This window comes from Faecalibacterium sp. IP-1-18, from assembly GCF_023347355.1.
Lineage (GTDB): Bacteria > Bacillota > Clostridia > Oscillospirales > Ruminococcaceae > Faecalibacterium > Faecalibacterium prausnitzii.
Map to the genome: position 1 here is coordinate 2,746,794 of NZ_CP094472.1, position 56,232 is coordinate 2,803,025.

The 56,232-nt window shown below is 57.9% G+C and carries 52 protein-coding genes and 1 tRNA gene (2 of these 53 running past the window's edge); 27 read left to right on the top strand and 26 right to left on the bottom strand.

The genetic code is table 11. The features are described 5' to 3' along the window. Positions 1–1,297, bottom strand: the 5' portion of a protein-coding gene (locus MTP43_RS13040; RefSeq protein WP_249234885.1) for a site-specific DNA-methyltransferase. Its footprint begins 284 nt before the window's first position; the window shows 1,297 of its 1,581 coding nt (coding positions 1–1,297); it begins with the start codon at positions 1,295–1,297; its stop codon lies off the left edge, out of view. Between the two features lie 339 nt (positions 1,298–1,636). Here MTP43_RS13040 and MTP43_RS13045 point away from each other — a divergent pair, with 339 nt between their 5' ends. The 4 genes from MTP43_RS13045 to MTP43_RS13060 all read left to right on the top strand — a co-directional run bounded on the left by MTP43_RS13045 (position 1,637) and on the right by MTP43_RS13060 (position 5,678). Continuing rightward, positions 1,637–2,305, top strand: coding sequence for an alpha/beta hydrolase (locus tag MTP43_RS13045; protein WP_249235197.1), 669 nt, complete (start codon positions 1,637–1,639; stop codon positions 2,303–2,305). Further along, entirely contained in the window at positions 2,302–2,739 is a 438-nt protein-coding gene (locus tag MTP43_RS13050; RefSeq protein WP_249234886.1) for a YaiI/YqxD family protein, read from the top strand. The genes MTP43_RS13045 and MTP43_RS13050 overlap by 4 nt, the downstream gene beginning before the upstream one ends. 1,398 nt (positions 2,740–4,137) lie before the next feature. Beyond that, entirely contained in the window at positions 4,138–4,413 is a 276-nt protein-coding gene (locus MTP43_RS13055; protein ID WP_117530179.1) for a helix-turn-helix domain-containing protein, read from the top strand. A 17-nt stretch (positions 4,414–4,430) separates the two neighbouring features. After that, on the top strand, positions 4,431–5,678 hold the full coding sequence (locus tag MTP43_RS13060; protein WP_249234887.1) for a tyrosine-type recombinase/integrase: 1,248 nt from the start codon (positions 4,431–4,433) through the stop codon (positions 5,676–5,678). A 108-nt stretch (positions 5,679–5,786) separates the two neighbouring features. On the opposite strand, the gene MTP43_RS13065 is transcribed toward MTP43_RS13060, so the two are convergent. The 5 genes from MTP43_RS13065 to MTP43_RS13085 form a co-directional block, all read right to left on the bottom strand. Next, positions 5,787–5,877, bottom strand: a tRNA-Ser gene (locus MTP43_RS13065). Between the two features lie 411 nt (positions 5,878–6,288). Then, complete coding sequence (locus MTP43_RS13070) at positions 6,289–6,828, bottom strand: twin-arginine translocation signal domain-containing protein (protein ID WP_249234888.1); 540 nt, start codon at positions 6,826–6,828, stop codon at positions 6,289–6,291. Between the two features lie 46 nt (positions 6,829–6,874). After that, positions 6,875–7,387 (bottom strand): twin-arginine translocation signal domain-containing protein, encoded by a 513-nt coding sequence (locus MTP43_RS13075; RefSeq protein ID WP_249234889.1) that lies wholly within the window; start codon positions 7,385–7,387, stop codon positions 6,875–6,877. A gap of 170 nt (positions 7,388–7,557) precedes the next feature. Continuing rightward, positions 7,558–8,175 (bottom strand): twin-arginine translocation signal domain-containing protein, encoded by a 618-nt coding sequence (locus MTP43_RS13080; RefSeq protein ID WP_015537669.1) that lies wholly within the window; start codon positions 8,173–8,175, stop codon positions 7,558–7,560. A 116-nt stretch (positions 8,176–8,291) separates the two neighbouring features. After that, complete coding sequence (locus MTP43_RS13085; RefSeq protein WP_249234890.1) at positions 8,292–8,987, bottom strand: helix-turn-helix domain-containing protein; 696 nt, start codon at positions 8,985–8,987, stop codon at positions 8,292–8,294. A 415-nt stretch (positions 8,988–9,402) separates the two neighbouring features. On the opposite strand from MTP43_RS13085, the gene MTP43_RS13090 reads away from it, so the two are divergent. From MTP43_RS13090 to MTP43_RS13100, 3 genes are all read left to right on the top strand, one after another. Beyond that, positions 9,403–9,969, top strand: coding sequence for a leucine-rich repeat domain-containing protein (locus tag MTP43_RS13090; RefSeq protein WP_129873062.1), 567 nt, complete (start codon positions 9,403–9,405; stop codon positions 9,967–9,969). 38 nt (positions 9,970–10,007) lie between these two features. After that, on the top strand, positions 10,008–10,682 hold the full coding sequence (locus MTP43_RS13095) for a histidine phosphatase family protein (protein ID WP_015537667.1): 675 nt from the start codon (positions 10,008–10,010) through the stop codon (positions 10,680–10,682). Between the two features lie 96 nt (positions 10,683–10,778). After that, positions 10,779–11,384 (top strand): Tat pathway signal sequence, encoded by a 606-nt coding sequence (locus MTP43_RS13100; RefSeq protein WP_129873064.1) that lies wholly within the window; start codon positions 10,779–10,781, stop codon positions 11,382–11,384. Between the two features lie 263 nt (positions 11,385–11,647). Here MTP43_RS13100 and MTP43_RS13105 read toward each other — a convergent pair whose 3' ends face one another. Then, positions 11,648–12,724, bottom strand: coding sequence for a DUF3048 domain-containing protein (locus MTP43_RS13105; RefSeq protein ID WP_249234891.1), 1,077 nt, complete (start codon positions 12,722–12,724; stop codon positions 11,648–11,650). A 12-nt stretch (positions 12,725–12,736) separates the two neighbouring features. Next, positions 12,737–13,960 (bottom strand): DUF3048 domain-containing protein, encoded by a 1,224-nt coding sequence (locus tag MTP43_RS13110; protein ID WP_249234892.1) that lies wholly within the window; start codon positions 13,958–13,960, stop codon positions 12,737–12,739. A gap of 385 nt (positions 13,961–14,345) precedes the next feature. On the opposite strand from MTP43_RS13110, the gene MTP43_RS13115 reads away from it, so the two are divergent. Next, positions 14,346–14,858 carry a PTS sugar transporter subunit IIA gene (locus MTP43_RS13115; protein ID WP_015537663.1) on the top strand — a complete coding sequence of 171 codons (513 nt, stop codon included), beginning with the start codon at positions 14,346–14,348 and terminating at the stop codon, positions 14,856–14,858. A 76-nt stretch (positions 14,859–14,934) separates the two neighbouring features. On the opposite strand, the gene nagA is transcribed toward MTP43_RS13115, so the two are convergent. The 4 genes from nagA to MTP43_RS13135 form a co-directional block, all read right to left on the bottom strand. Beyond that, positions 14,935–16,062: an N-acetylglucosamine-6-phosphate deacetylase gene (nagA, locus tag MTP43_RS13120; protein ID WP_249234893.1), complete on the bottom strand. Its 1,128-nt coding sequence runs from the start codon at positions 16,060–16,062 to the stop codon at positions 14,935–14,937. 253 nt (positions 16,063–16,315) lie between these two features. Beyond that, positions 16,316–17,782, bottom strand: coding sequence for a PTS transporter subunit EIIC (locus tag MTP43_RS13125; RefSeq protein WP_249234894.1), 1,467 nt, complete (start codon positions 17,780–17,782; stop codon positions 16,316–16,318). A 286-nt stretch (positions 17,783–18,068) separates the two neighbouring features. Continuing rightward, positions 18,069–18,578, bottom strand: coding sequence for an NUDIX hydrolase (locus MTP43_RS13130; RefSeq protein ID WP_005925435.1), 510 nt, complete (start codon positions 18,576–18,578; stop codon positions 18,069–18,071). Positions 18,579–18,747: 169 nt separating this feature from the next. Then, entirely contained in the window at positions 18,748–19,338 is a 591-nt protein-coding gene (locus tag MTP43_RS13135; protein WP_113621550.1) for an RICIN domain-containing protein, read from the bottom strand. Between the two features lie 225 nt (positions 19,339–19,563). On the opposite strand from MTP43_RS13135, the gene MTP43_RS13140 reads away from it, so the two are divergent. The 8 genes from MTP43_RS13140 (at position 19,564) to MTP43_RS13175 (ending at position 25,986) form a co-directional block, all read left to right on the top strand. Further along, positions 19,564–20,085 (top strand): nitroreductase family protein, encoded by a 522-nt coding sequence (locus MTP43_RS13140; protein ID WP_113621551.1) that lies wholly within the window; start codon positions 19,564–19,566, stop codon positions 20,083–20,085. 8 nt (positions 20,086–20,093) lie between these two features. Then, complete coding sequence (locus tag MTP43_RS13145) at positions 20,094–20,588, top strand: GNAT family N-acetyltransferase (protein ID WP_117530146.1); 495 nt, start codon at positions 20,094–20,096, stop codon at positions 20,586–20,588. Between the two features lie 111 nt (positions 20,589–20,699). Beyond that, positions 20,700–20,993, top strand: a complete 294-nt coding sequence (locus MTP43_RS13150) for a YerC/YecD family TrpR-related protein (protein WP_005925416.1) — start codon at positions 20,700–20,702, stop codon at positions 20,991–20,993. Between the two features lie 74 nt (positions 20,994–21,067). Further along, positions 21,068–21,619 (top strand): DJ-1 family glyoxalase III, encoded by a 552-nt coding sequence (locus tag MTP43_RS13155; RefSeq protein ID WP_117527940.1) that lies wholly within the window; start codon positions 21,068–21,070, stop codon positions 21,617–21,619. Between the two features lie 15 nt (positions 21,620–21,634). Next, complete coding sequence (locus MTP43_RS13160; RefSeq protein WP_113992453.1) at positions 21,635–22,519, top strand: fumarylacetoacetate hydrolase family protein; 885 nt, start codon at positions 21,635–21,637, stop codon at positions 22,517–22,519. Between the two features lie 150 nt (positions 22,520–22,669). Beyond that, positions 22,670–23,620, top strand: coding sequence for an ROK family glucokinase (locus MTP43_RS13165; protein ID WP_242993146.1), 951 nt, complete (start codon positions 22,670–22,672; stop codon positions 23,618–23,620). Next, a complete protein-coding gene (locus tag MTP43_RS13170; RefSeq protein ID WP_144038697.1) occupies positions 23,613–23,927 on the top strand; it encodes a hypothetical protein in 315 nt (104 codons plus the stop codon). Before MTP43_RS13165 ends, MTP43_RS13170 begins: the two co-directional genes overlap by 8 nt. A gap of 106 nt (positions 23,928–24,033) precedes the next feature. Further along, positions 24,034–25,986 carry a bifunctional metallophosphatase/5'-nucleotidase gene (locus MTP43_RS13175; RefSeq protein ID WP_249234895.1) on the top strand — a complete coding sequence of 651 codons (1,953 nt, stop codon included), beginning with the start codon at positions 24,034–24,036 and terminating at the stop codon, positions 25,984–25,986. Positions 25,987–26,038: 52 nt separating this feature from the next. Here the strand turns inward: MTP43_RS13175 and MTP43_RS13180 are convergent, their stop codons facing one another. Next, positions 26,039–26,692 (bottom strand): HAD family hydrolase, encoded by a 654-nt coding sequence (locus MTP43_RS13180; protein ID WP_005925398.1) that lies wholly within the window; start codon positions 26,690–26,692, stop codon positions 26,039–26,041. A 252-nt stretch (positions 26,693–26,944) separates the two neighbouring features. On the opposite strand from MTP43_RS13180, the gene MTP43_RS13185 reads away from it, so the two are divergent. From MTP43_RS13185 to MTP43_RS13200, 4 genes are all read left to right on the top strand, one after another. Then, complete coding sequence (locus MTP43_RS13185; RefSeq protein ID WP_005925392.1) at positions 26,945–28,024, top strand: branched-chain amino acid aminotransferase; 1,080 nt, start codon at positions 26,945–26,947, stop codon at positions 28,022–28,024. A gap of 171 nt (positions 28,025–28,195) precedes the next feature. Beyond that, entirely contained in the window at positions 28,196–28,966 is a 771-nt protein-coding gene (locus MTP43_RS13190; RefSeq protein ID WP_005925390.1) for an alpha/beta hydrolase, read from the top strand. A 47-nt stretch (positions 28,967–29,013) separates the two neighbouring features. Next, on the top strand, positions 29,014–29,772 hold the full coding sequence (locus MTP43_RS13195; RefSeq protein WP_005925387.1) for an esterase family protein: 759 nt from the start codon (positions 29,014–29,016) through the stop codon (positions 29,770–29,772). Positions 29,773–29,900: 128 nt separating this feature from the next. Beyond that, positions 29,901–31,172, top strand: a complete 1,272-nt coding sequence (locus MTP43_RS13200; protein ID WP_113621556.1) for an ATP-grasp domain-containing protein — start codon at positions 29,901–29,903, stop codon at positions 31,170–31,172. 55 nt (positions 31,173–31,227) lie between these two features. On the opposite strand, the gene MTP43_RS13205 is transcribed toward MTP43_RS13200, so the two are convergent. Both MTP43_RS13205 and MTP43_RS13210 read right to left on the bottom strand, forming a co-directional pair. Continuing rightward, complete coding sequence (locus MTP43_RS13205) at positions 31,228–32,595, bottom strand: MATE family efflux transporter (protein WP_113621557.1); 1,368 nt, start codon at positions 32,593–32,595, stop codon at positions 31,228–31,230. Between the two features lie 39 nt (positions 32,596–32,634). Beyond that, complete coding sequence (locus tag MTP43_RS13210; protein ID WP_181969075.1) at positions 32,635–32,988, bottom strand: hypothetical protein; 354 nt, start codon at positions 32,986–32,988, stop codon at positions 32,635–32,637. Here MTP43_RS13210 and MTP43_RS13215 point away from each other — a divergent pair. From MTP43_RS13215 to MTP43_RS13225, 3 genes are all read left to right on the top strand, one after another. Then, the gene (locus tag MTP43_RS13215) at positions 32,978–33,613 is read left to right on the top strand and encodes a phosphoribosyltransferase (RefSeq protein ID WP_113621559.1); all 636 of its coding nucleotides are present in this window, start codon (positions 32,978–32,980) and stop codon (positions 33,611–33,613) included. The two genes, MTP43_RS13210 and MTP43_RS13215, sit on opposite strands and share 11 nt — an antisense overlap. Before the next feature lie 114 nt (positions 33,614–33,727). Continuing rightward, entirely contained in the window at positions 33,728–34,558 is an 831-nt protein-coding gene (locus MTP43_RS13220) for an MYG1 family protein (protein WP_005925370.1), read from the top strand. Continuing rightward, complete coding sequence (locus MTP43_RS13225) at positions 34,542–34,835, top strand: GIY-YIG nuclease family protein (protein ID WP_113621560.1); 294 nt, start codon at positions 34,542–34,544, stop codon at positions 34,833–34,835. Before MTP43_RS13220 ends, MTP43_RS13225 begins: the two co-directional genes overlap by 17 nt. A 212-nt stretch (positions 34,836–35,047) precedes the next feature. Here MTP43_RS13225 and MTP43_RS13230 read toward each other — a convergent pair whose 3' ends face one another. The 10 genes from MTP43_RS13230 to MTP43_RS13275 all read right to left on the bottom strand — a co-directional run bounded on the left by MTP43_RS13230 (position 35,048) and on the right by MTP43_RS13275 (position 51,022). Beyond that, on the bottom strand, positions 35,048–35,284 hold the full coding sequence (locus tag MTP43_RS13230; protein ID WP_113621561.1) for a hypothetical protein: 237 nt from the start codon (positions 35,282–35,284) through the stop codon (positions 35,048–35,050). 427 nt (positions 35,285–35,711) lie between these two features. Continuing rightward, on the bottom strand, positions 35,712–40,967 hold the full coding sequence (locus MTP43_RS13235) for an InlB B-repeat-containing protein (protein ID WP_249234896.1): 5,256 nt from the start codon (positions 40,965–40,967) through the stop codon (positions 35,712–35,714). 415 nt (positions 40,968–41,382) lie between these two features. Beyond that, positions 41,383–42,297, bottom strand: coding sequence for an ornithine carbamoyltransferase (gene argF, locus MTP43_RS13240; RefSeq protein ID WP_117528276.1), 915 nt, complete (start codon positions 42,295–42,297; stop codon positions 41,383–41,385). Next, entirely contained in the window at positions 42,294–43,496 is a 1,203-nt protein-coding gene (locus MTP43_RS13245; protein ID WP_117528278.1) for an aspartate aminotransferase family protein, read from the bottom strand. The genes argF and MTP43_RS13245 overlap by 4 nt, the downstream gene beginning before the upstream one ends. Positions 43,497–43,595: 99 nt before the next feature. Continuing rightward, positions 43,596–44,450 (bottom strand): acetylglutamate kinase, encoded by an 855-nt coding sequence (gene argB, locus MTP43_RS13250; RefSeq protein ID WP_005925352.1) that lies wholly within the window; start codon positions 44,448–44,450, stop codon positions 43,596–43,598. A 16-nt stretch (positions 44,451–44,466) separates the two neighbouring features. Next, the gene (argJ, locus tag MTP43_RS13255) at positions 44,467–45,696 is read right to left on the bottom strand and encodes a bifunctional glutamate N-acetyltransferase/amino-acid acetyltransferase ArgJ (protein WP_097783320.1); all 1,230 of its coding nucleotides are present in this window, start codon (positions 45,694–45,696) and stop codon (positions 44,467–44,469) included. A 187-nt stretch (positions 45,697–45,883) separates the two neighbouring features. Further along, positions 45,884–46,825, bottom strand: coding sequence for an N-acetyl-gamma-glutamyl-phosphate reductase (gene argC / locus MTP43_RS13260; RefSeq protein WP_113621567.1), 942 nt, complete (start codon positions 46,823–46,825; stop codon positions 45,884–45,886). Beyond that, positions 46,822–48,222 (bottom strand): argininosuccinate lyase, encoded by a 1,401-nt coding sequence (gene argH / locus MTP43_RS13265; protein ID WP_097783318.1) that lies wholly within the window; start codon positions 48,220–48,222, stop codon positions 46,822–46,824. The genes argC and argH overlap by 4 nt, the downstream gene beginning before the upstream one ends. A 134-nt stretch (positions 48,223–48,356) precedes the next feature. After that, positions 48,357–49,589 carry an argininosuccinate synthase gene (locus MTP43_RS13270; protein WP_097783317.1) on the bottom strand — a complete coding sequence of 411 codons (1,233 nt, stop codon included), beginning with the start codon at positions 49,587–49,589 and terminating at the stop codon, positions 48,357–48,359. A gap of 374 nt (positions 49,590–49,963) precedes the next feature. Further along, positions 49,964–51,022 (bottom strand): PTS transporter subunit IIC, encoded by a 1,059-nt coding sequence (locus MTP43_RS13275; protein ID WP_113621568.1) that lies wholly within the window; start codon positions 51,020–51,022, stop codon positions 49,964–49,966. A 391-nt stretch (positions 51,023–51,413) separates the two neighbouring features. Here MTP43_RS13275 and MTP43_RS13280 point away from each other — a divergent pair, with 391 nt between their 5' ends. From MTP43_RS13280 to ptsP, 4 genes are all read left to right on the top strand, one after another. Continuing rightward, entirely contained in the window at positions 51,414–52,847 is a 1,434-nt protein-coding gene (locus MTP43_RS13280; RefSeq protein ID WP_113621569.1) for a GH25 family lysozyme, read from the top strand. Between the two features lie 127 nt (positions 52,848–52,974). After that, on the top strand, positions 52,975–53,628 hold the full coding sequence (locus MTP43_RS13285; protein ID WP_015537634.1) for a DUF4830 domain-containing protein: 654 nt from the start codon (positions 52,975–52,977) through the stop codon (positions 53,626–53,628). A gap of 284 nt (positions 53,629–53,912) precedes the next feature. Then, on the top strand, positions 53,913–54,176 hold the full coding sequence (locus tag MTP43_RS13290) for an HPr family phosphocarrier protein (protein ID WP_005925323.1): 264 nt from the start codon (positions 53,913–53,915) through the stop codon (positions 54,174–54,176). Positions 54,177–54,278: 102 nt separating this feature from the next. Beyond that, positions 54,279–55,922, top strand: coding sequence for a phosphoenolpyruvate--protein phosphotransferase (ptsP, locus tag MTP43_RS13295; RefSeq protein WP_097785742.1), 1,644 nt, complete (start codon positions 54,279–54,281; stop codon positions 55,920–55,922). A gap of 185 nt (positions 55,923–56,107) precedes the next feature. On the opposite strand, the gene MTP43_RS13300 is transcribed toward ptsP, so the two are convergent. After that, on the bottom strand, positions 56,108–56,232 hold the 3' portion of the coding sequence (locus MTP43_RS13300; RefSeq protein WP_249234897.1) for an RNA polymerase sigma factor. Its footprint extends 361 nt past the window's final position; only the last 125 of its 486 coding nucleotides appear in the window; its start codon lies beyond the right edge, outside the window — the gene reads right to left on this strand; its stop codon occupies positions 56,108–56,110.

The window sequence follows — 56,232 nt, forward strand, 5'->3', positions numbered from 1 at the left end:
TGCCGATGCTTTCATTCAGGTTGCCATCCGGCAGAAGCAGCCGCTCGCCCAGTTCGTAGTAACTGAAATTGCCACCAGTGCCTTCTACGGCGTTCTTGTCTTTGCCATAGCCGTTGATCACACGCTTCACACGTTCAGCAGTCGTAGTATCGGCATACCGTTCCATCTCAACGAGTACAAACCTGCGATGTCCTTTATCTTCATTATTGGCATTTAGAACGGCATGAGCAGTTGTGCCCGAACCCGCAAAAGAATCGAGAATAACATCGCCGTCCTTCGTTATCCATTTGATGATTCTTTCGATAAGAAGAACATTTTTCTCGGTATCAAATCCTGCATACGAGCCAGAAAGGAGAATATCCATCCAGTTATCACTTAATAATTTTCCTGTCTGTGGTGGTACATAATATTGAATTGTACCCTTTTCGTTCTTTCTGACAAAATCCATCTTTTCATTAGTTGCCATAAGATGGTCAATATAAAAATCATCTATCGACATTGATGCTGCATAGTTCGATAAGTAATTTTCATAATTTTGCATTGCTTTTGTGGCTCGTCCAATCTCCCATCTCCACTGACCCGATTCAGGCGTGATGCCAAAAATTTCATACCGCATGGTAGGGCGATCCGTTCCACGCCAGAATGTATCCCATTTTCCTGCCTTATCAGCTTCAAACCCTTTTGACAACTTCGGCAACTTAGCTTGAGGATTTTTTGAGTACAGATAAATATACTCATGTCCTAACGAAAGCGACTGAACTTCGTCAAATTGAGCCTGAACATTTTTAATTCCACGACGAACTGCAATACAGTTTCGGAAATTGGCAGAGCCAAAAATCTCATCCATAATGCATCGAAGATAAGCATATTCAAAAACATCAATGCTAACAAAAATAAACCCATCATCCGCCAGCAACTTCTGCAGCAGCATCAGCCGAGGATACATCATGCAGAGCCACTTGTCATGGCGTGTCAAATCCTCGCCTTCCTTGCCGACTACTTCGCCCAGCCACTTTTGAATATGTGGATCATTGACATTATCATTGTAGCACCACTTCTCATTGCCAGTGTTGTAAGGAGGATCGATGTAGATGCACTTTACCCGGCCCTCATACTGCGGCAGCAGAGCTTTCAGGGCTTCCAGATTATCGCCGTGGATAATCATGTTATCACTGCCGTTGTCCTCGGTGTGCTTGCCCATTTCGTCAAAGCTATACTGACGCTCCAACACACGGAACGGCACTTCCTGATGATGATTGACAACTTTGCTTTTTCCGATCCATTCCAAAGTAGGCATGGTGTTTTCTCCGTTTCTCTGTGAAAGTTCTTTCACGTTTAATAATAACAAGTTGGGCGGCAAAGCGCAACGGTTCCGGCAAAGAAATACAAGTTTGATGAACAAAATTGCAAGTCGCAAAAGCGTTTTGCAAAAACGCGTAGCCTGCATCCGTCGGATGCAGTTCAAGGGTTTGGGATTTCCCAACAAGCATTTTGCAACGCAAAATGGTCTTTGTATATACGAAGACACTGCTTGCTACGAATGCGAACGCCTTTTGAATTGCAAAATGATTTTTCAGTTGCTATACTGGGCTTATCAAAATCTTTTTGGGAGGCTGCCGCAATGAGTGCACAGACAATGCTGATCAGGAACAGGCCTTGCCGCATTTACGGCGAAGCTCATGCAGAATATCTACTGCTCCAAATGACCGGCGAACACGAGTTGCAAAGCATGGAAAGCGAGGTTGCCGCTATTGCACAGAGTGCGCACCACTTTCTGTTTACGGCCGTGCCCGTGGAAAGCTGGAACGATGCACTTTCCCCGTGGAAGTCTCCTGCCGTGTGGGGAAAGCAAGGATTTGGCGGCAAGGCTGCGGAAACCCTGCGCTTTCTGACAGAACAGGTCATCCCCACACTGAAGCAGCAGTTTCCTCTCCCGGAAAACGTCAAAATCATTCTGGGCGGCTATTCGCTGGCCGGGCTGTTTGCGCTGTGGGCATCCACCCAGACAAATCTGTTCTACGGTGTCGCCGCCGCCTCGCCCTCTGTTTGGTTTCCGGGCTGGATGGAGTTTGAACAGCAGCACCCGATACAGACGCAGCACATTTATCTGAGCCTTGGCGACAAGGAAGAGCGCACGAAAAACGCCGCCATGGCTGCAGTAGGAGATAATATCCGCACCCTGCACAGCCGACTTTCAGAGCGTGGCGCAGACTGCACCCTTGAATGGAACAGCGGCGGGCATTTCAAAGACGCCGACCTACGCACTGCGAAAGCCTTTCGGTGGGTGATGGAGGAACACGCATGACCATTTTGATCGATGCAGATGGCTGTCCGGTTGTCGATTTGACATTGCAGATTGCAAAGCAGTTCGGCGTTCCTGTCATCATCCTGCGCGACACCTCGCACCAGATCGAACGTGAGGGTGCACAGACGATGGTATTCGACAAGGGTATCGACAGCGTAGACTTTGCACTGGTCAACCGGGTCAAACCGGGGGATGTGGTCGTAACACAGGACTACGGGCTGGCGAGTATGTGCCTTGCCAAGTGCGCCCGGGTGCTGAACCAGAATGGTCTGGAATACACCGCCGACAACATAGACGCTCTCATGCTGCGGCGGTATGAAAACAAAAAGCTCCTCCGTGCCGGAAAGCACCCCAAGGGGAGCCCAAAGCGGACGAAGGAGCAGGATGTCAGGTTTGCGGACGCGCTTGAGAAGATTTTGAACTGCAACCATTGATACATACTTTTGGAAGGCTGGAAAATCCGGCCTTCTTTTTTTATAAGCGCCAATTGTGACTTTTTTGTTAACTTTCGGAGATGTGGTTGTATTTTGGCCTTTCAACTGGGTTCGTATATGAAGGCTTCTTTTTTTTGGCGAATATCGATTCGAGAGATTACATCTTGGTTACAAGTTATAAATTGTGGGTGCAGAATGGCCTTTTTCGTCGGCTACCAATTAGGGGGATGATTTTTCAAAAGCCCTAAATTCCGAAGATTTTCTATAAAAAGCGGCTCCATGAAAACAGAACAGTTCAATCGTCCGGTACTTCACAAAAGGTACTTCTGTAACTCGCAGCCCGGTCATAACGAAGACGGGGTTGCTGAAATGCCAATGAAGCGGTGCAAGCCCGCTGCTGGACGATTCCCCACCCCTAGGGTGCCGAGGGCGAATATGGGAGACCTATATCATATTGACGCAGATGGACTGTAAGCCTATCTGCGACGCGAGAGTTGAAACTACTGTCAGCTCTCTTTACATTGCCACCTATCCGCAGGTGACACACTTTTTGACGCTATGAAGGATTCTTCTGGCTAGTATCAATTTGGACGATTACATCTTGGTTACAGATTGTAAGTGGTGGGTGCAGAATAGCCCTTTTCGTGGGCTCGTATATAGAGGGGTATTTCTTCGGAGTATCTTCTTTCACGAAGGTTTGCTTGTACTCGTATGATTATTATGACAATTCCGTTTAATAGCAGACGCACGATTTGCAAATGCAAATTGTGACTTTTTTGTTAATTTTCAAAAGCATTGCTACGTTTTGGCCTTTTTCGTCGGCTACCTATTGAGGGCATCTTTTTTCAAGACCACTTTCAACTTCAGGCACCGCCATTGTTGCAAAGTTTCGCCCTCCATCGGTTACCCCATGGACCGACGTTATTTTAACCAAGAAGCTACTTCGGCTATATTTTCCAAGAACTTTTTAACAAATTTCTTTTTCGGGTTACTTTTTGGCCTTTCTCGATGCCTACCAATTAGAGGGACAATTTTTCGGAAGCCTTAAATTTCGAAGATTTTCTATATAACTTCGTTCTTTGAAAACAGAATAGTTCAATCGTCCGGTACTTCACAAAAGGTACTTCTGTAACTCGCAGCTCGGTCATAACGAAGACGGGGTGGCTGAAATGCCAATGGTGCGGTGCAAGCCCGCTGCCGGACGATTCCCCACTCCTAGGGTGCCGAGGGCGAATATGGGAGACCTATATCATATTGACGCAGATGGGCTGCAAGTCTATCTACGATGCGAGAGTTGAAACTACTGTCAGCTCTCTTTACATTGTCACCTGAACGCAGCCTTGCTGCAAAGGATGACACACTTTTTGACCTTAAACTACTTATGCAGAAGGAGTGCCTATGAAGTTTAACGATGCCTATTCCCAGATGTTTCCCGGCTACCCCGATGCCGTCAGCCTTCAGCAGGCTGCGGAGATGCTTGGTCTGAACCGCCACACGGTCGGGGAACTGATCCGTTCCCGCCGCCTGTTTGCGCTTAAAATCGGCCGCACCTACCGTATCCCGAAGCTGAGCGTGATTGAGTTCCTGCTCACCGGACAGAGCACCTTCCCGGCTGGAAATCCGCCGCTGGATGTGGTATGCTGTGGGTGCAGCAACGGACAGCACGCCTGTTAACCCAAAGGAGGTTTATGATGAAAACTACAGGGTCTGTCCAAGAGAAAAATGGACGTTTCTATTTCGTGGTCAATCTTTATGATGCCAACGGTAAGCGGAAGATCAAGTGGATCTCCACAGGTCTGACCGTCCGGGGCAACAAGCGCAAGGCGGAATCCATGCTCCGGGAAGTATTGCTCCACTATGATGAGACTGGGGAGCTGCCCACAGGGCGGGGCGGAGCCTACGAAAAAGTAGATGCTAAAACCGCCAAGCCCCTGCCGCTGCCCCTCCAACCCGTCAACAAGTCGGAGATGCTGTTTCTGGACTATCTCAACGAGTGGGTGCAAGTCCATAAGGCATCCATTCAGCCTGCAACCTTTATCAGCTACAATCGGATGATCACCGGGCGTATCACGCAGTATTTTGAACCGCTGGGCTTGAAGCTGTGCGAGGTCACACCGCAGGTGCTGGATGAGTTTCAGGAGAAGATCTTGCTGGAGGGCTACACCACCAACACGGTCATTCACTACCACGCCATCTTCGGCAAAGCGTTCAAGGATGCCGTCCGCAAGGATTATCTGGAAACCAACCCGATGCTGAAAGTTGACCGCCCGAAGAAGAACAGCTTCCGGCCCAACTTCTACTCCAAGGATGAAGTCCAGCAGCTGCTGGAAGTATCGCAGGATGACCCCCTGCACCTGTGCATCCTCATTACAGCCTACTACGGTCTGCGCCGCAGCGAGGTGCTTGGGCTGAAGTGGTCATCTATCGACTTTGAGCGCAAGTCCATCACCATCAATCACAAGGTGACGGAACAGTTGGTGAACGGCAAGTACGTTCCTGTGGTCAGCGATGTGATGAAGAACAAGACCAGCTGCCGTACTCTGCCGCTGATCCCGGCTGTGGAAGAAGAACTTCTGAAGCAGAAGGAAAAACAGCAGCTTTACCGTAAGCTGTTCAAGAAGAGTTACAGCACCGAGTATCTGGATTTCGTCTGCACCGATCAGGAAGGCAAGCTGATCCGCCCAAACTTCGTGACAGAGCACTTTGATTGGCTGTTGACCAAGTATGGGTTGAAGCATATCCGTTTCCACGATCTGCGCCACAGCTGCGCCAGCCTGATGGTGATGAACGGCGTATCCATGAAGCAGGTTCAGGAATGGCTGGGGCACAGCACCTTTTCTACCACCGCTGACATCTACGCACATCTCGATTACAAGAGTAAACAGGGGTCTGCTGGGGTCATTGCGAACCTTCTGGGAGAATCCAAACTCCCCAAGTAATTATGGATTTATCGTTCATGTATAAAGCATACCGTGATGAAGCAAAAGCGGTCTTTCTCTGCTTGATGCAAAAGAAAAAGTCGCAGATTCGTTTGAATCTGCGACTTCTGGCGGAGATGGTGGGATTCGAACCCACGTGCCCGATTAAGGACAAAACGATTTCGAGTCGTTCTCGTTACGACCGCTTCGATACATCTCCAAGTATATTTTCATGGCAAGTTTACGATTTGTATATCGCAAATCGACCTTGAAACTTGGAACAGTTGCTGTTAGAATATTGTTAGAAAACGCATCGTTCAGACAGGTTCTGAAGCCTGTCAGGACATCAAAATTGACGTTCTCTCGTGTGATATGGAGATTTCTGGCGAAGCATCCACTTAGATTTCGAGTCGTTCTCGTTACGACCGCTTCGATACATCTCCAAAATAAACCTTATACAGTATAGCAAAAAAGCCGGTTGTCGTCAACACTTTTCTCCATGTGCCGTACAAAGGCGCGGTGCTGCGGCCCGAATCATCAGCACGCAGTTTAAAGTAGCTTTACACAAAAAACAGACCGCCGCACAAAGCTTTGTGCAGCGGCCTGCGGTCATAGTTCAGCTATGATACGCTCAGTTCTTGCTGGTGCTCTGATTCGCGATGAACTCTTCGTACACTTCCTTGGTGATCTCCCAAATCATGGAATACTCAGAATTGTCGCGGATGGGAATGTACTGGAACAGCACGGTGTCGCCATCCTGCAACTCGGGGAAGTTGGCAGCTGCCAAATGGAGCGTGATGGGTTTCTTCTGCTCGATTCGGAGATTCTCAGCGTTCAGGATCTGCACGCCACCGTAGTTCATGCTGAAGTAGCGCGATTTGCCCTCAGAATCCTTCACGGCAATCGAGAAACAGTCCGTGGTCAGCCGGATGGGGTTTGCACGGGCAGACTCAATGTCCACCTCCAAAGTGCAGGTGCCTTTCTCGATCTTCATGCTTTTCAGGCCGGCAATGACATTCAAATCGCTTTTGATCGCGCCGGGCAGCGTTTTGCAGACCGGGTTTTTGGGATCCTGATATTCACAGCCGCCCAGCAGACTGGCACCGGCCACTGCCACTGCGGTGGCTGCCGAATACTTCAGGAATGCGCGGCGGGAAAATGTATAAGACATGGCTTATTCCTCCGTTTTTACCAATATGTTCTTCCGGCTGAAGGGGTCAGGTCGTGGAGGGGCCGGATTCCTCCGGTTTCAGCACATCTGCGGTCAGCTTCCAATTGGCGTTGAACTCGCTGTACTGCAGATCGGGATAGAAGGTAAGGGTCACCGGGCCGTCTGTCAGCATATTCAGATCCTTTGCAAACACGTTATAGATAACGGTTTCACCATTCTTGACCTGATAGTACAGCCCATCCGGGCTGGTCACCTGCAACTTGTCGTTCTGGTCGGCCAGATAGCCGTCTGCCATCACGGCAAAGTTCGCCTTGGTCACTTCCAGCGCATTCTTGCGACCGTTTTTCACCACCAACCGGAACGACGTGGTTTTAGTCTCTTTATCGTATGTCACCTGCTCCAGCGTAGAGACGACCTTCAACACCGTGTTGCTACTGGGAACGGTGGTCTGCACCGGGGCATACCCGGAGCAGCCGGTCAGCAGGCTGCTGCCCGCCACAGCCACAGCGGTGAGGGCGGTATATTTCAGGAAAGAGCGGCGGGAAAATTCCCCAGTCATATTCGTTCCTCCTTTGGGACACATCAATACAGATTCTGCCATAGGGCACTACCTATACAATAGGCGAAACAGAGAAAAATGTCAATGATTTTTCACAAAACAAATGTGAAGATTTTGTGGCAACATCGCGCATTTTAGACGAAGCTTAAGTGGTTTTTCTGGTGATTTTGTCAGCTGCGGATCACGTCAGAGGCATTCATGACGAAGGTCAGGCTCTTGCCCTCCAGGAAGGTAGGCACATAAGTGACCTTCAGCTGCTTCCAGTCCTTGGGCACCATGAGCATCAGCACGATGTAGGCGCTGCCCTGCGGGGGCAGGCTCTCCACATCGGAAAAGCTCTGGGAATTGGCGTTGTACAGCGAGATATTGGCGCAGCAGGCTGCGGGCTGGCCATCGCAGACGGCGGTAAAGTCCGGGGTAGCGGCGGCCATGGCCTGAAAGTTTGCGTCCACGTTCTCCAGCGGGGGCACGGGGTAGGCCTCGTTGATGGCGTCAATGCCCTGTGCGCCGATGGCGTAGCTCTCGGTCTTGCTGCGGTTGACGGTGGTCACCCGCACGCCCAGATACTCGTAGCCTGCCGGCTGTACGGGGTCCTGCGTCAGGTGGAACACGCTGGTCAGCTGCACGCCCAAGCCGTTCCAGTTGCGGACGGTATCGCCCACCTTGACCTCTACCACAGTGTCGTTGCCGTTGGACTTGCAGCCGCCCAGCAGGCTGGCTGCGCCCAGTACGGCGGCAGATGCACCGGTGCACTTGAGGAAGCTGCGGCGGGAAATGACAGTAGACATAAGGTATATCCTCCTTGAAGGGTCAGTTTCTTTTTCTTCTTTCTCTGGTTATACCGTTTCCGGCGCACAGATGCAAGAGTCCGGGCTGATTATTTACAACAATTTCACAAGCGGGGTCACTCCTGCGGCGAAAGCCCCTTGACGTGGGTCTCGCTGGTCTTGACCAGATTTAACAGACTGGGCGTGTACAGCGGAAATTCCCGCGTCAGGCTCTCGGTGGTCATGGCAAGGCAGGCGGGGTCCTTGACGCCCTCGCCGCCGTTCACATCCTGCCCGTCCAGCAGCGCCTCCACGTTGGCTTCCGCCATCCGCATCACCGCATCGGAATAGCCGTGCCAGCGGTGGGGCTCAATGCTGAACATACTGGAAGCATTATGCGGCTCCGCAGAGTAGAGTAGCCGGAACATCTTGGCCACCGCCATCATCAGATAGGCACTCACCTCGGTGGTCAACGCCTTGCTGTGGCACTGGCCGATCTTGGCGTAGAGCACGTTCAGGCTGTTGGAGATAAGTTTTTTGTTCATGGTGGGCAGCACGCTGCCGTGGTAGATATTGTCCTTCATCTTTTCAGGGTTGGGCAGATCCTCGGCAGAGAGCATCATGCCGTTGCGCTCGGCGCTGCGCCCCAGCAGGTAATCGCAGGAAACATTATAGTAGTCTGCCACCCGCACCACAAAGTCCAAGCCGCACTCGCGGATGCCTTTTTCGTAGTGGGACAGCAGTGCCTGAGAGACTCCCAGATCCTCTGCCGCCTGCTTTTGGGTGATGCCGCGCTCCTTGCGCAGCAGCTTGATGATACGATTGAACTCCATGGTGTGCTCTCCTCAATGTCCGCAGGATCTATTTTTTGGTAACATCCTTGTTTTTGGTTTACAACAGGTTGATTATACACATTGGAAAACGACTTGTAAAGCAAGAAAAATGCCGATATTTTTCGTCTTTTTTCGTCATTATTGTCAAAAGTCTTGCCGGAGACCCCACATCTATGCTAAACTATGGGTATTAACACATAGATTTTGTGTTTCCGCTGCGGCAAAAAACGACAGGCGTAGTGAAAGCAGGTCTTTTTCGAAACAAAATTTTTTCAAAGAGGTAGTTCCATCTTTCTGCAGTTTGTGCTATAATCTCTTCTTGGCGACTGTTCTTGACCGGCGCACAAATCGGCAAAGGATAAGGCAGACGCTATAAAAGGTAATATACCAAGAATAGGAAAGAGGAAACTTTATCATGAAACTCGAGCGCAAAGTCCGTCTGTGCAGCGCTGCTGCTGCTGTCCTGATCGCTGCCATCGCCCTGACCGGCTGCGGCGGTTCCAAGACCACTGCTTCTTCCGCAGCCGCTTCTTCTGTGGCTGCTTCTACCGCTGCTGCCACCAACAACAGCTGCGGCGAGGGCGTGACCTGGGCACTGGCTGACGGCACCCTGACCATCAGCGGCACCGGCCGTATGACCAACTTCACCAAGGACGCTCCGGCTCCCTGGGCTGATCAGGCCGACCAGATCACCACCGTTGAGGTGGAGGGCACCGTTACCAGCGTGGGCGCTACCGCCTTCAAGGACTGCACTGCCCTGACTACCGTGAACATCGCCGACGGTGTGGAGTACATCGAGGCCGGCGCTTTCAACGGCTGCACCGCTCTGACCGAGGTCAACATCCCCCTGAGCGTGGGCTACATCAAGACCGGCGCATTCAAGGGCTGCACCGCCCTGACCAGCGTGACCATCCGCGACGACTGCCGTCTGGACATGAATGTGTTCCCCGATACCGTGGAGGTCAACTACGCCGAGGGCTAAGCCCTATCCGGAACTTTAAACCAAAAGAGGTGTGATCCATGAAAACCTTCAAGCTTCATCTCATCCGCCACGGCATGACCGCGGGCAACCTGCAGGGCCTGTACATCGGCAGCGGCACTGACCTGCCCCTGTGCGACGAGGGCCGTGCGCAGCTTGCCGAGCTGAAAGAGCGGTTCGTCTACCCGCAGGTAGATACTGTTTTCTCCTCCCCCCTGCTGCGTGCGGTGGAGACTGCCAACATCCTGTTCCCCGGAGCTGCCCACCAGTTTACGGTGCACGATCTGCGGGAGGCCGGTTTTGGCAAGTTTGAGGGACGTCCGGTGAAGGATCTCGTCCACGACGAGGACTTCAAAAAGTGGATCACCCCGGGTTCCGGCTATCTGCCGGAGGGCGCAGAGCCCACCGAGCAGTTCCACGCCCGCTGTGCCGACAGCCTTATGAAGCTGTTTGAGTACATGATCCGCATGGACGTTACCGAGGCCGCCTGCGTGACCCACGGCGGCGTGATCATGAGTATGCTCAGCCAGCGCGCCGTGCCCACCCGCCGCCCCGAGCAGTGGATGGCAGACCCGGGCTGCGGCTACACCGTGCAGACCGATGTACAGCTGTGGATGCGGGACAAGCTGGTAGAGGCCATCGACATCGTACCCTTTGGCTACGCCGACACCCTGCAGGGGCAGGCCGAAGCCGAGGAAAACGAAGCCTACGAATAAGAAAGGGTTACAGTTTCCCGCTGCCCCTTGACAGAACGCGCAGAATCCTTTATTGTTAAAGGGTAGTATTGTATCGTATACAGGAGGAACGCTGTCATGTCCCAATCCATCTCCCGCCGGTCATTCCTGAAATGTGCCGGTTCCGGTGCGGTCAGCCTTGCGGCTGCCCTGCTTACCGGGGTCTGTGCTGCGGCGCAGCAGCCGTGTCTTGCGGGCGAGCCTGCCCTGCTGGACGGCAAAGCCGCCGTGGAGCTGCTGGGCTATGCCCCGGCACCGGAGCTGGGCGGCGTGCTGGTGTACCTCTCGGTGGAAAACCTCTCGGCAGCCAGCCTGCCGGTGGATACCAGCTACCTGCAAAGTCGGGGTCTGCGTACCCGGGAGCAGCTGTATAGCATGGGCACCGGCGTGACCGCTGCCTGCAACGGCCAGAGCGTGCCCTGCGGCAGCTTTGCCGCCCCGCTGTACAACGAGAACGCGGCGGACGCCTCGGTGTTCACCCTGAACCTTGCCGCCGGACGCGGTGCGCTGCTGCACTGCTTCTGCGCTGTGCCGGAGGACTGGCAGACCCTTGAACTGACTTGGCACCCGGACTTTGCCGCCGGGCGCAGCGCCGTCTTTACGGTGCGCCGCGATGCCGACGAGGCCGCTCTGGGCCCCGTGCCCACCACCCCCGCCGAGGTCGGCAGCGTGGTGGATCTGTAACAGCATACCAAAAGAGCCATTGCACAAAATGCGTGCAATGGCTCTTTTTTGTTGAGACCCTCTCAGCTTAACTCCCTCAGTCAAAACCTGACGGTTTTGACAGCTCCCTCGGGGAGGGAGCCTCTGGCGCGCCCGCAAGCTTTACACTTTAGCCGGAAACTGTACCGCTATGCCAAAGACCCCATCCTAGAGGGGGCTGTCGAGCGCAGCGAGACTGGGGGAGTTTCTCCCGGCGTGCGCCTTCTCAGGCTCTTCTGCCGTGGTCACCCGGCACCTACCAGCGCTTCGCCGGTGCTGCTTTGCACCAGCAGCTCCTGCCCGGTAAGGCTGGAAAGCAGGGCGATGTAGCTGCGCCCTGCCGGGAGTTCCAGCGGCTTGCCGTTGGAATCGTAGAGGGCAAGGGTGCTCTGGGTGCCCTGCGTCCATGTGATCTGCCACAGGTGTCCGCCGTTCAGCCAGACGCCGCCGCCCATGGAAAGGTCGTAGTCCAGCGTGCGGCCGTCGTCCCGCAGGGAGGAGCCGCTGTACAGGATGAGCAGATTGTCAAAGGCTGCCTGTGTGCCGGTGTTGGCATCCAGCTGCGGGGTGCCGTCGGCGTGCAGCATCCCGTAGGCGGCAAGGGCGTCGTCATAGACAAAGCCGGTGGCTCCGCCGGACTGGAAATTCACGGTCACGTTTACCGCATCGGCGGCGTTTGCATCCGGCAGATGACCGGTGTCCCGCTGGGGCAGCAGAGCGGGCAGAACGCCTGCCGTCTCGCTCTCGCTGCCGGCGGCGTTCTGGTTCACGGCGGCAGAGATACTCAGGCTGTCCAGCACCGAGGAAACGGCTTTGCCGCTGGTGCGCCACAGGGGCGTGCTGTTCCAGCTGTAACCGGTGCTGACAAAGGCGTTGCACCCCACCTCCTGCGCGTCCACCGCGCGGAGATTGTAGTATTCCAGATACCGTTTGGCGTATGCGCTGCTGCCGCACTGGATGGGCAGCACCTGCTGCCCGCTGAGCAGCCGCCAGTATAAGTCCTGCCCGCGCGTCACCGGCCCTACCACGGGCATGGCGCTGAGGGCGGGGTATACCAGACACAGCTCGGTAGAGCTGCCGCTCTCGGTCAGGGCTTCCAGCACCACCGAGGCGCTGCCGATGCCCCACTGGGTAGTGCTGCCGGTGGTGTTCTCGATGACCACCGCCGCCGCCCGCTGCTCCGGGTACAGCAGCTGCTGCCCGGTAAGCGGGTCTGCCGGGGCGGTGCTTTCTGCCGGCGCAGCGGCGGTGCCCCCGCAGCTGCCCAGCAGCACCGCGCACAGCACGGCTGCACCAAGGCGCAGGCTCCATTTGCGTTTCATGGGTCTCTCCCCTTACTGATAGTTAAAGTTTTGCCACTCGTCGTCGTCCACGATGGCCAGATAGGTCTTGCCGCGGTTGAAGCAGAGCTCGCTGCCGTCGGCGGCATAGACCTTGAGCGGGTGCTCCGGGGATGCCTTCTGCCATGTGCCGTGCTGCACCGCGCCCCGGGTGAAGAAATAGGCTTCGCCGCCGGACACATAGTCCACCTGCTGCACGCCGCCGGAGTCGCCGGGGTAGTCCGCGATGCCTGCAAAGCAGACCAGCAGGTTGGTAAAACCAAGCTGCTTTCCGGTCAGCTCGTCCACGGTGTTTTCAAAAGCACCGTCGGCGCGGCTGTACATGGACATTTTATAAAGGCGTTCCCAGCGGTTGTAGCTGAAGGTGGTCTTGTAGCTGTCCGAGTGCACGATGTTGATGGTCTTGGCGGCGGCAGCACCGGACATCTTGTTCTCTGCGCCGGTGCGGTAGTCCGCAAAGCGGAAGAAGGTGCTCTCGTAGGGATATTCCAGCCCGATGCCTGCGTTGGCGGCAGCCTGCCGGATCTCAGCGCCGGAGGTGAACTCGGTGTGCTCATACGCCACGTTGCGGCCGCGGCTGTCGCGGTGCGCCACATGGGGGTGAGTAGTGGTATTAAAATAGCTCTTGCCGCCGATGTTCAGGCCGGAGTAGTTATACACGTTGATGAACTTGGTGCAGGGGGCGCTTTCGCCGTCGTGGTAGTACAGCGCCTGCCACGGCATGAGCAGCTGCAAAAACTGGTCGCGGCCGGAGCGCAGCGGGCCCACCTCCGGGATGGCGTTGGCATCGTGGTACACCGCGCAGAAGCGGGAGATGCCGCCCTCCACCTTGCTCTCAATGAGCAGGTCAGCCGAGCCGATGCCGCGCTGCGGGCGGGCGTTCTGCCGCTGGGTGTTGCTGATGTTGTTCACCATCACGCCGACAATACGGCCGTTGCTGCGGCGCGGCTCGCCGGTAAGGGGGTCGGCGTTATAGGCGGGCAGGCTGCTGTCGGCGCTCTCTGCCGGGGCTTCGGATGCCGCTCCTGCGTCCGGGGCTGCGGCTTCGGTGCTTTCAGAAGAGACGGCGCCGTCGCTCTTCCCTAAGGTCTGCTGCAGCCAGTCGGAAAAACCGTTGCCCACACAGGCGCTGCCGGCGGGCGCGCAGCCGGACAGAGCCAACGAGGCGGCTGCCAGCCCCGAGACACGGAGAACGGTACGACGCGTGATCTTTTTCATGCAAAAAACCTCCTGATCAAGAAAGCTCTGCGCAGCCCCAGCGCTGTCGGAACGGTTGCGCGCGGTGGATGAAAACGAACGGCCTTTCGGCACTGCTTTGATTGTAATTGTAACGGTTCTTGCGGCATTTGTAAAGTGAAAATTAGCGGCAGCGTAGAAGAGGGGTCACCGCCGGGAAGTGCCCCTTCCGGGGCAGCCCCCGGCAAAAAGGCAGAATCCTCTGCCATGATAGCATGGAGAAAAAGTCCCGGAGAAAAAGTCCCCGCGTTTCTTGCATTTTGGTGCGCGATATGGTATCTTTTTATACAGGTAAACACTTCAGGGTCGGCAAACATTTTGTTGCTTCTGCCGTCCCCTTGAATAATGACAGGAAGGAATGATACTTATGGGTTTTTTTGACAAGCTTTTTGGCGGCAAGTCCAAGGACGAAAACACCGCTAAGTTCACCAACCAGAGCAAGACCGTGCTGACCCCGCTGCAGGGCAAGGTGCTGGCACAGGCCGACATCCCGGACGAGACCTTTGCACAGGGCATTCTGGGCCCCGGCTGCGGCATCGAGCCCACCGGCGACACCGTGTACGCCCCCTTTGACGGCACTGTGACTCAGATCGCCACCACCCTGCACGCTGTGGGCATTACCAGCAACGACGGCATCGAGCTGCTGATCCACGTCGGCATGGACACCGTGGACATGAAGGGTCAGGGCTTTACCGTTCTGGTCAAGGAAAACCAGAAGGTCACCGCCGGCACCCCGCTGCTGAAGGTGGATCTGGACGCCATCCGCGCCGCCGGCCACCCCACCGCCACCGCCATCATCGTGACCGATGGTGCGGGCGACGAAGTGAAGATGCTGGCAGAGGGCGATGTCGCTCCCGGCACCCCGCTGTTCAAGGTCTGATTTTTTGCGGAAAGCGTAGTTTTACAGCATGATGCCGGGCAGTCTGCGGCTGCCCGGCATCACTTTTTTACAAAACTCAGACGATGCGGACACCCTTCTGGATGACAGCCTTGATGTTCAGCTCCTTGTCCGCAAGGATCACGTTGCCGTAGCGTCCGGCGGCAAGGCTGCCGTAGTCGTTATCCACGCCGATGCTCTTGGCGGGGGTCTCGCTGGCGGCGCGGACGGCGCTTTCCAGCGGCACGTTCATCTCCAGCACGGCGCGCTTCATGCAGTCGTACAGACAGGTGTTGCTGCCCGCAATGGTGTCCGGGTGCTCGGTCAGGGTGGCGCGGGGTCCCTTGACCGTGATGGCCTGTCCGCCCAGACTGTATTGGCCGTCCGGCAGGCCGCAGGACATGGCGCTGTCCGCGATCAGGCAGACGCGGTCGTCCCCGAAGGTGTTGAAGGTGAACCGCACCATGGCGGGGTGAATATGCACGTTATCGGTGATCAGCTCCACCTCGGCATCGTGCTCCATGGCTGCAATGATAGGGCCGGGCGCACGGTGGGTGATGCCGGGCATGGCATTGTACAAGTGGGTCATGTGGGTGGCACCGGCTTCAAAGGCCTTGACGGCGGTGTCGTAGTCGGTGCAGGTGTGGGCGATGGAGATGCGCACCTCGTTATGGCACTCCTTGATAAAGTCCAGATTGCCCGGCTCTTCGGGTGCAACGTCCACCAGCTTGATCAGACCGCCCGCACGCTTCTGCAAACGGCGGAACATGGCGGCGTCTGCGCCCTGCACATACTCCGGGTTCTGTGCGCCCACCTTTTTGGGGCTGATGAAGGGGCCTTCCATGTTGATGCCCACAAGGTCGGCGCCCTTGCCGTTTTTATGGGCGGCAGCGGCGTCCATTACCTTGTTCAGGATCTCCTCGGGGTAGGTCATGGTGGCGGGGCAGATGGCCAGCACGCCCTTGCTGGCCTCAAAATCCGCCAGCGTCTGGATGGCCTCCTCGGTGCCATCGCAGAAATCCTTGCCCATTGCCCCGTGGAAGTGGATATCCACAAGGCCCGGCAGGGCGTACAGCCCCTCGGCGTCCAGCACCTCTTCGCCCTCTTCCGGGGCGGCAAAGGGCACGATACGGCCATCGCGGATGATGATGGTGCCGCGCTCAAAAGTGTGGCGCGGGGTATAGACCAGTGCATTCTGAAGGATCATACAAAACACCTCGTTCTTTCCTTGAAGCCGTTTTCATAAGCATTGCACCCCGCTTACGAAAACAGCTTTTTGCTTTTCACCCAGTATAGCACGCCGGGTGTTTTTACAAAAGTCCTTTTGTGTGAACATTGTACCGCTGTGTACAAAAAGCGAGCCGCCGGGAGGGGGCGCTGTGCACCCCGCCCCCGGCGGCCCGGTTCATACTGCAAAATCAACCAGACTTTTGCAGTTCATTCTTTTCAGAAGTGCAGGATCACAGCATCTTCTTCAGCTCGTCGTACACGAACTGAACCTTGGTGCCAATGATGACCTGGCAAGCGTTCTTGCTGGGACGGATAACACCGGCAGCACCGGCAGCCTTGACAGCCTTCTCGTCGACCTTGGCGTTATCCTTCACCTCAAAACGCAGACGGGTTGCGCAGTAACCAACGTCCTTCACGTTCTCCTTGCCGCCGACAGCAGCCAGAACAGCAGAAGCGACTTCGGTGTAGTTGTTGTTGGCCAGAACGACCTTCTTCTCAGCTTCCTCGTCGTCATCCTCACGGCCGGGGGTCTTCAGGTCGAACTTGGTGATGGCGAAGTAGAACACGAAGTAGAACACCAGGAATGCTGCGATGCCCAGAGGAATGATCATCCAGGTCTTAGCAGCTGCGGGCAGGGATGCAGAGAAGATCAGGTCGGTAGCACCTGCGGAGAAGCAGAAGCCAGCACGGAAACCGGTGTAGTAGGTGATGATGGTGAAGATGCCGTACAGAGCGGAGTACACAACGTACAGCGGGAAGCACAGGAACATGAAGCCGAACTCGAAGGGCTCGGTAACGCCGCAGACGAATGCGCAGATTGCAGCGGACAGAACCAGACCAATAGCGGCCTTCTTGTTCTTAGCGGTCTTGACCATAGCCAGAGCAGCGCCCATGATACCGAACATCATGCAGGGGAAGAAGCCGGACATATACATACCAAGGCTCCAGTCCACATCAGCGGAAGTCTCGCCAGCCCAGAAGTGGCTCAGGTCGCCCAGACCGATGGTATCGAACCAGAACACGTTGTTCAGAGCGTGGTGCAGGCCGGTGGGGATGAGCAGACGGTTCAGGAAGGCGTAGATGCCGGCGCCGATGCCGTCCATGCCAGCGATGCCCTTGCCCAGAGCGACCAGTGCGTCGAAGATGACGGGCCAGACGAACAGCAGAACAACGGACACCAGAATGGAGATCAGACCGGTAGCGATCGCAACGAAGCGCTTGCCGGAGAAGAATGCCAGCCAGTCAGGCAGCTGGGTATTCTTGAACTTGTTGTAGCAGGCAGCACCCACAACAGCGGCCAGAATGCCGATGAAGGAGTTGCCGGCGACCTTCTGGAAGGCAATGTAGGTAGCAGTGCCCTCTTCCAGGGTGCGCACCATGCCGACCACGCCGGGGCTCAGCAGCTGCTGCATCATCAGGTAGCTGACCAGACCGGCCAGACCTGCGGTACCGTCGTTGTCAGCCAGGCCGACAGCGGCACCAATGGCAAACAGCCATGCCATGTTATCGATCAGAGCGCCGCCTGCCTTGACCAGCAGGAAGCCGACGGTATAAGCTGCACCGGAAGTCGGTGCACCGGGAACGCCCATAACGCCCGGAGCGAGGGCATAACCAAGACCCATCAGGATGCCGCAGATCGGCAGCACAGCGACGGGAAGCATCAGCGCTTTGCCCAGTTTCTGGAGATACTTCATCATAAGACACATTCCTCCTTAAGAAATGTTTGTGTTTACAGACAGTCTCTGGTTGCAGGCTGTCCACAGTTCCGTAACAGAATAGTAACATATTTTTGCAAAAAAAGAAAGTGGTTTTTTCTTTTTTCTATTAAAATGCGTCAAAAGTCCTTATTCGATGGCACATCTGTCAGTATTTTTTGTTTTTTCTGCACGCGTCCTGATTTAAGTGCTGAAAAATCTTTTCTTTTTATGTCTATTTTATCCAAACAGTTGCATCCCACCATAAGTCCATATATTTTGCACCTTTTTATACGATGCGTTTTCCGTCCAGCACGGCCTGTTTCAGGGTGTCGCCGTCATACACCAGCTTGAGGGAAAAGTAGGGGTGCTCTTCCTCCAGCAGACGGAAAAAGAGCTTATCTCCCTCCCAGATGGGCAGTTTTTGCACCTCAGACTTTTGCACCCACTGCAATTCGCCCTCGGCGCAGGCATCGCCCCTTATCATCTCGCCCTCCCACCGGTCGGCGGTGTACAGATGGATAAACTCGGTCATGTTGCCCCACACAAAGGTCAGCAGTCCCCGGGCACGGTAGCGCGTCAGGGTAAGGCCGGTCTCTTCCCGCACCTCCCGCACAAGGCAGTCCTCCGGGCTTTCAAACCGTTCAAATTTGCCGCCCACACCCACCCATTTGTCGTGGTTGTAGTCGTCCTGCTTTTTGATGCGGTGCAGCATCAGATAAGCGTCCTCCCGCTCCAGATAGCAGAGCGTAGTGCTGAAGATGGGAAATTCCGGGTCCATAAATGCGCCTAAGTTCATTGGTCGTTCTCCTTTTTTGTCCGATGTTTTTGTCAGCGTCTGAGCGGGCGGGGCCGCTGACCGTATCTCTTTTCATAAGAAAGGGCTGCTGCATGAAACGCTGTGCAGCAGCCCTTTGGGAAGTGCCTCCGCTGCGGATGCCCACAAAGCAGCGGAAGCGTTTTTCGATTTATGCCTTGCGCCCGGCGCGGCCCTTGCCTGCGCTGTTCAGCTTGCGCACCAAGTCGTTCTGGTGCTTGCGCTGGCTGGGGGTGGGCTGGGGGTCTTTGGCCTCCCCTGCACGCTTGCCGGTCTGGGCAACGTCGGGATCGATGCGTTCCAGCGTCCACTCCTGATTGCCGCCCGCCACATAGTTCCAGATCTGCGCCTGTGCGCCATTGGCGGTGTTCATGCCCACAAGGTCGATGTATTTATCCGCCAGCACATTGCGGATGCGGGTGCGCCCGCTGCGGGTAGGTTCCAGCGCCCAGCACTGGCTCAGCCCGCTGGTGCGGCTCCACTGGTGCAGCCATGTGCCCTCCACCACACCGCCAAGCGCCAGATCGATCATCTTGCCGGTAAAGCGGTTCTGGATGCGCCAGCGTCCCTCGCCCGCGTCCACAAACTGCCACTGCTGCCACGGATGGCCCGCATAGCTCCACAGCTGGATACCGGCGCCGTTCTCCGTGTTGAAATCCTTTACTTCCAGTACCTTCCCATTGGGGGCCTTGATAATGTAGTATTCCCCCTCCATAATGACGACCTGCGATGCCTTTGCCATAGAGCACAACTCCTTTCCGCTATGGTAGCCCTATTATACCCGATTTGCCCGCTGGCAACAAGAATGCTTTTCCATAATCTTTCTTTTGTTTTTTGTGCATTCTGCCGTGTTTTTGCGTCGGGAACGTTTTCAGGAACCGATCATGATTTTTACCGGCGGGCACTTTGCACTCTGGCGCAGGTTGTGGTACAATAAAGCCATCCACTATTAAGGAGGGGATCTTTCATGACTAACGAGACTTTACAAACCATTCGCAGCCGCCGCAGCTGCCGCGCCTACGAGCCCCGGCAGATCACGGATGCCGAGCTGGACGCCGTACTGGAGGCCGGCACCTACGCCGCCAGCGCTATGGGACGCCAGAGCGCTAAGATCGTGGTCGTGCAGGATGCCGCCACCCGTGCCCAGCTGACCCGGATGAACGCCGCCGTCATGGGCGCCGACAGCGACCCCATGTACGGCGCGCCCACCATTCTGGTGGTGCTGGCCGATGCCCACGCAAACTGCGCCGTGCAGGACGGCAGCCTTGTCATGGGCAACCTGATGCTGGCTGCCGCATCGCTGGGGCTGGGCAGCTGCTGGATCAACCGCGCCAGGGAGGAGTTCGACTCCGCCGAGGGCAAGGCACTGCTGAAACAGTGGGGCATCGAGGGCGACTGGATCGGCGTAGGCCACTGCATTCTGGGCTACCCCGCCGCCGCACCCAAGCCCGCCGCGCCCCGCAAACCGGACTACATTGTAAAAGTATAAGGAGTTTTATGAAGCCTGATTACAAGCTGGTCGCAAAGGCCAAATACATCCACAACACCGCCGACCTTGCCAGCGAGCTGTGGCACGAGGTCTACAAGCGCTACTACCCCGCAAAGCAGCTGGACACCCTTGTGGAGGAGCTGCAAAGCGCCGACGCCATTGAAACGGACATCGACAATGACGTGAACTATTTTCTGGTGTTTCTGGGGGGCAAGCTCATCGGCTACTTTGCGTGGAAGATGGAGAACGCCGCCCTGCACCTGATGCACCTGTACCTCAAGCCGGAATACCGCGGCAAAGCCATCGGCCGGGATATCGTGCAGACCTGTGAGCGGCTGGCCAAGGGCGAGGGCAAAGGCCGGGTGTGGTGCACCATCCACGCCAAGGCGCTGCCGGTACAGCAGTTCTTCAAGGCGCTGCGCTACCGCGAACTGCGCCCCGCCGAGCAGGAAAACGGCACCGTGCCCCGCAACGAGCTGGTGTATGAGCACACCCTGAGCTGATTTCCGAAAAATCACAAAATAGCCATTGAAATTTATCCGCGTTTGTACTACACTGATGTAGTGTAATAAAGCCGCTGTCTGCGGGCATTTTGTGCAAAAAAGGAGACTATCATGGCGAAAGATCATCCCACCGGCAACTCCGGCCTGTACCGGGCTTTTCTGCAGCTCAAGACCCCGGAGGAATGCTATCGTTTTCTGCAGGACGTGTGTAGCTATTCGGAACTCAGCGCAATGGAGCAGCGCTACAACATTGCCGAGTTGCTGGCCGACAAGTGCATCTACACCGAGATCATGGACAAGACCGGCGCGTCCAGCGCCATCATCAGCCGGGTCAGCCGGGTGCTGAGCGCGGACGATAGTGTGCTGCGTGCGCTGCTGGAAGCTGAAAAAAAGGCCGCTGACTGATACAAAAGCCGCGTACCGCCCAAAGCTGCGGCACGCGGCTTTTCTTTTTAAGATTTGAACAGGAGGTTATTCTTATGGCAAAAGCTGTTGTATTTTTTGCGGAGGGCACCGAGGAGTGCGAAGCTCTGCTGGTGGTGGATCTGCTCCGCCGCGCCAAGGTGGAGGTGCTGGTGGCCAGTGCTTCCGGCAGCCGGGAGATTCTGAGCAGCCATAAGGTGCACATCACCGCTGATGCGCTGGCAGAGGAGGTCGATTATTCCGATGTAGATCTGGTGGTGCTGCCCGGCGGCATTCCCGGCACGCCGAACCTTGCCGCCAACAAGACGGTGACCGACACCTGCATCGCCTTTGCAAAGGTGGGCAAAAAGGTAGCCGCCATCTGCGCCGCACCCAGCGTGCTGGCAGCACTGGGTCTGCTGGAGGGCAAAAACGCCACCGCTCACGCTGCATTTCAGGACAAGCTGACCGGCGCCCATGTGCTGGACGCCGAGGTGGTCGTGGATGGCAACATCACCACCAGCTACGGTCTGGGCGGTGCTATCCCCTTTGCGCTGGAATTGGTACGTCAGCTGGCGGGAGAAGCGGAAGCCGACCGCATCCGCAACGCCATCGCCTACCGGCACTGAGAGGAGGGAGACTGTATGCGTTTTGTTACCTGCCGTCTGCCGGACGGTGTGGAGGACCCCGCCATCCTCTCGCAGGACGGCACACAGGTCTGGCCGCTGAGCTGGCTGGGGCTCTCCTACGAGACCCTGTCTGACGCCATTCCCTTCCTCACCCCGCAGGTGCGGTTCGGCTTGCAGCTGGCCATCAGCGGCATCCCCGCGCTGCCGGTGGAGGCCGTCACCCTGCAAAGCCCCATCCCCTGCCCCGCGCAGGACGTGGTCTGTCTGGGCATCAACTATATGGCGCACTCGGACGAGGCCGAAAAGTACTCTGCGGACGCCTTTTCCACCCAGCATCAGGACGCCATCTACTTCTCCAAGCGAGTCAGCCGCGCGGTACCGGACGGTGGCTTCATCGAAGCACACACCGACCTTGTGCAGAAGCTGGACTACGAGTGTGAGCTGGCTGTGGTGCTGGGTAAGGACGCCAAGGATGTGCCCGCCGGGCAGACCAAAGACTATGTGTTCGGCTACACCATCCTGAACGATGTCTCCGCCCGGGACGTGCAGACCGCCCACAAGCAGTGGTATTTCGGCAAAAGTCTGGACGGATTTACCCCCATGGGGCCCTGCATCGTCACGGCCGATGAATTTGACACCTACCCGCCCGCGCTGCCCATCCGCAGCCGGGTGAACGGCGAGCTGCGGCAGGATTCCAACACCAAGCTGCAAATTTTTGATATCGACCATGTCATCCACGAGCTTTCGCAGGGCATGACCCTGAAAGCCGGTACCATCATCGCCACCGGCACCCCTGCCGGGGTGGGCATGGGCATGGACCCGCCGCAGTTTTTGCACCCGGGCGACACCGTGCAGTGCGAGATCGAGGGAATCGGCACGCTGACCAACACCGTGCGCTGAATCCCCTTGTGGAACTGCCTAAAATTTTACACAGATTTCAGTCCGATTGCACGAAATGCCGCCGCAGTACTGCTCTTTTGCGGAAAAATATGGTATACTATAAAATACTGATAAAAAATGCGGCGCATCCGCATCAAAGGGGTAAATGACATGAAGGAATACGCATTTGGCATTGATCTGGGCGGCACTACTGCCAAGGTCGGCCTGTTCACCACCAGCGGCAAGCTGCTGGAAAAGTGGGAGGTAAGCACCGATACTTCCAATAACGGCGCTCACATTCTGGAAAATCTGGCTGCTGCCGTGCAGCAGAAGATGCAGGAAAAGGGTCTGTCCGCAGACGAGGTCGAGGGTGTCGGTCTGGGCGTGCCCGGCCCGGTGCTGGATTCCAGCATCGTGCCCATTGTGTGTGCAAACCTTGGCGGCTGGGGCAACCGCAACGTCTCCATTGAGCTCAGCGAGCTGCTGGGCGGCATCCGGGTGCTGGTGGGCAACGACGCCAACGTGGCTGCTCTGGGCGAGATCTGGATGGGCACGGCACAGGGCTGCCGCAGCGCCGTCATGGTCACGCTGGGCACCGGCGTGGGCGGCGGCGTCATCGTGAACGGCAAGGTCATCGACGGCGCTCACGGTGCCGGCGGCGAGATCGGCCACATCACCGTCAACCCCCACGAGACCGCCGTCTGCGGCTGCGGCAAGCGCGGCTGTCTGGAGCAGTATTCCAGCGCCACCGGCGTTGTGCGCTGCATGAAGAAGCTGCTGGACGCAAACCCGGACACCGCCTGCACCCTGCGCGGCAAGGACTTTGAAGCCAAGGACGTGTTCGACGCCGCCCGCGCCGGGGATGCACTGGCTGCCCGCGAGGTGGACGAGATGGCTTCCACGCTGGGCATGGCACTGGCAAACATTGCCGCCACCACCGACCCCGAAATGTTCATGATCGGCGGCGGCGTGGCCCGCGCCGGAGAAGTCCTGTTCACCCCGCTGGTGCGCCACTATAAGGAGTACGCCTTCCAGTCCTGCAAGGAGACCCCCATCAAGGCCGCCAGCCTTGGCAATGACGCCGGCATCTACGGTGCCGTGCGCCTGATCGTGGGTGCCTGATCAGGGAATACCGATTGCTTTCAAACCAGCCAAGCCTGCGGGCTTGGCTGGTTTTGTTTTTGCGGGATATCCCTCCCGTGAAAATAGCGTTTGGAGCGCTCCGCAGAGCGCGACAAACGCAAAATTTAAAATATTTTTTCCGCTGAACATGGCCAGAGCGCAAGCGGAGGCCATTCAAAATCGTCCTGCGCCAGAGGGAGTTCATCCGCAGGCGGCTGAGGAGGTACTGCGTCTTTTTTATAAAAAGCGTTGCATATCGGCGCAAAAAGGCAACTGCCGTCTTGTTTATTTTGTGCATTTATGCTAAAATAGCGTGCAGATAGTTTATTTTTATAGAGTGGTATTACTTTTTCCGATGCTGTAAAAATTCGGCTGAGCCGAAAAAATAAGGACGCAACAAAGGAGAACACGCCATGAAAAAGCTTTTCGCCATGACGGTGGCCGTGCTGCTGCTGTTTTCGGTGCTGCTGGGCATTCCCGCCGCCTATGGGCAGGCACCGGAGACGGGCAAAACGCTGGACATCCTGTTCAGCCACGACACCCACTCCCACCTGAATACCTTTACCACCGTGGTGGAGGATGAGGAGACGGACATTGGCGGCTTTGCCCGCGCCAACACCCTCATCAAGGCGCAGCGCGCCAAAGACCCGGACACCCTTGTGATCGATGGCGGTGACTTTTCCATGGGCACCCTGATCCAGACGGTGTTTGAAACGCAGGCCGCAGAGCTGCGGATGCTGGGCTACATGGGTTACGATGTGACCACCTTCGGCAACCACGAGTTCGATTACCGCTCCAAGGGGCTTGCCAATATGCTTACCAGCGCCCGCACCTCCGGCGATGCCGTCCCGTCCATCGTGGTCTGCAATGTGGACTGGGATGCCATGGAGGTCGCCGGCCTCACCGAGGGACAGCAGCTGCTCAAAGACGCCTTTGCCGCCTACGGCGTGCAGGACTACACCGTGTTGCAAAAGGGCGATGTGCGCATTGCCGTGGTAGGCGTTTTCGGCAAGGACGCCCTCTCCTGCGCACCCACCTGCGAGCTAAAATTCAAGGACCCGGTACAGGCGGTCAAAGCCACCGTGGCAGAGATCAAGGCAAATGAAGATGCGGACATGATCGTCTGCGTTTCCCACAGCGGCACATGGGACGACCCCAAAAAATCTGAGGACGAGCTGCTGGCCAAGGGTGTGCCTGACCTTGACCTCATCCTGAGCGGCCACACCCACAGCCGCATCCAGGAGCCCATCCGGCACGGGGACACCTATGTGGTCTCCTGCGGCGAGTACGGCAAAAATCTGGGCAGCCTTTCCATGGCACAGAAAGCGGACGGCCGCTGGCAGGTGACCGATTACCAGCTGATTCCCATCACTGCCGATATCCCCGCTGATGCGGAAACGCAAGAGGTCATCGACCGCTTTATGGACACGGTGGACGAGGACTATCTGGCGCAGTTCGGCTACACCAAAGATCAGGTGCTGGCAGAAAACGATGTTGTTTTCTCCAGCCTGAAAGATCTGGGCAAGGTGCACACCGAGCACAATCTGGGCGATATCATCGCGGACGCCTATGTGTACGCGGTGGAGAATGCCGCCGACTATGACGGCGTGCCGGTAGATCTGGCGGTGGTGCCCAGCGGCACCGTGCGCGACACCTACGCCCGGGGCGATATCACAGTGGAGCAGGTGTTCAACTCCTTCTCGCTGGGCATCGGCGCGGACGGCGTGCCGGGTTATCCCCTCATCGAAGTCTACCTCACCGGCAAGGAACTGCGCACCGCCGCCGAGATCGACGCTTCCGTGTCGGATTTCATGACCACCGCGCGGCTGTATTGCAGCGGCCTGAACTTTACCTACAACCCCCACCGTCTGCTGCTGAACAAGGTGACAGACGTCTATCTGGTCAAGGACGGGCAGCGCGTGGAGCTGCAGGACGACAAGCTGTACCGCATTGTGGCAGACCTTTACAGCGGGCAGATGCTGAGCGCCGTGACGGATATGTCCTACGGCATTTTGTCCATCGTGCCGAAATACGCCGACGGCACTCCCATCGAAGATTTTGAGGACGTGATCCTGACCGAAAACGGCAGGGAGCTGAAGGGCTGGGACGCCATTGCGCGGTACATGGCCTCGTTCGAGGACACCGACGGCGACGGCATCGGCAACGTGCCGGACTATTACAGCACCCTGCACGACCGCAAAAAGGTAGAGGACAGCCGCAGCCTTTCCGCGCTGCTGAAAAAGCCCAACCGCTTTGCCTTTATCCTTCTCGGTCTGATCCTCACCGTCATTCTGCTGGTGGTGTGCCTTGTGCTGCTGCTCCGCAAACTGGTGCGCAAGCTCCGCCGCAGAAAAAAAGCACGTTAAAATAGCACAATGCCGGACAGCCTGCGGGCTGTCCGGCATTGTATTTTCACAATCAGAATCTCCCCTTCTGCAAGCCTTCCAGCACCTCGTACAGGTCGCAGCACTCGGCGGTGTACAGACGGCGCATCTCGTCGTTGGCGGGTGCCATGTCCGGCACCATCACGGTGACAAAACCGCCGGCGGCACCGGCGCGCACGCCGTTGTAGCTGTCCTCCAGCACAAGGGTGCGGTCACGCGCAGTGCCCAGCGCCTCCGCTGCCCGCAGAAAAATTTCCGGGTTGGGCTTGGAGGCCGAGAACTGCTCGCCGGAGACGATCACCTTAAAATAGTGGGTCAGACCCCAGCCGTCCAAATGGTGCCGGATAGACGCCATCCGGCTGGAGGAGGCCACTGCCATAGGGATGTGCTGCGCATCCAGCCATGTCAGAATTTCGTCCAGTCCGGGCTTTTTGGGCGGCGGTGCCTGAAACGCCTTTTCCGCCTGTGCGTGCAGCGCCTCGATGATGGCGTCCGTGTCGCAGTTTTCCCCGTAGAAGCGGCGCAGCACCGCCCGCATGGTGTCCCCTGCCGTGCCGCGGGCGGCAACGTCCAGCCCTTCCTTATAAGAAAGCCCAAGGGTGGCAAGTGCAGGCTCCCACAGGGTAGCCCAGACCCGCTCGGTGTCAAACATCAGGCCGTCCATATCAAAAATAACGCTGTCGATCATGGCAGTATGCTCCTTCCGTAGAAAAGCGGGGCTGTGCCCCGCAAAAGTGCTCTGTGCCCCTATTGTACCATAGATTTGGCAGTTTGCACACCATTGTGCTCACAATCTGGTGCAACTTTACCGGTGGAAAGATGAAACATTTTTTGATTCCTTGCAAAACCGGCAGGGAATATTATAATAGAAACCAACATTTGTGTCATAAAGCGCCGGAAATCGTGCGCACGCGCATAAAAGGAAAGAGGGAAACTCACTATGTTGGATATCAAGATCACCCGCACGGCTACGCCCAAGGCAAAGCCCACCGATGAGACGAAGCTTGGCTTCGGCAAAAAGTTCTCCGACCACATGTTCGTCATGGATTACACCGAGGGTGAGGGCTGGCATGATGCCCGCATCGTCCCCTACGGCCCCTTTGAGCTGGACCCCGCTACCGTGGTGTTCCACTACGCACAGGAGATCTTTGAGGGCATGAAGGCCTACCGCACTGCCGACGACACCGTGCAGCTGTTCCGCCCGGACTGCAACGCCAAGCGTTTTCAGGATTCTGCCGACCGTCTGTGCATCCCCAAGATCCCGGTAGAGGACTACATTCAGGCCGTCGAGGCTCTGGTGGACGTGGACCGCGACTGGGTACCCCACACCGATGGCGCTTCTCTGTACATCCGTCCCTTCATCTTTGCCAATGATGTGGGTCTGGGCGTGCACGCTTCCAAGCACTATATCTTCTGCATCATCTGCGCTCCCTCCGGTGCTTACTACGCCGAGGGCATCAACCCCGTGCGCATCTATGTGGAAGATGAGTATATCCGCGCCGCCCCGGGTCTGACCGGCTTTACCAAGTGCGGCGGCAACTACGCCGCTTCCATCAAGGCCGGTGAGCTGGCCGAGGAGCAGGGCTACGCACAGGTGCTGTGGCTGGACGGCGTGGAAAAGAAGTACGTTGAAGAAGTTGGTAGCATGAACATCATGTTTAAGATCGACGGCAAGGTGTACACCGCCGCTACCGTGGGCACCGTGCTGCCCGGCGTCACCCGCCGCAGCTGCATCGAACTGCTGAAGGACTGGGGCTACGAGGTCGTTGAGGGCAAGATCGCCATTGCCGACATCATGGCTGCTGCCCGCGAAGGCAAGCTGGAAGAGGTGTTCGGCACCGGTACTGCCGCTGTCGTCTCCCCTGTCAAGGAGCTGGTCTGGAAGGGCGAGCACGCCTTCATCGGCGACGGCAAGATCGGCCCTGTCACCCAGAAGCTGTACGACACCATGACCGGTATGCAGTGGGGCAAGCTGCCCGATACCAAGGGCTGGATCGTGCCTGTGGAAAAGAAATATTGAGCCGCCTGTCACCCTACGGCTTTTAAAGGGACTGCTGCATACCGTCTGGGGCAGCAGTCCCTTTGCTCTATAATCATTGCAATTCCCGCCGCATGGTGCTACACTACCTATAAAGGGCGTGGGCTTGCCGCCTGTGCCCCTTGCAGGAAGATTTGAGAGGAAAGAAGCACCATGATCAAAAAATGGAGCATGAGTTACCCGGCGGTCAACGGCACCGAACAGCGCCGGGCGTATGTCTATCTGCCCACCATGTACGAGGCACAGCCGGAGCGCCGGTTTTCCGTGCTGTATATGTTCGATGGGCAGAACGTGTTTTTCAACGAAGATGCCACCTACGGCAAAAGCTGGGGCGTGGCGGATTATCTGGACTATACCGACACCCCGCTGATCGTGGCGGCCATCGAGTGCAACGCCGGGGCGAACAACGAGCGTCTGGTGGAGTATTCCCCCTACCGCTTCGATGACCCCACCTACGGCCACTTTGACGGCAAGGGACAGGCCACCATGAGCTGGTTCATCCACCGGTTCAAGCCTTTGATCGACCAAAATTTCCGCACCCTGCCGGACAGGGCACATACCTTTATCGGCGGCAGCAGCATGGGCGGGCTGATGAGCCTGTACGCCCTGCTGCAATATAACGATACTTACAGCCGCGCCGCAGCGCTGTCGCCCTCTATCTGGGTGGCACCGGATAAGCTTTCCGGCCTTGTGGGGCGCGCAAAGCTTACCCCCGGCACGGTGCTGTACATGGATTACGGCTCCCGGGAGATGGGCAACCACGATGGCATCCGCCGGGAATTCTCCAACTTGAGCGGCAAGCTGATGACCCGGGGCATCCACCTGACCAGCCGCATCGTGCCCGGCGGCACCCACTGCGAGGCCAGCTGGGAAAAGCAGCTGCCCTTCGTGTTCCACACCCTGCTGTATGAGGTGGAGGAATAAAAGAAGGGGTGCCCCAATACCATAACCACACCAAAGGAGGAAACACCATGGAGATGCAGTATTTCAAGGAGTACAGCCCGGAACTGGGACGGGATATGGAGTGCAAGCTTTACGGCCACGCAGGCCGCCCGATGCTGTATATTCCCTGTCAGGACGGCCGATTCTTCGATTTTGAAAACTTCCACATGACCGATGCCCTTGCCCCGTGGATCGAGTCCGGGCAGATCATGGTGCTTTCCATCGACACCATGGATCAGGAAACCTGGTCGGACGCACAGGGCAATCCCTACTGGCGCATCCGCCGCTATGAGCAGTGGCTGCGCTACATCACCCGCGAGGCCGCTCCGATGCTTCAGCATCTGGCGCAGCAGCGCAACGGCTGGAGCGACCTGCCCGGTGTCATCGCCTTCGGCTGCAGTCTGGGTGCCACCCACGCGGTAAACCTGTATCTGCGCCGCCCGGATATCTTCTGCGGCTGTCTGGCACTCAGCGGCATCTACACTGCTCACTACGGCTTTGGCGACTATATGGACGAGCTGGTGTACATGAACTCCCCCGTGGACTACATGAAGAACTTCCCGGAGGATCACCCCTATATGCAGCTGTTCCGCAGCCAGAAAGCTGTCATCTGCTGCGGTCAGGGCGACTGGGAACAGCCGGACACCACATGGCTGCTCAAGCGCATCTTTGAGGCAAAGCATATCCCCATCTGGGTAGACCTGTGGGGTCACGATGTCAACCACGACTGGAACTGGTGGTATAAGCAGGTGGCGTACTATATGCCCTACGTTCTGGGCCAGCAGTGACCCATCCTGTGAAAATGGCACAACGGCGCGTCCATGGACGCGCCGTTGTTTCCCAATATTAAAATCTGTCCCGCCCTGCAGGGGCATTGCAATCATAGAGGCAACGGAAAGAGGAATCAACAAATACTATGCAGAACTTTATTTTTATCTCCCCCAACTTCCCCACGAACTACTGGCAGTTCTGCCGGGAGCTGAAAAACAACGGCCTGAACGTGCTGGGCATCGGCGACCAGCCCTACGAGGAGCTGAAGCCGGAGCTGAAGGCAAGCCTGAACGAGTACTACAAGGTGAACAGTCTGGAAAACTACGACGAGGTATACCGCGCCGTGGCCTTTTTCGCCTTCAAGTATGGTCGCATCGATTGGCTGGAGTCCAACAATGAATACTGGCTGGAACGGGATGCCGCCCTGCGCACCGATTTCCACATCACCAGCGGCTTCCAGACCTCTGATATGCCCCGCATCAAGTACAAGAGCAAGATGAAGGAGTACTATCAGAAGGCCGGTATCGCCACCGCCCGCTACCACATGGTGGATGACCTTGCGGGCTGCAAGGCCTTTGTGGCGCAGGTGGGCTACCCGGTGGTAGTCAAGCCGGACAACGGCGTGGGCGCTTCGGATACCCACCGCCTTTCCACCGACAAGGAACTGGAAGAATTTCTGGCTTACAAGGAGAAAGAGCACCCGGATGTGGCTTACATCATGGAGGAGTTCGTCCGCGCCGAGGTGAACAGCTACGATGCCATCATCGATGCCCACGGCAACCCCATCTTTGAGGCGGGCAACGTGAGCCCCGTGTCCATCATGGACATCGTGAACAACGATGACAACTCCATCTACTACATCATCAAGGATCTGCCGGAGGACACCCGCGCTGCGGGCCGTGCCGCCGTCAAGAGCTTTGGAGTGAAGAGCCGCTTTGTCCACTTCGAGTTCTTCCGCATGACCGAGAATCAGTCCAGCATGGGCAAAAAGGGTCAAATCGTGGCGCTGGAAGTCAACATGCGTCCCTGCGGCGGCTTTACCCCGGACATGATCGACTTTGCCCGCTCCACCAACGTGTACAAGATCTGGGCGGACATGATCGCTTTCGGCGGCACCGATATGCCGGTGGGTGAGCACTACTACTGCGCCTTTGCCGGCCGCCGGGATGGCAAGAGCTTCGTTTACAGCCACGAGCAGCTGATGCAGAAGTATCAGGACAACATGCGCATGGTGGACCGCATCCCCGAGGCACTGTCCGGTGCCATGGGCAACCAGATGTATGTGGCCACCTTCTCCACCCGTGACGAGATGGAAAAGTTTTATTCCGATGTGCTGGCCGTCACCGACGCCACCAACGCCAAGGTGCAGGCCGAGCTGACGAAGGTGCTGGCTCTTGGTGAGCCGGAGGCCGTTTAAAGCCAAAAATTCAAGCCCGGAAAGTCTGCGGACTTTCCGGGCTTGTTCTATTTCATTACACCTTCGCAGCGCCCCGTTCCAGAATACCGTTGAAGCGGGAGAAGAAGGTGATGGTGGTAATGGTGGCTGCCAGAATATCGCTGACCGGCTCTGCCAGAAAAACACCGAATACCGGGTCCGGCAGCAGGTGCGGCAGGATGAAGATGAGCGGGATCAGCAAAATGATCTTGCGCAGACAGGCCAGCAGCAAGCTGACCTTGGCCTGACCCAGCGCCATAAAGCTCTGCTGGCAGGCGATCTGGAAGCCCATGGCAAAGATACCGGCCATGTAGATGCGCATGGACCATGTGGTGTAGTCGATCAGCGCCGTATCCGAGGTGAAGATGCCCGCCACAGCCCCCGGCGCCAGCATCATGAGCAGCCAGAACAGACAGGTGTAGCAGCTGCACAGCAGCAGCTGGAAGCGGAACGCCTCCTTGACGCGGGACTTTTTGCCCGCGCCGAAATTGAAGCTCATCACCGGCTGACCGCCCTGACAGATGCCCTGAATGGGCAGGGTGCACAGCTGGGAAGCGCTGGTGATGACGGTCATGGCACCCACAGCCACGTCGCCGCCGTACCGCGCCAGACTGGAGCTGAAGCTGATGGACAGCAGGCTCTCAGTGGACATCATCACAAAGGTGGAGACGCCCAGCGCCATCACCGGCAGAATGACCTTCTTTTCCGGGCGCATATAGTCCTTGCGCAGGCGCAGGATGGTCTTTTTGCCGGTGAGGAAGTGCAGGATCCACACCGCGCCCACAGCCTGACTGAGCACGGTGGCAATGGCAGCGCCCCGCACGCCCAGACCCAGACCAAAGATCAAGATGGGGTCGAGAATAATGTTGATGACCGCACCGATGACGGTGGTAAGCATACTGGTCTTGGCAAAGCCCTGCGTGGTGATGAAGGGGTTCATGCCCAGCACCAGCAGCACAAACACCGAGCCCAGAATGTAGATGCGGCTGTACGCCAGCGCATAGGGCAAGGTGGCGTCACTGGCACCAAAGAGCCGCAGCAGGGTGGGTGCCCCGGCGTAGAACACCACGGTCAGCACCACCGAGAAGAGCAGCAGCATGGTAAAACTGTTGGAGATGATCTTCTCTGCCTGCTCCTTGTCGCCCTGTCCCAGCGCAATGGCGGTGCGGGGTGCGCCGCCCGCGCCCACCAGCATGGCGAATGCGTTCAGCAGCATAAGGATGGGGGTGAACAGTCCCACGCCGGTCAGCGCTGCCGCGCCGATGCCGGCAATATGTCCGATGTAAATGCGGTCCACGATGTTATACAGCAGGTTGACCACCTGTGCAACGACCGCCGGGATCATGAGCTGCAGCATCAGCTTTTTTACGCTGCCAGAGCCCATATCCTGTTTTGCCTGTGCCATGGAAGTGATTCTCCTTTTACTTCAAATTTGAACTATCCATTATATTATACTCAAAACCCGCAAAAATACCAGTCCCTTTTTGCAAAATTTTCCGTGCTGCGCAAAAAAGCGTGTTTCTCCCCTGCCGCCGTACCGGTCTTGCCGCTGCGTACCCTTTGCGGTGCAGCATTCCGGGCGGCAGCGGCCTTTGCATCCAAGTTTTCGGCGATATGTCTGTAAAAAAGCAAGGTTTTTCGTCAGGTTTGTGTCTTGTGCACAGCGGCATTTTTCAGTACAATAAAGAGGCAGAGAAGAAAAATAAGCGCTGCGACCGGAACGGGTTGCCGCGCTGTTTTGTATTTTGCGGCGCAGCTGCGCCCGGTGAAAAAAGGAGTGCTGTACAATGATCAACATGGTCAAGCTTCCCACCAGCAAAAGCGAACTGTTCCTGCGGGTGGCCAAGGGACATTTTGCCACCAGCCACAGCCACATCAACTATTACATCGACGTGACCACCCAAAAGACCCGCCTTTCCGAGGCAAAAGCCGTGGCAAAGGAGCTGGTCAGCGCTTACCAGCACAACACCATCGTGGATACCGTGCTCTGCTTGGACGGCACACAGGTCATTGGCACCTGCCTTGCCAACGAGCTGACCAAGGACGGCTTTACCAATATGAACGCCCACAAGACCATCTACATCGTCACCCCGGAATACACCTCCGGCAGCCAGATCATTCTGCGGGATAATCTTGCTCCCATGGTCAAGGGCAAGCACGTCCTCATTCTGGCGGCATCCATCACCACCGGCTACACCATTCAGGCAGCCGTGGAAGCCGTGAACTACTACGGCGGCATCGTGGCCGGGCTTTCGGCGATTTTCGCCACCACCCACGAGTGCCTCGGCTACCCGGTCACCTCCATCTTCGACCCCACCAGTCTGCCGGATTACGCCAGCTTCGACTCCCGCGACTGCCCCCTGTGCAAGGCCGGGCAGCACATTGACGCGCTGGTAAACAGCTTCGGCTACTCGGCGCTGTAAATAGAACCAATCTGGAGCTGCCGCACCCGTACGGCAGCTCCTTTTTGTTGTCCCACGGGCGGGATTGTGCTATACTGATACCAGACGAAACTAGGAGAACGAGGTATCAAATCCATGAAAATTCCCGCAAACGGTTTTACCCACGCCGGCAAGTTCCATGCCGATGACGTGTTTGCTACGGCGCTATTGCAAATTCTGCGCCCGGATATCAAGATCACCCGCGGCTTTACCGTGCCTGACGATTTTGACGGCATCGTGTACGATATCGGCTTTGGGATGTTCGACCACCATCAGGAGCCCCGGGAGTACCGTGCCAATGGCGTGCCCTACGCGGCCTTTGGCCTGCTGTGGCGGGTGCTTGGCCCCGGTCTTGTGGGCGAGCGGCAGGCGCGGCTCATTGACGAAAACTTCATCCAGCCGCTGGACCTGAACGACAACACCGGCGAGCAGAACAGCCTGTGCGATGCCATCGGCTTTTTCAACCCGGTGTGGGACTCCAAGGAGGATCAGGACAGCTGCTTTTTCAAGGCGGTGGCCGTGGCAAAGCAGATCCTGGAGAACCAGATCGACAGCGCCAACGCCGTGAACCGCGCGGACGAAAAGGTGCAGCAGGCCTACCGCAACTCCCGCGACGGCATCGTGGTGCTGCCCTGCTATCTGCCGTGGAAAAACGGTCTGTACAAGACCGATGCCCTGTTTGTGGTGTACCCCAGCCAGCGCGGCGGGTGGAGCGCCCAGTGCGTCACCGACCACAAGACCAAAAAGTCCAAGCTGCCCTTCCCGCAGTCTTGGGCGGGGCAGCCGCAGGAGGTCATCGAGCAGAAAAGCGGCATCCCGGGCATCAGCTTCTGCCACGCCAGCCGCTTCCTCATCACCGCCAAGGACAAGGAGACCGCCCTTGCCGCCTGCCGTCAGGTGCTGAAAAACAATGGACGCCTTGCCTGACGTCGCCTACGTCTACATGGTGCGCTGCACCGGCGGGCAGCTGTACACCGGTTGGACGAACCACCCCGCCGCCCGGCTGAAAGCGCACCAGAGCGGCAAGGGCGCGCGCTACACCCGCGCCCACGGCGCGGTAGGCTTTGCCTATATAGAGCGCTGCGCGGACAAACGCACCGCCCTGCGCCGGGAAGTCGCCCTGAAAAAGCTTTCCAAGGCGGAAAAAGAGGTACTGTGCGCCGCATGGCAGGCCGCCGGGTGTCCCGGGGTGGAGAACGATTGAAAATGCCCTCTGCGGGGAAAGTTTCTGCCTGCCGGGGGATGTTCTCTTTTGACCCCGATGAAGTGGGCACCACCGGTTTGAAACCCTCTCAGGCGCTCCCGCGCAGCGACGACTGAGAGGGTTCGTTCCCCCAAAAGCAGCAAGGCCGTCCGGCATTCGCCGGACGGCCTTGCTGCACTTATTGGAAAGGATCGATCGGGAGATGGCAATTGTTATTTCGCCAGACCCAGCTTTTTCAGCCGGTTCCATGCGCGGATGACCTGTACCTTGGTCACACGCTTGCCGGGCATAAAGGCGCCCTCGCCCATGTCGGGCAGCAGCCCGGCCTCCACAGCCCAGCGGGCTGCCTTGGCGGTGTCGGGCGGGGCGCTCTGGGCAAGGGCGGGCAGCGGCATTGCGGTCAGTGCCATGCTCAGCGCCAGAACCATGCTGATGAGCCGTTTTTGCATAAGATTCTCTCCTTCTCAAGCGCCCTCCAAGCCGGGCGCTTTTGTTGTACCCAGTGTACCACGTTTTGCCCGCTTTGGACGGTTTTGGGCACGAATCGCCCCGCAAATGCGCTGAAACGACCCGGTGCACCACACGCACCCGCAAAAAACAGAAAACCGCCCGGTTTGCGGTTACCGGACGGTTTTCTGCTCTATAGGAATTACGGGAATGGCATATTGAACAGAGCACTGCTCTGTGCCTGTAGTATACCACGAACGGCGGCAAAAATGGAGCAATTCTGCGTGAATGGCCCCTGAAATGCATCGAATCGCCCTGAAAAACCCCAAAAAAGCCCTTGCGCACCCTTTTGGGACGCAAAAAAGGGACTGCCGCACAGCGCTGTGCAGCAGTCCCTGCGGGGTTATAAGGGGTTAAGGGGCAGCGGTTTTAGCCGCGCTGCTGGTAAGTCTTCCAAGTGCGGATCACTTCCATGCGGCCTACGCGGCTGCCGGGCTTGAAGCTGCCGTCCTGTGCGGACATCAGGCCGGTATCCACGACCCAGCGGATAGCCTGCAGCTCTGCGGCATCTGCTGCCACATCGTTGAACAGTGCAGTGCTCTGGGTAGCGGGCTTGCCTGCGGCGGTCCACAGTGCAACTGCCAGCTGCTGGCGGTTAGCGGGGATGGCCATACCCTCGGGCAGGACGCTCTTCAGGTAGGCCGTGGTGCCTGCGATATAGGCACCCACGCCAATGGCTGCGCCGCCCACAGCGGCTACTGCCACAATGGCTGCACCGCCGCCGTCACTGTCACCGCCGGGTGCGGGGGTGGGGTCGGGGTTCGGCTTAGGATCAGGAGTGGGATCCGGATCGGGAGTAGCAGGAACTTCAAACACAGCAGTCAGTTCCACATCATGGTCGGGCATGGTGAAGTATATCTCGTGTGCGGTGCGCTGCTCCTCGGTCAGCTCCAGACCGGTGCAGTTCCAGTTCTTGAACACTCTGGTCTCGGTGTCCTCGTCTGCGGTGGCCTTGAGCTCTGTACCCATGGGCACAGCCTTCAGGTCGGCAACAGCGCTGCCATCCTTCAGGGTAATCTTTGCATAGGAGACAATAAGCTTATAGGTCTCGGGCGCGGGATCGGGCTTAGTAGGAGTAACGAACTCCGCCACCAGATTCACATCATGGTCGGGCATGGTGAAGTACACCACGCGTGCGGTGCGCTGCTCCTCGGTCAGCTCCAGACCGGTGCAGCTCCAGCTCTTGAACACGCTGGTCTCGGTGTCCTCGTCTGCGGTGGCCTTGAGCTCTGTACCCACGGGCACAGCCATCAGGTCGGCAACAGCGCTGCCGTCCTTCAGGGTGACCTTTGCATAGGAAACAATAAGCTTATAGTTCTCGGGCGCGGGATCGGGCTTAGTAGGAGTAACGAACTCCGCCACCAGATTCACATCATGGTCGGGCATGGTGAAGTACACCACGCGTGCGGTGCGCTGCTCCTCGGTCAACTCCAGACCGGTGCAGTTCCAGTTCTTGAACACGCTGGTCTCGGTGTCCTCGTCTGCGGTGGCAACGAGCTCTGTGCCCACAGGCACAGCCGTCAGGTCGGCAACAGCGCCGCCGTCCTTCAAAGTGACCTTTGCATCGGTGACCTCGAGTTTATTCGTAGGAGTAACGAACTCCGCCTTCAGGTTCACATCATGGTCGGGCATGGTGAAGTATATCTCGCGTGCGGTGCGCTGCTCCTCGGTCAGCTCCAGACCGGTGCAGTTCCAGTTCTTGAACACGCTGGTCTCGGTGTCCTCGTCTGCGGTGGCCTTGAGCTCTGTGCCCACAGGCACAGCCGTCAGGTCGGCAACAGCGCCGCCGTCCTTCAGGGTGACCTTTGCATCGGTGACCTCGAGTTTATTCGTAGGAGTAACGAACTCCGCCACCAGATTCACATCATGGTCGGGCATGGTGAAGTACACCACGCGTGCGGTGCTCTGCTCCTCGGTCAGCTCCAGACCGGTGCAGCTCCAGCTCTTGAACACGCTGGTCTCGGTGTCCTCGTATGCGATAGCCTTGAGCTCTGTGCCCACAGGCACAGCCGTCAGGTCGGCAACAGCGCCGCCGTCCTTCAGGGTGACCTTTGCATCGGTGACCTCGAGTTTATTCGTAGGAGTAACGAACTCCGCCTTCAGGTTCACATCATGGTCGGGCATGGTGAAGTACACCACGCGTGCGGTGCTCTGCTCCTCGGTCAGCTCCAGACCGGTGCAGTTCCAGCTCTTGAACACGCTGGTCTCGGTGTCCTCGTCTGCGGTAGCCTTGAGTTCTGTACCCACGGACACAGCTGTCAGGTCGGCAACAGCGCTGCCATCCTTCAGGGTGACCTGTGCATCGGTGACATCGAGTTTATAGGTCTTGGGAGCGTTCTCGGTGTACTGTGCTTTCAGTGTGACGTTATTTGCGGGCATCGTGAAGGAGATGGTCGCCTTGGTGGTGTCCACGTCAGTGGGCAGACCGGTCACTTTCCAACCGGTGAAGGTGTAACCGTCCTTCTCGTCTGCGGTGAAGCTGAGCTTCTCACCTGCAACGTGCTCGGTAGACTTGTCGTCCACGGTCAGGGTGTACTTCGACTCAGACACAGTATAGGTGTCCACTTCGTACTGGTTGCCAACGTAGTGGTCACTAGAATCCACCACGATGTCAACGCTGTAAGTGCCTGCCTTGGTGGGCTTCGTCACAGACGGGAACGAGCCATCCTCCGGGACATACCGGATAGAATACAGCGGTGCATCGTCAAAATACATCGGGCCTTTATAGGTTGCAGTTTGGGTCTTGGGGTCATACTCAAAGTCGTCGAGCTTCGGTTGATATCTGCGTACCACCTCGCCGATATCAAGCGAGCCTTCTGTGTACTTGTCGCCCTCTTGCGCTACGATGCGCTGCTTGTAGAGGCCGTACATGTCCGCTCCCGCCGGGTAGGTTTCAAACACCTCGTTGTCGTAGGTGCGCACATAGACGAGGCTCAATTTGCCCACGCCATCCTTGCTGCTTTTAACGGTCTGATGTTCGATCGTCCCGGAAACGGTAAAGTCGCTCTTGCTCAGGGAAGAGAAGGGCAGCTTTCCGGTGGTGGCCATGTTCACCACAATAGGCTCACCGTCATTCTTGGCGGTCAGGGTCAGGGTCTTGCCATCTGCGGAAAGCTGTGCGCCGTTGTAAGCGCTGACATCCTCGCCGTTGATGTTCGTGACTGCATTGCTGAAGCGGATCTCTGCCTTGACATTACCGATAAGGTAAACCGCGTCTGTTGCTGCGGCATAGTCGTTGAGGCGTTCCACAGTGCCGTCCGTCATCATCAGCTTGCTCTGCTGCTGACCGGCGGCAAGGAATCTGCTTTCAATATAGCCGCAGCTCACCGTATTGGAAATAGCAGCCTTGCTGTCGCTGTCCGTTTTCAGGCTGCCAAGGATCACGGCATTCTGGATGACCGTTTTCTCCGTGGCATAGCTCGGCAGCTGGACATCGTGGAACACACCGCCGGTGACCTCGCTGTTCTGGTTCAGCTGGACCTCAGCGATGAATGAGCCGCCAGTGATCTTGCCATAAGCGCGGACGACATCCTGGAAAGTGCCGCCTGCGATGGTGCTGTTTTCATCCATGTAGACATCCTTCTGGAAGGTGCCGTCCTGAATGATGGTGTTCTCCGCACCAACAGAGCCCTCTGCCACGATGCCGGTGACAGTCACATTTGCAAAAGTGATCTGCTCCACGGCAATGGCCTTATGGTAGGGGTTGATGGTATCCGAAGAAAGATCCACCGGGTTGCCGTCCGGGGTGGTGATGTAAAGCGCCGCGCGTGTCCTTCCGTTCTCTTCCATGGTGGCGTACTTCCAGCCCAGGCCCTCATAGAGGTTAGCCGTCATGCCCTCGCCGCTCATCGGCACACCGGTCACACCGGTCAGGTCGGGCAGACCCTTTTCGGTAATGCGCAGGGGCTTGAGGTCGCTTGGATCGGTGGACTTATTCACAAAGATCTTTGCGCCGTCATTCTTGCCGGTAATGCGCAGCACCTTGCCGTCGGCAGAGGTGTTGGCGTTGTAGTTTTCGACCGGTGCATCGTTGATGCTCAGTACATCGGTGTTCAGGGTAAGTTCTGCGCTGCCTGCGCCCACCAGATAGATGGTATTGGTGGAAAGAGGCAGAGTTCTGCCGTTCATCGCAGTCACACCGCCGTTACGCACCACCAGTGTGCTGAGCTGCTGTCCTGCGGGCAGCAGCTTCTGGATGCCGTCAGGCAGTTCGCCCAGAACCGTATCCGAAATGGTGTAGGTGTTATTGCCATAGGTATTGAAATTGCAGCTCTGGATCACCGCATTGGCAATAGAGCAAGAGCCATTGCAGAACAGGGAATCAAAGGTGCCGCCGGTGATCTCGACCGCACTGTTCCCATTGATCGAGTTGATGCCCGCGCTGACATTGTGGAAGGTGCCGCCGCTGATCTTACCGCTGGTGATCGTCAGTCGGCCGTTTTCGCCAAACTCACCGCCGGTAATATTAGCATTGGTGATCTCGACATAGCAGTTGATAGGCACATCGCTCAGCGCGCTGAAGTCGAAGTTTGCACCGCCCTGATTCAGGATCTGCAAAGTGCTTTCATTGCTGCTGTCGTTGGGGTAGCAGTTATAACCCCAGCCGTTGCCCATGTAAACACGGTGCAGCTTTGCGTCCGTGTCCAGACTGTCCACATAGGTCACGTCGGTCAGATCGGGCTGACCCTCATTGTTAAAGCGCAGTTCTGTGGCGCCAAGTGCCATAGGAACCAGCTTCATGGGTGCGCCGTTCTGCGCCGGGATCATGTTAAAGCTGGCGGAAAGCGTTTTTCCGTCTGCGCTGATGGAGATCGTGGCAATCGTAGAGTCAAAGTATGTGAAGGCGTAATTTTGGGTACCGGCGGGCAGTGCCATGACACTGCCGCCGGTAGAGGCTACCGCCCATACATCGCAGCCGGTGTCGCTTTCCACTACCAGTTCCAGATCGTTCCCGTTACCGGAATAGTTATACTTCTTGATGATATAGATTTTTGTTTCCTTTTGTCCGTTCAGGGTGCAGTTCTCCGGCAGCAGCAGCTGGTGTGCCTGCTGCTGCGTGTCGGCGCTCAGACCGGAGATATCGCGGAAAAAGCCGCCCCGGACATTGCCGCCGTTCTCGGTCAGCTTATCGTAGGTACCACCGTCAATGGTGCCCAAATTCAGTTGCACATCGGCGTAGCTGCCGCCCAGAACGCGGACGCCGTACATATTGTCGGCTTCTATCAAAAGTGTGCCGGTGACAGTGCCATCCAGCAGATAAACCGTGTGACTATTAGCATTCTTGACGGTCACATTGCAGCTGACCGTGCCGTCCAGAATGTACTCGGTATCTTCACTGCCGGTACCGGTGATGGTCAGCCCGGTAGTTTCGTCATAACTCCAGCCGGTACCGGACGCTGCCTTGGGCAGACCGTTCGTGCCGACCTCGATCTTGACCACCTGATTATTTGTTTCAGAGTTCTTACCAACAGCCTCATGCTCTTCTTCGGAGCTGTAAGTAATGCTGTTGGTTTCTTCCGCCGCTGCGGAAGAAAACCCTGCCCCTGCATCTGCAAATGCGGATACAGGAAGGATGGAGAGCACCATACTGAGTGCCAGTATCATGCTCACGATGCGTTTTTTCATGATATCCTCTCCTTTGTCGGTTGATTTGTCCGGCTATACCCCCAAACGGCACAGCCGGAACGGACAAAAATGCCAAGTTGAGTATAGCACCAAAATTCAAGGAAATAAAGCGCTTTTGCGGGCAGCACCTGCCAAAAAATGGCGCAAAATTATGGGCAAAATCACGATACGGGGGGGGGGTATGCTTTTCTCCCATAAAAAAGCAGTTCCGAAACGCCCGCAGGCGTTTCGGAACTGCAAATAAAAAATACTCTTTCCGCTATTGATGCCCAAAGTGCAACGACGACGACCGCCGCCAGCGGCGGAAACAGGGAGGAGTTGTTGGGGCAGCGGCCAGCAAGACGCGAGTGCCGCCCAAGGCACGATGCGGATGCTGGGTGCCGCAACCCGATAGCGGCGGGCATTCAAAAGCGTTTTACTTGCCCGCCAGCAGCACCGCCAGCACGGCTTTCTGGACGTGGAGACGGTTCTCTGCCTCGTCAAAGATCTCGTCCGCGTGCTGCTCGAACAGGGCGGTGGAGATCTCCTCGCCCCGGTGGGCGGGCAGACAGTGCAGCACCAGCGCGTCCGGCTTGGCGTTTTCCAGCAGACGGCCGGTGAGCTGGAAGCCCACAAAATCCCGCAGACGCTGCTCGCTCTCGGCGGTGCCGGGGGCGGTGGTGTTCCACGCGGCGGTGGCCACGATGTCCGCATCCCGCACGCCCTCGGCAGGGTCGGTGGTCAGGTGGAAGGCATTGCCGTATTTGTGGGCAAATATCAGCACATCCGCTGCCGGGCGGTAGCCCGGAGGACAGACGCAGGATACCTGCATCCCCGCCAAAAGGCCGCCCACGATCAAACTGTTTGCCATGTTGCTGCCGTCGCCCACAAAGCAGAGCTTCAGCCCTGCCAGCGTGCCCCGGCGCTCCCGGATGGTCATCAGGTCAGCCAGCACCTGACAGGGGTGTGCGTAGTCGGTCAGGCCGTTGATCACCGGAATGCCGGAAAGCTCGGCCAGCTCCTCCAAGTCCCGCTGGCGGTAGGTGCGCCAGACGGCGCAGTCGTAGTAGCGCCCCAGCACCCGGGCGGTGTCCCGCAAAGGCTCGCCCCGCCCGGCCTGCAGCTCGGCGGTGTTCATATAGTTGCCAAGACCACCCATCTGGTACACGCCCACCTCAAAGCTGGTGCGGGTGCGGGTGGACGCTTTGGAAAACAGGAGCGCCACGCTTTTGCCCGCCAGCAGCGGGGCGGTGCGGCCCGCCTTGCAGTCCGCTTTCAGCTGGTCTGCCACATCCAGAATGTGGGTCAGCTCGGCGGGGGAAAGGTCGCTCATTTTCAGCAGATTTTTCATGCCTGCTCCTTCGGAGCCGTCGGCTCCATCGTGCCCAGCACCTCGGCCAGCACCTCCAGCGCCATGTCTACTTCGTGCTCGGAGACGGTCAGCGGCGGCAGCAGACGCAGCCGGGTCTTTGCGGTAAGCACCAGCAGGCCCTTTTCGCGGCAGGCAGCCAGCACATCCGCAGCCTGCACATCAAAGAATTCGATACCCACCATCAGGCCGATGCCGGAAATGTTCTTGACGTGGGGCAGCTTTGCCAGGCCGGTGCGCAGCTGTACGGCGCGCTCGCTGACCTGCGCAAGGAAGCTCTGGTCCAGACGGTCCACCACCACGTTGGCACCGGCGCAGACCACCGGGTTGCCGCCAAAGGTAGAGCCGTGGGTGCCGGGGCCCATGCCCTCGGCTACTTTTTCATTCATCAGCACCGCGCCGATGGGCAAGCCGCCGCCCAGTCCCTTGGCAAGGGTGACGATGTCCGGCTTGAGGTTATAGTGCTCGCAGCACAGGAAGGTGCCGGTACGGCCTACGCCGGTCTGCACCTCGTCCACGATGAGCACAAGGTCTTTTTCGTCGCACAAAGCGCGCACGGCCTGTACATAGTCCGGGTCCAGCGCCATCACGCCGCCCTCACCCTGAATCAGTTCCATCATCACGGCGCAGGTGTGGCGGTCCACCAGTTCCCGCAGCGCTTCGATATCCCCCGCCGGGACGTACTGGAAGCCTTCGTTGAAGGGGCCGAAGTAGTTGTGGAACACCTCCTGCCCGGTGGCGGTCAGAGTGGCAAGGGTGCGGCCATGGAAGCTGTTGACCATCGTGATGACGTTGTAGCGGTCCTTGCCGTAATGGTCTACGCTGTACTTGCGGGCGGCCTTGATAGCGCCCTCGTTGGCTTCAGCACCGGAGTTGCCGAAGAAAACCTTGCTCATGCCGGTGCGCTTGCACAGCTTTTTGGCAAGCTTGCCGCAGGGTGCAGTGTAGTACAGGTTAGAGGTGTGCTGCAATTTGTGTGCCTGCTGGGACACAGCCTCTGCCCATGCAAGGTCGCAGTAGCCAAGGCTGTTCACCCCGATGCCGCTGGTGAAGTCCAGATACTTCTGTCCCTCCGGGCCCTCGGCGTACAGCCCGTGGCCTTTTTCCAGCACGATGGGATTGCGGTTATAGGTGTGCAGGACGTACTCGTTGTCCCGCTTGATGACTTTTTCAGAATCCATAGGTGTACCTCCTGTGAATAGAAGTTCCGCGCATGCGCTGCTCCCCCGGAGGGAGCGTTTTTTCTATTATAATACTGCTTTTTCGCTTGCGCAATCTTTTTATTCGCGGTGGCTGCGGCGGTAAAAGCGGGTACCGGAGCCGCGGTCGGAGAACAGTTCCAGCAGGATGGAGTGCGGCACACGGCCATCAATGATGACTGCTTCGTGCACGCCCTGATAGATAGCATCTGCCATGCCGCCGATCTTGGGGATCATGCCGCCTGCAATGATGCCGGCGGACTTGTAGCCCTCGATCTCGGTCACCTCTACCTCGGGGATGAGGGTGGTCTCGTCCTCCTTATCCCGCAGCAGACCCGCGATATCGGTCATGGACACCAGCTTTTCGGCCTTGAGGGCAATGGCGATCTGGGCCGCAGCGGTGTCCGCGTTGATGTTGTACGCCTGCCCGAGGTCGTCCATGCCCACGGTGGCGATCACCGGGATAAAGCCGCCGTCCAGCAGGCTTTCGATCAGGGTCGCATCCACATGGACGATCTCGCCCACATGACCCAGCTGCGGGTCCAGCTCGGTGCAGCGGAGCATCTGTCCGTCCATGCCGCACAGACCCACGCCGCGCCCGCGCAGCTTTGCCACAAGGTCCTTGTTTACCTTACCGGCCAGCACCTGCTGCACGATCTCCATGGTGGCATCGTCCGTCACCCGCAGACCGTTTGCAAAGTGGCTTTCCACGCCCACCTTCTTGAGCATCTCGTTGATGGCGGGGCCGCCGCCGTGCACCAGCACTACCCGCACGCCCAGCAGCGTCAGGGTGACAAGGTCGTTCATCACGGCGTTTTTCAGCGTCTCGTTGATCATGGCGTTGCCGCCGTACTTGATGACCATGGTTCTGCCATGGTACTTTTGGATATAAGGGGTGGCCTCCGAAAAAAGCCGCGCCATTTCTTCGTTTTTCATCTGTTCCGCGCTCCTGTCAGGTTCTGTAATCGCCGTTGATCTTCACATAGTCGTAGGTCAGGTCACAGCCCCATGCCTTGGCGCTTGCCTCGCCGGTGCCCATATCCACCTTGACCAGAATATCGTGCTCTGCCAGCACCTTGGCGGCTTCATCCTCGCTGTACGGGTGGTAGGCGGCGTTCTCGCACACATACACCTCGCCCGCCTTGCTGGAAAGCCAGACGCAGACCTTATCAATGGAGAAATCGCCGGGGGTGTAGCCGATGGCGCACAGGATGCGTCCCCAGTTGGCATCGCGGCCAAAGACCGCCGCCTTGAACAGGTTGGAGCAGACCACACTGCGGCTGACGGCGCGGGCGGTTTTCAGGTCGGGTGCGTGGGTCACTTCGCAGGTGATCAGGTGGGTAGCACCTTCGCCGTCTCCGGCGTGCTCGGCGCACATGTGCTCTGCAATGGCGGTCAGCGCTGCCACAAAAGCGGCGTAATCAGCGTTTTCCTCGCAGATCTCCGGGTTGCCCGCCAGACCGGACGCCATAATAATAAGGGTATCGTTGGTGGAGGTGTCCAGATCCACGCTCATCTGGTTATAGGTGCCGGGCACTACCGTCTTGAGCGCCTTTTCCAGCAGCGCGGGCGAGACGGCGGCGTCCGTGGTGTAGAATGCCAGCATGGTAGCCATATTGGGGGCGATCATGCCGCTGCCCTTGCCGATGGCACCCACGGTGCACACCTTGCCGCCCAGCTCGAACTGGATGGCGTACTCCTTTTTATGGGTGTCGGTGGTCATGATGGCGGTGGCAGCGTCCGTGCTGCCCTGCGCGGTGGCAGCCAGCTTTTCCGCTGCCGCCGGGATGCCCCGGGCAAAGGGGTCGATGACCATGGGCTGACCGATGACGCCGGTGGAGGCGGGCAGAACGTCCTTTTCGTCCATGTTCAGCGCCTTGCCTACCAGTGCACAGCACTCCTCTGCCAGCGCCACGCCGTTGGCGGCGCAGGTGTTGGCGTTGCCGCTGTTTACCACAATGGCCTGTGCATAGCCATCGGCCAGATGGGCGCGGTCCACCTTGATGGGCGCACCGCAGACCTTGTTGGTGGTGTACACGCCCGCAGCAGCGCAGCGCACCTCGGCCTTGATGAGCGCCAGATCGTATTTTTCGCTGTGATTTGCCCGGATGCCGCAATGGACACCGGCGGCGGCAAAGCCCTTGGGCGCGCAGATGCCGCCCGCAACTTCCTTATACTGCATTTTACTTCCCCCATCGTTCAGCATACGCCCTCATCAGTCACCTTCGGTGACAGCTTCCCCCGGCCGGGGGAAGCCTTTTACTTCTGCCGGGTACGCTGATTCTTTTTCATCAGCACCCTCTTATAAAGCCTTCCCCCAGACGGGGGAAGGTGTCATTGCGCCAGCAATGACGGATGAGGGTGTATTGTTATTCCAAGCCCTTCGTCTCTTCCAGACCCAGCATCAGGTTCATGCACTGGACAGCGGCACCGGAGGAGCCCTTGCCCAGATTATCAAACAGCGAGACCAGCATCATTTGATCTCCCGCGGCGTTCACGGTCAGGTACAGTTCCATGCGGTCGGTGCCCGCCATGGCGTTGGAGTACAGACCGTTTTCCGGCAGCGGCTCGTTCAGGCCGTGCACTTTGACGGTGGCGGCGTCCTTGTAGTAATCCGCAAGGGCGGCAGCCACGGCCTCGGCGGTAGTGCCCGCAAGAGTAAGATCCAGCGGCACCAGCACCTGCATGCCGCAGTAGTAGTCGCACACCACCGGCACGAACATCGGCGTGTGCGCAAGGCCGCTAATCTTCTGCATCTCCGGCAGGTGCTTGTGGCCAAGGCTCAGGCCGTAGCTCTTAGGCGCATCCAGCTTGCTGTGCGCCGGGCGGTCGGGGCTTTCGTAGTCCGCGATCATCTTTTTGCCGCCGCCGGAGTAGCCGGAGATGCCGGTGCAGCTGAAGGGGTAGCTTTGCGGCACCAGCCCCAGCTCCACCAGCGGGCGGGCAATGCTGATAAAGCCGCTGGCATAGCAGCCGGGCACTGCCACGCGGTAAGAGTTCTGAATTTTTGCCTTCTGCCCCTTCAGTTCCGGGAAGCCGTAGTCCCATGCGGCATCGGTGCGGAAGGCGGTGGAGGTGTCCAACACCTTCACGTCCGGGCGCAGCAGGGGCATGACTTCTTTAGAAGCTGCATCCGGCAGGCAGAGGAAGGCAAGGTCGGCAGAATTGATGACCTTTGCCCGCTCGTGCACGTCCTTGCGCCCTTCGGCAGAGATGGACAGCAGTTCGATCTCCGGCCGTTCGGCCAGACGGTCGGCAATGCGCAGGCCGGTGGTACCGGAAGAGCCATCAATAAATACCTTTACCTTCATGCGTTTTCCTCCTCCCATGCGTCCAGCCGTGCCGTTGCCAGCGCGATCTGCTTTTCTACGCTGGCGGCGCTGGGGCCGCCGTAGCTGGTGCGTCCCTCGCAGCAGTGCACAAGGTCGATGGCATCATAGATATCGGCCCCGAACAGCGGGCTGTAGGTCTGGAACTGGGTCAGGGTCAGCTCTTCCAGCGTTTTGTCGGCGGCAATGCAGTCCGACACCATGCAGCCGGTCAGCTTGTAGGCATCCCGGAAGGGCATTCCCTTCTTGGTCAGGTAGTCGGCGCAGTCGGTGGCGTTGATAAAGCCCTTTGCGGCGGCGCGGCGCATATTGGCGGGCAGAGTCTTCATGGTGTCCAGCATGGGGGTGATGGTCTTGAGGCAGAGTTCCAAGGTGTCCACTGCATCAAAGATGGCTTCCTTGTCCTCCTGCATATCCTTGTTGTAGGCCAGCGGCAGACCCTTCATCATCACCAGCAGGGTGTTCAGGTCGCCGTACACCCGGCCGGTCTTGCCGCGGATCAGCTCCGTGACATCCGGGTTCTTCTTCTGGGGCATAATAGACGAGCCGGTGGTAAAGGCATCGTCCAGCTCAATGAACTTGAACTCCCAGCTGCACCACAGGATGATTTCCTCCGAAAGACGGGACAGGTGCATCATGCAGATGGAGATGGCGCTTGCCAGCTCGATGCAGAAATCACGGTCGGACACGCCGTCCAGACTGTTGGCGCAGGGGGCGGCGAAGCCCAGCTTTTCGGCGGTGAAATCCCTGTCCAGCGGGTAGGTGGTGCCTGCCAGAGCGCCAGAGCCCAGCGGGCACTGGCTGTCCATGCGGGCGGTGGCGTCCGCAAAGCGGTCGAGGTCGCGCAGCAGCATGGAAGCATAGGCCATCAGCGCGTGTCCAAAGGTAATGGGCTGGGCGCGCTGCAGGTGGGTGTAGCCGGGCATGACGGAGGCGGTGTTCTCCGCTGCCTTTTTGCACAGCACCCGCACCAACTCCACGATGTAAGCCTGCAAAGTCTTGCTGTAATCCCGCAAAGTCAGGCGGATATCCAGCGCCACCTGATCGTTGCGGCTGCGGCCGGTGTGCAGCCGCTTGCCCGCATCCCCGATACGGGCGGTCAGGGTCTGCTCCACAAAGGTGTGCACGTCCTCGGCGGCGGGATCAATGGTCAGCGCACCGCTGGACAGGTCGTCCGCGATGGAAGCCAGCCCGCTGAGGATATCCGCACAGTCCTGCTCCGAGATGATGCCCTGCCGTGCCAGCATGGCGGCATGGACGCCGCTGCCGCGCATATCCTGCGCGATCATCCGCTGGTCGAAGCGGATGGAGGAGTTGAAGTCGTTGACGCGGCTGTCCACCGCCTTGGAAAACCGACCCTTCCAGAGTTGTTCTGCCATAATATAAACTCCTTATAAAAACGGCAAAGCCGCCGCAGGGGAAAACGCTCCTGCGGCGGTGCCGCCGGCAACGATGCCGGTGTGAGAACCCGCGTGTGAAAGTGTGAAAACACACGCAGTCGAAAATGTTGCGATTACTTGACCTCCGGCCAGTTCTTGGACAGCTTTGCGCGCTCCTTGATGGACAGGCCGAACAGGTTGATGAAGCCGGTGGCATCGGACTGGTCGTAATCCTTATCGACGCCGAAGGAAGCGGTCTGCTCATCGTACAGGGTGAACGGAGAGGTCACACCGGCGTTGATCATGTTGCCCTTGTAGAGCTTCAGCTTCACATCACCGGTCACGGTCTTTTCCAGACTGTCGGCAAAGGCATCCAGTGCCTCGCGCAGCGGGGTGAACCACTGGCCGTTGTACACGATGTCGGCGTACTTCTGTGCCAGCTGTGCCTTGAAGTGAGAGCTTTCCTTGTCCAGCGTAATGGTCTCCAGCACGTCGATGGCCTTGTACAGGATGGCGCCGCCGGGGGTCTCGTACACGCCGCGGCTCTTCATGCCCACCAGACGGTTCTCCACGATGTCCAGCAGACCGATGCCGTTTGCACCGCCCAGCTTATTCAGGTACTCCACCAGCTCCACAGCGCCCATCTCCTTGCCGTCCACGGCAGTGGGAACGCCCTTTTCAAAGTGGATGGTCACATAGGTGGGAACATCGGGTGCCTGCTCGGGGCTGACACCCAGCTCCAGAAAGCCGGGCTTATTGTACTGGGGCTCGTTGGCGGGGTTCTCCAGATCCAGACCCTCGTGGCTCAGATGCCACAGGTTCTTGTCCTTGGAGTAGTTGGTCTCGCGGTTGATCTTCAGGGGGATGTTGTGCGCCTCGGCGTAGTCGATCTCCTCGTCACGGCTCTCGATGTCCCACTCACGCCACGGAGCGATGATGGCCATATCCGGGCACAGGGCCTTGAGGGTCAGCTCAAAACGCACCTGATCGTTGCCCTTGCCGGTGCAGCCGTGGCAGATGGCATCTGCACCCTCCTTGATGGCGATATCAGCCAGTGCCTTGGCGATGCACGGACGTGCAAAGCTGGTGCCCAGCAGGTAGTCCTCGTACTTAGCGCCGAACTTCAGGGTGGGGAAGATGTAGTTCTCCACAAAGTCCTTCTTCAGATCCAGCACATACAGCTTGGATGCGCCGGTAGCCTTGGCCTTTTCTTCCAGACCGTCCAGCTCGGTGCCCTGACCCACGTCACCGGAAACGGCGACGACCTCGCAGTTGTTGTAGTTTTCCTTCAGCCAGGGAATGATGATGGAGGTATCCAGACCGCCGGAGTAAGCCAGCACGACTTTTTTGATGTTTTCCTTTTTCATGATAAACGCGCTCCTTTAATAAAAATACACTTTTGTTCTCTGATGCGCATTTCCCTTCGCATCCTCTGTCTTTCGTTTGCGGTTGATGCTTTTATTATACGCAGCGCGGGTTTTCCGTCAATGCTAAAAACTGCCAAACATAGCGCCTGTTTCGCTTTTCTTTTGGTTCAATCTGTATCTTTATGCAGATATTTTTAAATATATTCGTATTTTATGCAATTTGAGTGTATTTTTTCATGGGGTTTTGCGGGTCTCCCTCAGGCAAAGCCCCCCTCGGGGGAGCTGTCGAGCGTATGCGAGACTGAGAGGGCGTCCCCCGCAAAACAAAATCACCGGAGCATCCGCAGACGCTCCGGTGGTTTAACTATAACGATTTAGTTCAGCTTCAAGTCGCCGTCTTTGATCCAGCCCAGCTTGCGCTCCACCTCACAGAACACTACGCTGAGCACGGCAGGCAGCACAAAGCACAGCAGCGCCATGGCAGCCCAGTCCATGGGGGTGATGGCAGCCTTGGTACCGGCGGCAATATCGCTGACCCAGCCGGTGTAGACGCCGATCTGCCCCACCAGACCGCAGGTGCCCATGCCGGAGGAGACCGCTGCGCCGTTCATCTCAAAGTGGAACAGGCAGGTAGCCAGCGGGCCGGTGATGGCACTGGCCAGCGTGGGGGCGATCCAGATGCGGGGATTCTTGATGATGTTGCCCATCTGCAGCATACTGGTGCCCAGCCCCTGACTGACAAGGCCGCCTACCCCGTTCTCCTTGTAACTCATCACGGCAAAGCCCACCATCTGGGCGCAGCAGCCCGCCACGGCAGCGCCGCCTGCAAGGCCGGTCAGACCCAGTGCGGCGCAGATGGCGGCAGAGGAGATGGGCAGGGTCAGTGCCACACCCACGATGACCGACACCAGAATGCCCATGACCAGCGGAGCCTGCTCGGTGGCCCACATAATAAGAGTGCCCACCTGACTTGCGGCTGCGCCGATGGGGGCGGCGATGAGCATGGAAAGCCCGACGCCCGCAAAAATGGTCACCAGCGGGGTGACAAGGATATCCACCTTGGTCTCCTTGCTCACGGCCTTGCCCAGCTCTGCCGCCGCGATGGCAATGATGAGCACAGCCAGCGGGCCGCCTGCACCGCCCAGCGCATTGGCCGAGTAGCCCACGGTGATCAGGCTGAACAGCACCAGCGGCGGGCAGTGCAGTGCCCAGCCGATGGCGCAGGCCATGGCGGGGCCGCTCATGGCCGTAGCGTAGCCGCCCAGATCCACCAGCAGTGCAAGACCGGTCTGCTGACCCACCGTCTTGATGATGGTACCGATGAGCAGACTGGCGAACAGCCCCTGTGCCATTGCGCCCAGTGCGTCAATGAGGTAACGCTGCGGAGAGATGACGATATCCTTCCGCACCAAAAATTCTTTCAGCTTCGACATAAAACTTGCCTTTCTATCCAAAACAGATCGTTAAGGTTACGAACGTATGTCCTGTATCATACCATACACCTGTCAAGACAGCAAGAGGTTGCTGGAAAAATTGTGAAATTTCGGCTTTGTGCAATGTTCTGCCCTGCCGGAACGTATTCCATTTGGAACTTTTTCCGACACACTGCCCCGGTGGAGAATTTGTGTAGAAGCCCGCTGTGCCGTTGACGGCTCCCCGCGTGCGGGTGTATACTAGAGGAAGCGTAAAGTTATCATCCGCCGTCCTTTTTATCCTGAACCCATGGGCGGCGTGGAATAAAAGCGGGCCCGCCCCGGGCAAGGGGCAAAGACCCGGGGCAGCGCTGCGCTGCACCACCGGGAGATTCGGAGGCAGAGACGACAGATGAAAAAACGATTTGACCGATCCGGCACAGCCCGCCGCAAGGCGGTGACAGCCATTGCAGCGCTGACCATGGCGCTGGTTCTGGCTGTGGGCGGCGCAGGGGCAGCGACCCTGCTGTCTGCACAGCCGGAAACTTTGACCGTGGGCGCGGTCGTGCCCCACATCACCGCCGAAGCACCGCAGCAGACTGCTCCGGCTGACCCTGCCCCGGCAGCGGAGAGCACGGCGACTGCCCCGGAGCAGACAGCGGAAAGCACCGCGCAGCCGCAGCAGGCCGAGTCTGTCCCGGAACAAGCAAAAAAAACGGAAATTGCCGAAACCGCGCCGGCTGAACCGGAAGAAGCTGCCGCAGCACCGGAAACGCCGGAAACGCCGGCACAGCCCGCTGAGGATACCGCGCTGGAGGAGGAGAACTCCCCTGCCATGCTGCTGGAGGAGACCCCGGAGCTGGCCGCGCAGGACCCGCAGGCTCCCGCAGCGGACGGCACCGCCCAGAACGACACCACCAGCCAGCACACCCCGGAGGACAGCGTACTGCTGACCCCGGAGCAGATCCAGCAGGCGCTGGATTCCGGCGCGCTGGAAGATGCCGAGGCGCAGTGCATCGACCTGACCGATGAAAACGGCTTTTTCCGGTGGCTGTTCAACTGGCTGTTCGGCAGCAAGGATAAGGAAGAGGAACCGGCTCCGGCCTACTCCGGCTGGCGCACCGAGAACGGCAAGACCTACTACTATGCGCAGGACACCAACAAAAAAGTCACCGGCCTGCGCTCCATTGACGGCAAGCTGTATTATTTCGATGCCAACGGCGTTAAACAGGACAACGTGACCTTTGGCATCGACGTGTCCAAGTATCAGTCCGGGCTGGACTGGAACAAGATCAAAAAGTCCGGCGTGAGCTTCGTCATCATCCGCATCGGCTACCGGGGCTACGGCGCTGCGGGAAACCTGGTCAAGGACCCCATGTTCGAGGAGCACTTCACCAACGCCCGCAATGCGGGGCTGAAGGTGGGCGTGTATTTCTTTACGCAGGCCGTGAACGAGGCCGAGGCGCAGGAGGAGGCCGATGGCTGCAACTGGGCTTTGAATGGCCGGATGCTGGACTACCCCATCTTCTATGACACCGAGGCCTCCACCGCCCCGCGCGGCACCGGCCGCGCCGACGGTCTGGGTGTTGAGGACCGCACCAAATGCGCCATCGCCTTCTGCGAGCGGGTGAAGGAGCTGGGCTACAAGCCCGGCGTGTACGCCTCCACCACATGGTACCGCAAGCGGGTGGATTACAACACCCTGCGCAGCCGCTACACCATCTGGAACGCCCACTACGGCGTCTCTGCCAGCCCCATCGGCTGCGATATGTGGCAGGGCACCAGAACAGCCCACATCAACGGCTACAGCGGCGAGCTGGACGCCAATATCAGCTATATCGGGTAAAAGAGACTAAACACCCCCGGTCAGGGCTTGCGCCGCTGACCGGGGGTGTTTTTATCATACTCCCCTGTTTTTGTGCATAAGCTGGTGGCAGAGTATGCAAGCGCAAATGGCGGGGAGGCATGGGGATATGTTTGTGGTCACACTGAGCAAGACGAGCCTGAAAAAACTGGGAGCAGGGGCGGCGTGCTGCGCGCTGGTGGTGTTCAGCGCCATGCTGGGGCGGTTCATCAGTACCCGGACGGTGGCGGTGGCTGCCCCGGTGAACCGTATCGAGAGCGCACAGGACATCCAGACATGGTTCACCGGCTACGGGCTGGAGGTGGACGGCGCGTCCATCACGGCGGATAAGGTCAAGATCCCCCGCAGGTGGGACGACAGTTTTTCTGCCTTCAACGGGGTGGTGCAGCAGAGCGGCATGGATCTTGCCCGCTACAAGGGCAAAACTGTGGAAAAATGGTCGGCGCTGCTCCCGGCGGCAAGCAACGGCGAGACCAGCCGCTACGGGGTGCTGCTGGTGTATAAAAAGAAGGCCGTGGGCGCGTATCTGCTGGAAAAACCTTCCGGCACGGTGCTTGGACTGCAGGACGCTCAGAACGAACTGGCAAAGCAGACTTCCGGCGAGGATTACAGCGGCGACTGGGGCGAGCGGCACGACGAGCAGCTGACCGACAGCACCGCGCAGCAGACCTCCGGCGAACCGGAGGCAGAACCCGAAGCCGCCCCGCAGGCAGCCCCCTACACCGAGCTGCCGCTGGACGCAGAAGGGTATCCCGTGGAATAGGGACGGCATTGCTTAAAAAACGACCTTTTTTAAGCTCTTGTCCGGCAGTTGCACAAACTGCCTAGTTTTTACAAACGATTCGACAAAAATTAGACAAAACACGGATTTTTGTAGCATCCGTATGTTCAAATATAACAAAAAATTCTTGTAAAAATCGGCAATATGAAACGGTGCAAAAAAAACGGTACGGGTTTATAATAATAGTATACCGATTCCCGTTGGCAAAGCCATGTTCCGGGGCTGAATGTGCAGCCCGGGCAGAGGGATCAAGTAGTAAGGAGAAAATGATTATGAAGGAATTTCAGTACACTATTAAGGATGCCTGCGGCATCCATGCTCGTCCCGCCGGCCTGCTGGTCAAGACCGTGAAGGGCTTTGCAAGCACCGCCACCCTCGAGAAGGACGGCAAGAGCTGCGATATGCGCAAGCTGATGGCTCTGATGGGCATGGGCGTCAAGCAGGGCGAGACCGTGACCATCAAGGTCGAAGGCGATGATGAAGAAGCAGCCGCAGAGGCAATCCAGAAGTTCCTGAGCGAGAACGTCTGAGCCGCGACTTGAATGCCGAGCCCTCGCGGGGAAACTGCGGGGGCTTTTTTGACAAAACGCCGGGCGCTGCACGCCCGGCTGTAAGTGGAAGGAGAAAGTGCTATGCAGGTAGGCACCGGCAAAAGCGTGCTCAATGGCATCGCCATTGGCAAGCTGAAGATCTACAAGAAAAAAGATACCGCGATTTCCACCGCCCCTGTGGCAGATACTGCCGCAGAGCTGGAGCGTTTTGAAGCTGCCCGCCAGAAGGCCATTGAGCAGCAGACCGCCCTGTATGAAAAGGCACTGGCAGAGGCCGGCGAGGACATCGCCGAGGTGTTCAACATCCACGCCATGATGCTGGATGATGACGACTTTGTGGACGCCATCAAGGAGATCATCAACGGGCAGAAGATGTGCGCCGAGTACGCCGTCAAGACCGCCGGCAACAATCAGGCTGCGGTGTTCTCTGCCATGGACGACCCGTATCTGCAGGCCCGCAGCGCCGATGTGCTGGACATTGCGCAGGCCATGCTGGACATTCTGCAGGGGGTGGACAACGCTTCCCTGCAGGGCACCGAGCCCAGCATTCTGGTAGCCGAAGATCTGGCTCCCTCCGAGACCGTGCGCATGGATAAAAGCCTGCTGCTGGGCTTCATCACCCGCGAGGGCAGCTCCAACAGCCACACCGCCATTCTGGCACGCAGCATGAACATCCCCGCCCTGATCCAGTGCAAGGACATTCAGGACGACTGGGACGGCAAGATGGCTGTGGTGGACGGCTACAACGCCTGTGTGTATGTGGACCCCACCCCCGACCTGCTCAAGAGCCTGAAAAAGCGCCAGCAGGAGGACCAGAAAAAGCAGGCCCTGCTGCAGGAGCTGAAGGGCAAGCCCAACACCACGCTGGACGGCAAGACCATCGACGTGTTTGCCAACATCGGCGGCATGGGCGACGTGGGCGCTGTGCAGCAGAACGACGCCGGCGGCGTGGGTCTGTTCCGCACCGAGTTCGTCTACCTGAACTGCAAGGACTTCCCCACCGAGGACTACCAGTTCGAGGCTTACAAGCAGGTGGTGGAAAGCCTTGCACCCCGCAAGGTCGTTGTGCGCACCTGTGATATCGGCGCAGACAAGACCGTGGATTATATGAAGCTGGATCACGAGGATAACCCCGCGCTGGGCTACCGCGCCATCCGCATCTGCCTGACCCGCAAGGACTTTTTCAAGACCCAGCTGCGCGCGCTGCTGCGGGCTTCCGCCTACGGCAACATGAGCATCATGTTCCCCATGATCACCAGCCTGCGGGAGCTGCAGGACGCCAAGGCTGTTCTGGAAGAGTGCCGTGCCGAGCTGACCGCCGAGGGCGTGAAGATGGGGCAGAACATTGAAGTAGGCACCATGATCGAGACCCCCGCCGCCGTGCTCATCGCGGACGAGCTGGCCGCCGAGTGCGACTTCTTCTCCATCGGCACCAACGACCTGACCCAGTACACCTGTGCACTGGACCGCCAGAACGCAAAGCTGGAGCCCTTCTTCAACCCCCATCACCCCGCCGTGCTGCGCGCCATCAAGATGACCATTGAAGCCGGTCACCGCCACGGCATCTGGGTGGGCATCTGCGGCGAGCTGGGCGCCGACACCGCCTTGACTGAGACCTTCCTGCGCATGGGCGTGGACGAGCTGTCCATGAACGCCAAGAGCATCCTGCCGGTGCGCAAGATCATCCGCAGCGTAGACCTGAGCAAGCCCTCTGAGAAGGCCTGACCCGCGGAAAAAATATTATTATAATTTGTGGCTCAGAAACGCCTGCGGGCGTTTCTGAGCCACTTTTTTTCACAGAAGGGGTAACTCCCGGACAGGCAAACCTTGCCGCCACACAAAAAAGCTCCCCCTTTCGGGGGAGCTGGCACGCCGTAAGGCGTGACTGAGAGGGTTCGCGCGGCGGGCAATCATTTCCGCTGTTCCAGCATGGTCTGGATGCGGGTCTTGGCGCGGTAATAGGTCACCCGCGCCCATGCAGCATTGTGGCCAAAAATGGCTCCGATGCGGTCAAAGGGCAGTTCGCCAAACACCC

Excerpts from the sequence above, each read along its gene's own strand:
- MTP43_RS13045 (WP_249235197.1), top strand. The coding sequence starts at position 1,637 with ATGCTGATCAGGAACAGGCCTTGCCGCATTTACGGCGAAGCTCATGCA.
- MTP43_RS13050 (WP_249234886.1), top strand. The coding sequence starts at position 2,302 with ATGACCATTTTGATCGATGCAGATGGCTGTCCGGTTGTCGATTTGACA.
- MTP43_RS13055 (WP_117530179.1), top strand. The coding sequence starts at position 4,138 with ATGAAGTTTAACGATGCCTATTCCCAGATGTTTCCCGGCTACCCCGAT.
- MTP43_RS13060 (WP_249234887.1), top strand. The coding sequence starts at position 4,431 with ATGAAAACTACAGGGTCTGTCCAAGAGAAAAATGGACGTTTCTATTTC.
- MTP43_RS13070 (WP_249234888.1), bottom strand. The coding sequence starts at position 6,828 with ATGTCTTATACATTTTCCCGCCGCGCATTCCTGAAGTATTCGGCAGCC.
- MTP43_RS13075 (WP_249234889.1), bottom strand. The coding sequence starts at position 7,387 with ATGACTGGGGAATTTTCCCGCCGCTCTTTCCTGAAATATACCGCCCTC.
- MTP43_RS13080 (WP_015537669.1), bottom strand. The coding sequence starts at position 8,175 with ATGTCTACTGTCATTTCCCGCCGCAGCTTCCTCAAGTGCACCGGTGCA.
- MTP43_RS13085 (WP_249234890.1), bottom strand. The coding sequence starts at position 8,987 with ATGGAGTTCAATCGTATCATCAAGCTGCTGCGCAAGGAGCGCGGCATC.
- MTP43_RS13090 (WP_129873062.1), top strand. The coding sequence starts at position 9,403 with ATGAAACTCGAGCGCAAAGTCCGTCTGTGCAGCGCTGCTGCTGCTGTC.
- MTP43_RS13095 (WP_015537667.1), top strand. The coding sequence starts at position 10,008 with ATGAAAACCTTCAAGCTTCATCTCATCCGCCACGGCATGACCGCGGGC.
- MTP43_RS13100 (WP_129873064.1), top strand. The coding sequence starts at position 10,779 with ATGTCCCAATCCATCTCCCGCCGGTCATTCCTGAAATGTGCCGGTTCC.
- MTP43_RS13105 (WP_249234891.1), bottom strand. The coding sequence starts at position 12,724 with ATGAAACGCAAATGGAGCCTGCGCCTTGGTGCAGCCGTGCTGTGCGCG.
- MTP43_RS13110 (WP_249234892.1), bottom strand. The coding sequence starts at position 13,960 with ATGAAAAAGATCACGCGTCGTACCGTTCTCCGTGTCTCGGGGCTGGCA.
- MTP43_RS13115 (WP_015537663.1), top strand. The coding sequence starts at position 14,346 with ATGGGTTTTTTTGACAAGCTTTTTGGCGGCAAGTCCAAGGACGAAAAC.
- nagA (WP_249234893.1), bottom strand. The coding sequence starts at position 16,062 with ATGATCCTTCAGAATGCACTGGTCTATACCCCGCGCCACACTTTTGAG.
- MTP43_RS13125 (WP_249234894.1), bottom strand. The coding sequence starts at position 17,782 with ATGATGAAGTATCTCCAGAAACTGGGCAAAGCGCTGATGCTTCCCGTC.
- MTP43_RS13130 (WP_005925435.1), bottom strand. The coding sequence starts at position 18,578 with ATGAACTTAGGCGCATTTATGGACCCGGAATTTCCCATCTTCAGCACT.
- MTP43_RS13135 (WP_113621550.1), bottom strand. The coding sequence starts at position 19,338 with ATGGCAAAGGCATCGCAGGTCGTCATTATGGAGGGGGAATACTACATT.
- MTP43_RS13140 (WP_113621551.1), top strand. The coding sequence starts at position 19,564 with ATGACTAACGAGACTTTACAAACCATTCGCAGCCGCCGCAGCTGCCGC.
- MTP43_RS13145 (WP_117530146.1), top strand. The coding sequence starts at position 20,094 with ATGAAGCCTGATTACAAGCTGGTCGCAAAGGCCAAATACATCCACAAC.
- MTP43_RS13150 (WP_005925416.1), top strand. The coding sequence starts at position 20,700 with ATGGCGAAAGATCATCCCACCGGCAACTCCGGCCTGTACCGGGCTTTT.
- MTP43_RS13155 (WP_117527940.1), top strand. The coding sequence starts at position 21,068 with ATGGCAAAAGCTGTTGTATTTTTTGCGGAGGGCACCGAGGAGTGCGAA.
- MTP43_RS13160 (WP_113992453.1), top strand. The coding sequence starts at position 21,635 with ATGCGTTTTGTTACCTGCCGTCTGCCGGACGGTGTGGAGGACCCCGCC.
- MTP43_RS13165 (WP_242993146.1), top strand. The coding sequence starts at position 22,670 with ATGAAGGAATACGCATTTGGCATTGATCTGGGCGGCACTACTGCCAAG.
- MTP43_RS13175 (WP_249234895.1), top strand. The coding sequence starts at position 24,034 with ATGAAAAAGCTTTTCGCCATGACGGTGGCCGTGCTGCTGCTGTTTTCG.
- MTP43_RS13180 (WP_005925398.1), bottom strand. The coding sequence starts at position 26,692 with ATGATCGACAGCGTTATTTTTGATATGGACGGCCTGATGTTTGACACC.
- MTP43_RS13185 (WP_005925392.1), top strand. The coding sequence starts at position 26,945 with ATGTTGGATATCAAGATCACCCGCACGGCTACGCCCAAGGCAAAGCCC.
- MTP43_RS13190 (WP_005925390.1), top strand. The coding sequence starts at position 28,196 with ATGATCAAAAAATGGAGCATGAGTTACCCGGCGGTCAACGGCACCGAA.
- MTP43_RS13195 (WP_005925387.1), top strand. The coding sequence starts at position 29,014 with ATGGAGATGCAGTATTTCAAGGAGTACAGCCCGGAACTGGGACGGGAT.
- MTP43_RS13200 (WP_113621556.1), top strand. The coding sequence starts at position 29,901 with ATGCAGAACTTTATTTTTATCTCCCCCAACTTCCCCACGAACTACTGG.
- MTP43_RS13205 (WP_113621557.1), bottom strand. The coding sequence starts at position 32,595 with ATGGCACAGGCAAAACAGGATATGGGCTCTGGCAGCGTAAAAAAGCTG.
- MTP43_RS13215 (WP_113621559.1), top strand. The coding sequence starts at position 32,978 with ATGATCAACATGGTCAAGCTTCCCACCAGCAAAAGCGAACTGTTCCTG.
- MTP43_RS13210 (WP_181969075.1), bottom strand. The coding sequence starts at position 32,988 with ATGTTGATCATTGTACAGCACTCCTTTTTTCACCGGGCGCAGCTGCGC.
- MTP43_RS13220 (WP_005925370.1), top strand. The coding sequence starts at position 33,728 with ATGAAAATTCCCGCAAACGGTTTTACCCACGCCGGCAAGTTCCATGCC.
- MTP43_RS13225 (WP_113621560.1), top strand. The coding sequence starts at position 34,542 with ATGGACGCCTTGCCTGACGTCGCCTACGTCTACATGGTGCGCTGCACC.
- MTP43_RS13230 (WP_113621561.1), bottom strand. The coding sequence starts at position 35,284 with ATGCAAAAACGGCTCATCAGCATGGTTCTGGCGCTGAGCATGGCACTG.
- MTP43_RS13235 (WP_249234896.1), bottom strand. The coding sequence starts at position 40,967 with ATGAAAAAACGCATCGTGAGCATGATACTGGCACTCAGTATGGTGCTC.
- argF (WP_117528276.1), bottom strand. The coding sequence starts at position 42,297 with ATGAAAAATCTGCTGAAAATGAGCGACCTTTCCCCCGCCGAGCTGACC.
- MTP43_RS13245 (WP_117528278.1), bottom strand. The coding sequence starts at position 43,496 with ATGGATTCTGAAAAAGTCATCAAGCGGGACAACGAGTACGTCCTGCAC.
- argB (WP_005925352.1), bottom strand. The coding sequence starts at position 44,450 with ATGAAAAACGAAGAAATGGCGCGGCTTTTTTCGGAGGCCACCCCTTAT.
- argJ (WP_097783320.1), bottom strand. The coding sequence starts at position 45,696 with ATGCAGTATAAGGAAGTTGCGGGCGGCATCTGCGCGCCCAAGGGCTTT.
- argC (WP_113621567.1), bottom strand. The coding sequence starts at position 46,825 with ATGAAGGTAAAGGTATTTATTGATGGCTCTTCCGGTACCACCGGCCTG.
- argH (WP_097783318.1), bottom strand. The coding sequence starts at position 48,222 with ATGGCAGAACAACTCTGGAAGGGTCGGTTTTCCAAGGCGGTGGACAGC.
- MTP43_RS13270 (WP_097783317.1), bottom strand. The coding sequence starts at position 49,589 with ATGAAAAAGGAAAACATCAAAAAAGTCGTGCTGGCTTACTCCGGCGGT.
- MTP43_RS13275 (WP_113621568.1), bottom strand. The coding sequence starts at position 51,022 with ATGTCGAAGCTGAAAGAATTTTTGGTGCGGAAGGATATCGTCATCTCT.
- MTP43_RS13280 (WP_113621569.1), top strand. The coding sequence starts at position 51,414 with ATGAAAAAACGATTTGACCGATCCGGCACAGCCCGCCGCAAGGCGGTG.
- MTP43_RS13285 (WP_015537634.1), top strand. The coding sequence starts at position 52,975 with ATGTTTGTGGTCACACTGAGCAAGACGAGCCTGAAAAAACTGGGAGCA.
- MTP43_RS13290 (WP_005925323.1), top strand. The coding sequence starts at position 53,913 with ATGATTATGAAGGAATTTCAGTACACTATTAAGGATGCCTGCGGCATC.
- ptsP (WP_097785742.1), top strand. The coding sequence starts at position 54,279 with ATGCAGGTAGGCACCGGCAAAAGCGTGCTCAATGGCATCGCCATTGGC.